Genomic DNA, 53,661 nt, shown 5'->3' on the forward strand with positions numbered 1-53,661 from the left:
TTCCGCAAATGGCTTCGCGAGCACGGCGCGGCGCTGCACGCGGTGGGGCGCTAGGCGCAAACCAACCCCTCCACCACCCCTCGGGCGGTCCCCCTCCCCCGATGGGGGAGGATCAGGTGAAAGTCGCATCCGTTCTCATCCCGCTACCGGTGCCCGAGGCCTTCGACTATGAGGTGCCCGAGGGGCTGGAGGTCGCGCGTGGCGATCAGGTGGCCGTGCCGCTGGGGCCGAGGCTCATGCGTGGCGTGGTGTCCGAGGCGCGCGAGACGACCGGTTCGAACCGTCGCCTGAAGGCCATCGACCATGTGCTGGACGATCCGCGCCTGCCGGAGCGGACGGTGGACTTCGTCGAATGGGCCGCGCGCTGGACGCTCAGTGCGCCGGGGGAGATGGCGTCTGCCGCGCTGAAAGGCCTGCGCGCGCCGAGGCCCAAGCCCGAGCGCCGCGTGCGTCGCGTCGGTGATCGCCAGCCGTCTCGTCCGACCGCTGCGCGCACGGCGGTGCTGGAGGCGCTGGGCGAACGCTCCATGCCCGGCCCGGATCTCGCCCGCGCCGCCGGGGTGTCGTCGGGCGTGGTGAAAGGCCTGCTTGACGAGGGCGTGCTGGAAACGATCGAGATCGAGGCGATTGCCGCCTTCGACGCGCCCGATCCGGACCATGCCCCTGCGACGCTCAATGCGGACCAGGCTGCCGCCGCCGATGCGATAGGCGAGGCCGTATCGACCGGCGGGTTCAAACCCTTCCTGCTCGATGGCGTCACCGGGTCCGGCAAGACCGAGGCCTATCTGGAAGCCGCCGCCCGCGCGCTGAAGGCTGATCCATCGGCGCAGATCCTGATCCTGTTGCCCGAGATCGCCCTGACCCAGGCGGTGATCGAGCGCATCACCGCCCGCTTCGGCGTCGCCCCGGCCGAGTGGCACTCCGGCGTCGCCCCGCCGCGCAGACGGCAGGTCTGGGAGGCCGTGCAGGCCGGTCGGTGCAACATCGTGGTCGGCGCCCGTTCGGCCCTGTTCCTGCCCTATGCAAGCCTGCGCCTGATCATCGTTGACGAGGAGCACGACGGCTCGTTCAAGCAGGAGGAGGGGCTGGTCTATCACGGCCGGGACCTCGCCGTGGCTCGGGCGCGGATCGAGGAGGCGACGGTGGTCCTCGCCTCGGCGACGCCATCGCTGGAGACGCTGTGGAACGCCCATCAGGGCCGGTATGGCTGGCTGAAGCTGGGCGCGCGGCACGGCGCGGCGGTCCTGCCGCGGGTCGACCTGCTGGACCTCCGTCCCAATCCGCCCGACCCGCAGACCTGGCTGTCGCAGCCGTTGCGCGAGGCGATCGGCGAGACCCTGCTGAAGGGCGAGCAGGCCCTGCTGTTCCTGAACCGGCGGGGCTATGCGCCGGTGGTCCTCTGCCGTGCCTGCGGCCATCGCCTGACCGCTCCGGACACCGACAGCTGGCTGGTCGAGCATCGCTACACCGGCCGGCTGGTCTGCCATCTGACCGGCTTTTCCATGGCCAAGCCGCGCATCTGCCCTTCCTGCGGGGCCGAGGACAGTCTCGTGCCGGTCGGCCCCGGGGTGGAGCGGGTCGAGGAGGAGGTCCGCAATCTCTTCCCCGACGCGCGCACGGCCGTCTTCAGCTCCGATACCGTGACGGACGGCAAGTCGGCGCGTGCGCTGATCCAGTCTATGGCGGACGGCGAGATCGACATCCTCGTCGCGACCCAGGCCGCCGCCAAGGGCCACAATTTCCCGCGTCTGACGCTGGTGGGCGTGGTGGATGCCGACCTCGGCCTGCGCGGCGGCGACCTGCGGGCGGCCGAGCGGACCTTCCAGTTGTTGACCCAGGCGACCGGTCGGGCGGGTCGCGCCGACCGGCCGGGCCGGGCCCTGCTGCAGACCTGGACGCCGGAGCATCCGGTGCTTCAGGCGTTGGCGGCGGGCGATCGTGACGCCTTCGTCGAGGCGGAGATGGCCGAGCGCGAGGCCGCGTCCCTGCCGCCCTATGGCCGGCTGGCCGCCCTGATCCTCTCCAGCGAGAACGCCATGGCCGTCGAGAAGGTCGCGCGGGAACTGGCCGAGGCCATCCCGAACGCCGAGCGTCTGGAGGTCTACGGGCCTGCGGATGCGCCGCTGGCGCTGGTGCGTGGTCGGCGACGCAAACGCCTGCTGGTCCGTGCGGATCGGGATGTGGATCTGCAAGGCTTCCTGCGCGTCTGGCTCAGCCGCGTGAAGGTGCCGGCGTCGGTGCGTCTGAACGTCGACGTGGACCCCTACAGTTTCCTGTAGGGCGCTAACGCTCGCCGCGCGGCGGCTCGCTGCTTGAGCGCGATGGCTATTGCGGGCCGGTCAGCCGGATCTCGAACACCGACGGCCACTTCTTGCCGGTCACGAACAGCCGGCGGCCCTCCGGGTCCCAGGCGATGCCGTTCAGTACGTCGTCGGCCGGGTCCATGCCGGTGCGGTCCGGCATCAGGGTGCGCAGGTCGACCACGCTTTTGACCGCGCCGGTCGTCGGGTCGATGCGGACGATGAAGTCGGTCTGCCAGACGTTGGCCCAGACCTCGCCGTCGATCCATTCCAGCTCGTTCAGCTGGGTGAGGCTCTGGCCGTTGAAGGTGACGTGGACAGGCTCGGACTCTGCGAAGGTGTCCGGGTCGAGGAAGCGCAGACGGTCTGTGCCGTCCGACAGGATCAGGCGCGTCCCGTCCGTCGTCAGCCCCCAGCCTTCGCCCTCGTAGGCGAACTCGCCCGTGCGTTCGAGGGTCCCGGCGTTCCAGATGAAGCCCCGGCCGTTGCGCCAGGTCAGGCTGAAGACCTTGCCGTTCAGTTCGGTCAGGCCCTCGCCGAAATACTCGGTGTCCAACGTCTGGAGCCGCAGCACCTCGCCGTCCTCCAGCCGGACGCGCCGGACGGTGGACGGAAAGCGCCCCGTACTCTCGATCAGGCCGCCGTCGTGCCAGATGAGGCCCTGGGTGAAGGCTTCCCGGTCGTGGGGCCAGGCGCGGACCACCTCAAACCCGTGGAAGGGAATGGCGACCGGCGGCGGGGCCTCTGCGGTCGCGGGCGCCTGAGCGGGCGTGTGAGCGGGCGGGGCGGCGGTCTGGGCGACCGCCGCCATCGGCAGGAACAGCAGGGCTACTCCAACCGCCGCCGCGCGCATGGTCAGACGCCGGGCTCGGCCGTCTCGGCCTTGTTGAGCTGGGCCTGGTGAGCCTCTTCGGCGGCTCTCTTCTTCGCCGACGCGTTGCGGGACACCATGTTGAGACCCTCGACCATGGCCGAGAAGGCCATGGCGGCGTAGATATAGCCCTTGGGCACGTGGACGCCGAAGCCGTCGGCGATCAGCACCGCGCCGATCATCAGCAGGAAGCCCAGCGCCAGCATCACGACGGTCGGGTTCTTGTCGATGAACTCGGCCAGCGGGTCCGCGGCCAGCAGCATCACCAGAACGGCGAAGACGACGGCGATCATCATGACGACGACGTGGTCGGTCATGCCGACGGCGGTCAAGATCGAGTCGATCGAGAACACCAGGTCAAGAATGATGATCTGGAAGATGGCCGATCCGACGTTGTTGATCACGACGTCCTTCTTGTCCTTCTCCAGAAGGGCGTGGGACGGCGTCGTGTCCGTGGCGTGGTGGATCTCCTTGGTGGCCTTCCACAGCAGGAACAGGCCACCGGCGATCAGGATCAGGTCGCGCCAGCTGAAGGCGGTGTCGAAGTTGCGGGCGCAATGGTTGGCCGCTGTCTCGATACACGCGGGATCCAGCAGGGCGCCATGGAAGCCGAGGTTGAAGACCGGCGCGGTCAGGCCGACGATCCAGCCGATGGTGGCCAGAAGGCCCAGGCGCATGATCAGGGCCAGGCCGATACCGATACGACGGGTGCGCTGGCGATGTTCCGGCGGCAGCTTGTTCGACAGGATCGAGATGAAGATCAGGTTGTCGATGCCCAGAACCACCTCCATCACCACCAGGGTGATCAGAGCCGCCCAGGCGGTCGGGTCGTTCAGAAGAGGGGTGAAGTCGAACATCGGGGGGTGGCGCTCCTGTTGGGCTGGCCGTTGAATGCCTTGTGTACCTGCGCGGTTGCAGGTCCGGCAATCCGGCGCAATGCGGCGGCCTGTCTCGGTTGCGATGCGGGGGCAGGGGTGCTATCAGGCGCCCGGCTGAGCCGGAGGGCGCGTTACTGAACGCGTCCCCAAAGTGCTTTCTTCAAGCATTTCAAGCCTTTGGTCGGCGCGGAGACGCGGCCGGCCTCAACCCGAACGCTAACCCGCGCGGACCTTATAAGTGGCTGACGATTTCAGAACGACGGAAGTCGGTGAGCGCTATGCACAAGCGCTGTTCGACCTGGCAGACGAAAATGGCGCTCTGGACGCCGTGCGCGCGGACCTGAAGTCCCTGCGCGCCGCGTGGATCGAGAGTGCGGATCTGCGCCGTTTGGCGACCTCGCCGGTGCTGACGTCGGAAGATCAGACGAAGGGTCTGGTCGCCATCGCCGACAAGGCGAAGTTCAATGGCGTGACCCGCAACTTCCTCGGCCTGCTGGCCCAGAATGGCCGCGCCCGCGACCTGACGTCGACGATCGCCGCCTTCGAGGCGCTGTACGCGAAGAAGACGGGCCTGGTCGCCGCCGAGGTCGTGTCGGCCCAGGCGCTGACCGCCGTCCAGCTGGAGTCGATCCAGACCACCCTGCGCACGTCGCTGGGCAAGGATCCCGAACTGACGGCCCGGGTCGATCCGTCGATCCTGGGCGGCCTGAAGGTCAAGGTGGGCTCGAAGCTGTTCGACGCCTCGCTGAAGACCAAGCTCGACCAGATGAAGTTCGCGCTGAAGCGCGCCTAACCCGATACGGCGCCTCACCGCGCATCAAGAGACGAAGACAGAGAGATCCAAATGGACATCCGCGCCGCCGAAATCTCGGCCATCCTCAAGTCGCAGATCGCCAACTTCGGCGTTGAAGCCGACGTCTCGGACGTCGGCCAGGTGCTGTCGGTCGGCGACGGCATCGCCCGCATCCACGGTCTGGACAACGTCCAGGCCGGTGAAATGGTCGAGTTCCCGAAGGCCGGCGTGAAGGGCATGGCCCTGAACCTCGAGCGCGACAACGTCGGCGTCGTGATCTTCGGCTCCGACTCGGCCATCGCAGAAGGCGACGAAGTCCGCCGCCTCGGCGAGATCGTGGACGTGCCGGTCGGCAAGGGCCTGCTGGGCCGCGTCGTTAACCCGCTGGGCGAGCCGATCGACGGCAAGGGCCCGATCGTCTCGAACGAGCGCCGCCGCGTGGACGTGAAGGCTCCGGGCATCATCCCGCGCAAGTCGGTGCACGAGCCGATGCAGACCGGCCTGAAGGCCATCGACACCCTGATCCCGGTCGGCCGCGGCCAGCGCGAGCTGATCATCGGTGACCGTCAGGTCGGCAAGACCGCCGTCGCCATCGACACCATCCTGAACCAGAAGTCGGTCAACGCCACCGACGACGAGTCGGCCAAGCTGTACTGCATCTACGTGGCCATCGGTCAGAAGCGGTCGACCGTCGCCCAGATCGTGAAGACGCTCGAGGAATCGGGCGCTCTCGACTACACCATCGTTGTGGCCTGCACCGCCTCGGAACCGGCCCCGCTGCAGTTCTTGGCTCCGTTCGCCGGCACCGCCATGGGCGAGTTCTTCCGCGACAACGGCATGCACGCCCTGATCGTCTATGACGATCTGTCGAAGCAGGCCGTCGCCTACCGTCAGATGTCGCTGCTGCTGCGCCGTCCGCCGGGCCGCGAAGCCTATCCGGGCGACGTCTTCTACCTGCACTCGCGCCTGCTGGAGCGTTCGGCCAAGCTGAACGCCGACTACGGCTCGGGCTCGATGACCGCCCTGCCGCTGATCGAAACCCAGGCCAACGACGTGTCGGCCTACATCCCGACCAACGTGATCTCGATCACCGACGGCCAGATCTTCCTGGAATCGGACCTGTTCTACCAGGGCATCCGTCCGGCCGTGAACGTCGGCATCTCGGTGTCGCGCGTGGGTTCGTCGGCCCAGACCAAGGCGATGAAGAAGGTCGCCGGCACCATCAAGGGCGAGCTGGCCCAGTATCGTGAGATGGCCGCCTTCGCGAAGTTCGGTTCGGACCTCGACGCCTCGACCCAGAAGCTGCTGGCCCGCGGCGCCCGCCTGACCGAGCTGCTGAAGCAGCCGCAGTACGCGCCGCTGACCATGGAAGAGCAGGTCGTGTCGGTCTACGCCGGCACCCGCGGTTACCTGGACGGCGTCGCCGTGTCGGACATCGGTCGCTTCGAGAGCGAGCTGCTGGCCCGCATCAAGGCGTCGAACCCGGGCCTGCTGGAAGGCATCCGCACGAAGAAGGACCTGACCGCCGAGCTCGAGACCGAGCTGAAGTCGGTGCTGGAAGCCTTCACCAAGACCTTCGCCTGAGACCCTGACCGGATAGCGAGAGAGTAGCGCCGGATGGCCAGCCTCAAGGAAATGCGCAATCGGATCGACAGCGTGAAGTCCACGCAGAAGATCACGAAAGCCCTGAACATGGTCGCCGCGGCCAAGCTGAAGCGCGCCCAGGATCAGGCCGAAAGCGCCCGCCCCTACGCGAAGAAGATGGCCGCCGTCATCGCCAACCTGGCGGCCGGCGTGTCCGGCGACGGCGCCCCCAAGCTGCTGGCCGGCACCGGTTCGGACCAGAAGCACCTCGTGGTCGTCGCCACCGGCGACAAGGGTCTGGCGGGTGGTTTCAACACCAACGTCATCCGCGCTGCGCGTGAGCGCATCAACGGCCTGATCGCCGCCGGCAAGGACGTCCGGATCATCGCCGTGGGCCGCAAGGTCCGCGATGGCCTGACCCGCCTGTACGGCGACAGGCTGATCCGCACCTTCGAGCTGAGCGAGCACAAGGTCATCGGCATGGCCGCGGCCGAGCCGATCGCCGCCCTGATCGCGGAAGAGTTCGAGGAGGGCCGCGCCGACGTCGTGACCCTGTTCTACAGCCGCTTCCAGTCGGTCATCTCGCAGGTCCCGACCCCGCGTCAGCTGATCCCGGCGGTCATCGACGGCGACGCCGCCCCGATCGACCTGAACGGCGCCGTGTACGAGTACGAGCCGTCGGAGGAGGAGATCCTCGAGACGCTGCTGCCGCGCAACGTCACGACCCAGATCCTCGCCGCCCTGTACGAGAACCAGGCCAGCTTCTTCGGCGCCCAGATGGGCGCCATGGACAACGCCACCCGTAACGCGGGCGACCTGATCAACAGCCTCACGCTGCAATACAACCGCAAGCGCCAGGCCCAGATCACCACCGAACTGATCGAGATCATCGCCGGCGCTGAAGCGCTCTGATCCGATACCCGCACAGACAAGACCTTCCGAACGGAACGAACCGATGACCGACACCGCCGCCCCGAAGAAACCCGCCACCCGCAAGCCCGCTGCGCCGAAGACCACCGCCGCCAAGGCCGCTCCGAAGGCCGCCGTCGCCGGCGGCACGGGCCGCATCGCCCAGGTCATCGGCGCCGTCGTCGACGTTGAGTTCGAAGGCCAGCTGCCGGCCATCCTGAACGCCCTGGAGACGCAGAACGTCGACCAGAAGACGGGCGAGCCCTTCACCCTGGTTCTGGAAGTCGCCCAGCACCTCGGCGAGAGCATGGTCCGCACGATCGCCATGGACACCACCGAGGGCCTGACCCGTGGCCAGCCGGTGTCAGACACCGGTTCGTCGATCCTGGCGCCGGTCGGTCCGGGCACGCTGGGCCGCATCATGAACGTCGTCGGCCAGCCGATCGACGAGCAGGGCCCGATCAAGACGGACATGTTCCGCCCGATCCACCGCGAGGCTCCGTCGTTCGAAGAGCAATCGACCTCGTCGGAAATCCTGGTCACCGGCATCAAGGTCATCGACCTGATGTGCCCCTACACCAAGGGCGGCAAGACCGGCCTGTTCGGCGGCGCCGGCGTCGGCAAGACCGTGACCATGCAGGAACTGATCAACAACATCGCCAAGGCTTACGGCGGTTACTCGGTTCTGGCCGGCGTGGGTGAACGCACCCGCGAAGGCAACGACCTGTACCACGAGATGATCGAGTCCAACGTGAACGTGGACCCGACCAAGAACGACGGCTCGACCGAAGGCTCGAAATGCGCCCTCGTGTACGGCCAGATGAACGAGCCTCCCGGCGCCCGCGCCCGCGTCGCCCTGACCGGCCTGGCCCAGGCCGAGTACTTCCGCGACGAGGAAGGCAAGGACGTGCTGCTGTTCGTCGACAACATCTTCCGCTTCACCCAGGCTGGTTCGGAAATGTCGGCTCTGCTGGGCCGTATCCCGTCGGCCGTGGGCTATCAGCCGACGCTGGCCACCGAGATGGGCAACCTGCAGGAGCGCATCACCTCTACGAAGAAGGGCTCGATCACCTCGATCCAGGCCATCTACGTTCCGGCCGACGACCTGACCGACCCGGCCCCGGCCGCCTCGTTCGCCCACCTGGACGCCAAGACCGTTCTGTCGCGTGACATCGCCGCCCAGGCCATCTTCCCGGCCGTGGACCCGCTGGACTCGACCTCGCGGATCATGGACCCGCTGGTCATCGGCGAGGAGCACTACCGCACCGCCCGTTCGGTTCAGGAAGTGCTGCAGCAGTACAAGGCCCTGAAGGACATCATCGCCATCCTGGGCATGGACGAGCTGTCGGAAGAGGACAAGCTGATCGTGGCCCGCGCCCGCAAGATCCAGCGCTTCCTGTCGCAGCCGTTCTTCGTGGCCGAGCAGTTCACCAACTCGCCGGGCAAGTTCGTCGAGCTGGCCGACACGATCCGCTCGTTCAAGGGCATCGTGGCCGGTGAATACGACCACCTGCCGGAAGCGGCCTTCTACATGGTCGGCTCCATCGAGGAAGCCGTCGAGAAGGCCCAGAAGATGGCTTCGGAAGCCTGATAATGGCCGGCAAGCTCAGCTTCTCGCTGGTGTCGCCTGAACGCGAGGTCTTCTCGGGTCTCGTGGATCAGGTTGACGCGCCGGGCGTCGAAGGCGACTTCGGCGTTCTGCCCAACCATGCCCCGTTCATGACCGCCCTGCGCGAAGGCGTGGTCACCGTGATCGACGGCTCCAGCCGTCGCCTGTTCGAGGTGCACGGCGGCTTCGCCGACGTCACCCCGGCCGGCCTCACCATCCTGGCCGAGAAAGCCTCGGAACTGACCGCCGCCTGAGGCTGTCGCGATCCATTAGAAAAGCCCCGGTCAGCTCCGCTGGTCGGGGCTTTTTCCTGGGCGGCGCTCAGGCGGCGGACGGCGGCGGCCTGAAAGTGGCTAGTGGTTAGTGGTTGATGTGCCCACCACCAGTTCGAGGCGGGCGGAGGCAGTGAAGCGGCAACCACTAACCACTAGCCACTAACCACTTCGCGCGCTCCAGCCACCAACGTACTCGCTCCGCCTCTTGACCCCCGCCTCGGGCGCCCTAGATAGCCCGGGCAAGACGAGGCCACGTCCTCGCTCCGCTTCGGCGGACCAAGTCCGGGACGGCCCGGCCCTTTGCAAGGAGGGCCGCAACCCATGGCCTGGATTTCCCTACTCATCGCCGGCCTGTTCGAGATCGTCTGGGCCTATTTCATGAAGCAGTCGGAAGGCTTCACCCGGCTGTGGCCCAGCGTCGCGACGATCGGCTTCATGGCGATCAGCTTCGCCCTGCTGTCCTGGTCGATGAAGACCCTGCCGATGGGCACGGCCTATGTCATGTGGACCGGCATCGGCGCGGTCGGCGCCTTCCTCGTCGGCGTCGTCCTGCTGGGCGAGCAGGTCAACGCCATGCGCATCCTCGCCGCCGTTCTGGTGGTGTCGGGTCTGGTCCTGTTCCGCCTCGCGCCCGGCGGAAACGCTCACTGACGCGATGAACGGGCGACGGCACGACCGGAGCCTCTCGTAGAGCGTCCAGCATCGACCGTCCGGACGAATCCTGTCCGGGCGGTCATCGGACCGCGCCAGTGGGAGTCCGAGCATGCTGACGATCATCGCCATGATGGCCGCCTTGACGGCAGTGACACCGCCGCAGACCTCGCCGGATCGCGCCGCCTTCGAGAGCCTGAAGGCCATGCGCGGCGACTGGCGTGAGGTTGGCCGTCCCCGCCCCTTCACGTTGAACTACCGCACGATGTCGAGTGACAAGGTCGTGGTTGAGACCTGGACCGGATCGAATGGGCAGCAGAGCATCACGGTCTTCCTGATGGAGGGTGAGAGGCTGATCGCGACCCGCTACTCCTCTCTGGGCGAGCATCCGACGATGTCCCTGACATCCGCCGCAGACGGCGAACTGGGATTCACCTTCAGGTCAGCGGTCAACATGCCGACCGGAGACGGTCCCTACATCCGCGCCATGTCGATACGACGGGACGGCAACAGGATGACCCGAACCGACACCTTCCGCGCCTATGGCGCCGACGAGACCAGTCGCTGGCAGCTGGCCCGTATCCGCTAGATCAGCAGGGCGGCGAACGTCGACACGACCTGCTCATAGGTCTCGCGCTTGAACGGCACGATGAGGTCCGGCGCTTCGTCCAGCCGACCCCAGCGCCAGGCGTCGAACTCGATCTCCTCGTGCTGTTCGAGGTCGATCTCGGCTTCCTCGCCGGTGAAGCGGAAGGCGAACCAGCGCTGCTTCTGTCCCTTCCACCCGCGCGCCTGTTTCGACCCGCCGTAGTCAGCCGGGAAGTCATAGGCGACCCACTGCTGAATCTCGCCGATCAGCTCGGCCGAGGTGACGCCCGTCTCCTCGGCCAGCTCGCGACGGGCGGCGGCTTCGTAGTCCTCGCCCTCGTCGACCCCGCCCTGCGGGAACTGCCAGTTATACGGCGCCGGCGTGCCCGCGCGCCGCCCGTACCAGACGCGCCCATCCGCATGGAACAGCACGACGCCGACGTTGGGGCGGTAGTTCGAGAGGTCTCTCATGGGGACTAGGTTCTAGGGGCTTGGGATCAGGGAAGAAAGACGCTGAGGTCCGGCTCGGCAACCTAGCCCTTGGCCCCTGGCCCTTGGAACCTAACTCCTATCGTCCCGGTCTTTGCGTGATCGCCGACGCCGGGGCCAGCTGAATCCCGCGGGCGTCCAGACCGGCGGTCCAGCGGGCGACGGCCTCGACCGTCACAGGGTAGCTGAAGCCCGTGCCGAACGACTGGCCGCGGGCTTTCGCCAAGGCTTCCAGCGCGTTCAGCTGACCGACGATGGCGGCGGCCGACTGCTCCTCGTCGATGATGCGGTTGGCGCTGGCGCGGGACCACGCGCCCGGCTTGCGGCTCATGGAGCCGTCGTCGAGAAAGGCGATGCCCTTGGACCGCAGGGTAGCCATGAAGGACGACATGCCGGCTTCGGAACCGGCGAAGCGGTCGCCCAGATAGTTGGTCACGCCGAAATAGCCGGTGGCGCGGCTCAGCAGCCAGTTCATGCGCGCCTGGATCTCGGCGGGCTCGGACGAGGCCAGCAGGGTGTAGGGGCCGGGGTCGGTCGACGGATAGCCGGTCGGCTCCATCGGGATCTCGATCATCACCTCATGGCCCTGCGCCCGGGCGAGATCGATCCAGCCCTGCAGGCCTTCGGCGTAAGGGACGAAACTCAGCGTCACCTCGGCCGGCAGGCGTTCGATGGCGGCGCGGGTCGTGGCGGCATTCAGGCCCAGTCCGCCGACGACCAGGGCGATACGCGGGCGACCGTCGGAGACGAAGGGGCGGGCATAGGCCTGGGCCGGCACGCGGCCGTCCGGCGCGATGCGGGGCAGGGGGCCGTCAGGGCCCGCCTGGTGGAGGCCGGCGATGGGCGCGACGGTCAGCGGACGGGCGGCGACGCGCGGCGCGGTCACGGCCGCGCCCTCGCCCGAGACGACGGCGCCGTCCGGCAGCGTCAGGATGGCCTCGCCGTTCAGCGCCGGATCACCGTCCGTCGACAGGTCGGCATAGAGGCCGCCGGCGCCCATGGTGAAGGCTTCTAGGCCCGTCGGGATCGGGGCGGCCGCATGGGTCTCGGCATTGCGCTTCAGGGCCACCCGGGCCGATGGAGCGCCCGCGCGCGGATCACCCAGAACGGTCACGAACAGGGCGGCGGCGCCGATCAGCAGCACCCCGGCCAGAGACACGGCCACAGGCGGCTTGCGCACGAAGCGACCCACGACCGAAAGGCGGTCGCGCAGGGTCGCCTTCTCCGGAGGAGCTCCGGCGGTGGCGGCGAGAACGGACTGGCGCTTTGCGAACATGGATCAGGGCGGCTCGTTGAAGTCCGTGGCCACGGACTCCCTCGCGCTCACACTGACGGGCGTCGGTTAAGAAAGCCTAACGCGCCGTTATCCATGTCGGCGTCATTCGCCGCCTTCGGGCTCCGCGGCGTTGGCGGCCACCACGATGGCGTTCGGATCAGTGACAACGATGCCTTCCGGCGCGGCAGCCAGACGGGTCAGGACCCCGCCGGCGCGCAGCACGTCCAGCGCCCGCTCCAGCTGATAGTCCTTGTCCTTGTCGTAGTCCTCGCCCGGCGCCTCGTGCGGGGTGTGCGGACCCTTGCGCTCGGCGCCGATCGAGGCGTCCAGCGCCGTGGCGTAGGCGGCTTCGGAATAGATGAAGCTGGACCGCGACACGATCCGCGCCTCGGCGGCCGAACGGGCGACCTCCAGATCCGGCTCGATGCCGACCTTCTGGATCGAGGCGCCCGACGGCGTGTAGTAGCGCGCCGTCGTGATCGACAGGGCGCCGTCCGCGCCGTTGCGCAGCGGGATCACGGTCTGGACCGAGCCCTTGCCGAAGCTGGTGAGGCCCACGATCGTCGCGCGCTGGTGATCCTTCAGGGCGCCGGCCACGATCTCCGATGCCGATGCCGAGCCGTAGTTGATCAGCACCACGACCGGCAGGCCGCCGGTCAGGTCGCCGCGCGTGGCGGAGTATCGCTGGATCTGATCCGGCTTGCGGCCGCGCTGGCTGACGATCTCGCCGCGTTCCAGGAAAGCGTCCGACACCGCGATGGCCGCATCCAGCAGGCCGCCGCCGTTGTTCCGCAGGTCGAGGACATAGCCCTTGATCGCCGGGTTCTCGCGCTTCAGGCGCTCGATGGTCTCGTTCAGCTCCCGGCCGGTGTTCTCGTTGAAGGCCGAGACGCGCAGATAGGCGAACTCGCCCTCGATGCGGCCGGTGACGGACTCGATGCGGATGACCTCGCGGGTCAGGGTGACCTCGCGCGGCTCCTCGCCGTCGCGCAGGAAGGTCACCTTGACCGAGGTGCCGACAGCGCCTCGCAGCTTCTCCGACACCTGGCTGACGGTCAGGCCCGAGGCGTTCTGTCCGTCGATGGAGGAGATGACGTCGCCGGCCTGGACGTTGTTCCGGGCGGCCGGGCCGCCATCCATTGGCGAGATGACCTTCACCAGCCCGCCGTCCGACGAGATGGTCAGGCCGACGCCCGAGTAGTGCCCTTCGGTCCGCTCGCGCAGTTGGCTGTAGCCTTCGGGCGCGAGATAGTCCGAGTGCGGGTCCAGCGCCCCCATCATCCCCTGCAGGGCCGCCTCGATCAGCTTCTTGTCGTCGACCGGCACCACATAGGCCTGCTCGACGATGCCCAGCACGTCGCCGAACAGACCGATCATGCGGAAGGCTTCGTTCCGCGGGGTCTGCCCGGCGGCGGTGGCCGCTCCCAGACCGATCACGGTGGCGGCGGCGGCGCCGATCATCAGCAACTTGCGCATTCGTCTTCTTTCGGCGGGTCAGGAACGTGACCCATGGCGTCAGTGTCGATCCACCCGCGTCCAAATCGTGGCCGAGCGGCGATCCGCGGATAAAATCAGCGTCATCAAGGCTTGGGAAGCGATTTCACCCGAGTTTGCGATCAGTTGAGCCACGGCGCCGGATCGACCGGCCGTTCTTCGCGACGCAGTTCGAAATAAACCTCGCCATCCTGCGCCGATCGACCCAGCGCCTGTCCGTCCGAGACGCGCGCGCCTTCCTCGACGGAGACGTCGTCCAGCCCGGCGATCACCGCGCGCCAACCCGGTCCCAGATCGAGGATCACGACCTCGCCCCAGCCCGACAGCGGCCCGACATGGACCACGCGCCCGGCCGCCGGAGCCACCGCCTCGACCGCATCCGCGCGCCAGCGCCAGCCCGAGGATCGCCCGCCGAACCGGGCCGAGGGCGCCCCCGAAACCGGCGGGGTGAGGCTGTTGCGTCCGGCCGGCAGGCGGGCCGCGGTCGTCTCGACCTCGGCGTCCGCAGCAGGCACGGCGGCGCCGAGGCTGCGCAGTCGGGCCTCCAGCGTCCGCGCCGCCCGTTCGGCCGCCCGCGCTTCGGCGACCAGCACCGACTGCAGCGCCGCCTTGCGGGCGGAAAGGTTCTCCATCTCGGCCCGACGATCGCCCCGGGCGCTTTCCGTCGTGAAGAGCTGCTCGCTGTTCAGGGCCGCCAGCCGCCGGATGCGCACGATCTCCGCCTGCCGGTCCGACAGCGCTTTCGCCCGCGCCTGCAGTTCCGGCGCGATGGCCCGCAGAAGGATGCTGGCCCGGACTGTGTCCACCGCCTTGTCCGCGGGCACCAGCAAAGGTGGCGGCGGCTTGCGCGACATCATCTGCAGGGCCGATAGCAGCCGCGACTGCTTGCCCTGATTGCGGGACATCTCGGCGACCAGCGCCGCTTCGCGCTGACCCAGATCGCGCAGACGGGCCCGCTGGCCGGAGATCAGGGCGTCGTCCTGTCCGACCGCGGTGCGCAGGGACGCCAGCTGGCGATCCAGATCGGCGATCTCGTGCGCGGCCTGATCGGCCTCGGCCCTCAGACGGCGCGCGCGGGCGCTCTCGTCGCGGTACTCGGCCTGCAGGCGCGCGACATCCCGCTCCTGCGGCGCCGCGGCAGCGACGGGAAGGGCGAGGGCGGACAGGACAAGGATCAGAGCGACGGGACGCATCAGTTCCGATGATAGGGCGATCCGGCCAGAATGGTCACGGCCCGATACAGCTGCTCGGCCAGCATCGCGCGCGCCAGCGCATGCGGCCAGGTCTGCGGCCCGAAAGCGAGCGTCGAGGACGCCGCCGCCCGCACGCTTTCGTCCAGCCCATCCGCGCCGCCGATGGCGAAGACCAGCTTGCGCTCGCCCCGATCCCTTAGCATGGCGATATGGTCGGCGAAGGCGCGGCTCGCCCAGGTCTTGCCCCGCTCGTCGCACGCGATCAGATGCGCGCCCTCGGCGGCCTTCAGGATCAGCTCGGCCTCGGGCGCCTTGCCCGGCTTGCGCGGTTCCAGATCGATGAGTTCGAGCGGACCAAGCCCGAGCGCCCGCCCGGCCAGGGTCGCGCGCTCGGCATAGTCGGCGGCCAGCGTCGCCTCGGGTCCTCGCCCCGGCTTGCCGATGGCGATGACGCCCAGCTTCATCCGGCGATCAGCGGATCAGGCGCGGCTGTCGGTGCGGTGACCGCTCTCGACCGACCAGATCTTCTCGATGTTGTAGAAGGTCCGGACTTCCGGGCGGAACAGGTGGACGATCACGTCGCCCGCATCCAGCAGAACCCAGTCGCAGTGCGGCAGGCCCGAGACCTTCACGCGCCCCAGACCCTTTTCCTTCATCAGACGCTGCAGATGGTCGGCGAGGGCGCCGACGTGACGGTGCGAGCGGCCCGAGGCCACGATCATGGCGTCGGACATGGGGCTCTTGCCGCGCAGGTCGATCAGGACGATGTCCTGCGCCTTGTCGTCGTCGAGCTTGGCCAGAATGGCGTTTTCGAGATCGGTGGAGCCGACGGGGAGGGGAGCCTGCGGACCGTCTTCCGATCGGAGCGGTTCGAACTCATCCATCTCGTGGGCGGTGTTCGAAACGGCGTCGTCTTGCGCGTCGTACGCGGTAGAGGGGGTCAGCGGAGGGCTCCAGAGAGGCTACTAAAGCGGCAGCCTAGCACAAACGGCCCTTGCCGTCACGCGCCGCCCTTGCGGGCCGCCTGTCGCAGGGCGGTCGACGAGCGATGGTTCAGCGGCGCCGTCAGATAGGTCCAGGCCGGCGCCTCCAGATCGGGGAGCAGTTTCGCCTTGTCGGCCGCCACGCGCGCCCCGGCGAACCGGGCGGCGGCAGGCGCGGTCCGACTGTCCAGCAGCGAACCCGGACGGGCGATCACGGCCATCGGCATCAGGCGCATGATGTCGGTCCAGCCTCTCCAGCGATGGAAGCTCGCCAGGTTGTCCGACCCCATCAGCCAGACGAACCGCACGCCCGGATGACGGGCCACCAGCGCCCTCAGGGTGTCGACGGTCCATTGGGTGCCCATCCGCGTCTCGACGTCCGAGATGATCATCGCCGGACCCGAGGCCGCCAGCCGCGCCGCATGCTCGGCCGAGGCCATCCGGTCGGCCAGCGGCGCGCTCTCGCGGGTGTCCTTCAGCGGGTTCTGCGGAGAGACGAGCCAGACTACCCGGTCCAGCCCGAGCCGCCGCATCGCCGTCTCGGCGACATGAGCGTGGCCGTCGTGCGCGGGATTGAAGGAGCCGCCGAACAGGCCGACCGCCATGCCCGGCGCCAGATCCAGCCCATCGCGCATGGCGCCCCTGCGGGGGCCGAATGCTCTCGGCGCGGGACCGGCATGGAAGAAGGACAAGGCGGGCTCGCGCGACTTTTGCTCAGTCGTGCCCTAACACGACGTCGTTACGGTGTCGCCTGTCTTTGATCCGGGTTCTGCTTGAACGTGTCGCCGACCTCGGCGGCGTCAGGACCGTCCGGACCCGCTTTTTTCTGCGACGCCTCGCCGGTGCGTTTCACATCGGCATCGGACGTCGTGGCGTCGGGCTTGCCGCCAGGAATGGCGCCGTTGTCCTTACGGCCTTCGCTCTGGTTGCGGTCTGTCATCGGAAGCTCCTTTGACGGACCAAGCCTTCGCGACCGCTGACCGTTCCGTCAGCCGGGACAGTGCGCATGCATGCGGGCCTGATATTCTGCGAGGGTGCCGTAGATTTCCGCCTCGGCCCTCAGGGCGTCGACCCGCTCCGGGTCCTCCAGCGCGTTTGGCTCCCACCGGCCGGGCGACTTGCACTCGCCTTGGGTGCCGTACCGCTGGGGCCGGTTTTCGGCGACGGCGATGCGGTCGAACAGATAGCCGTAGTTGTTGGGAGACACCTCGCCCTGCTCGACCAGCGGCTCCATCAGCGCCAGCACATGCCGCTGGAAATCGCGGTCGTTGTCCGCGTGCTGGGCCATCAGCCAGGCCGAGCTCGAGGCCCGCTCGCCCGTCGCGCTGCGGGTGAACCAGCCGTTGGCCGCGACGTCGGCCTTCAGCCATTCGGTGTTGTCCTTGTCGGTGATGCAGGTCGAGCGCCCCAGACGGTTCATCAGGCGCGCGTTGGCGGCCGGGCTGACCTCGCCCCAGACCTGCGCCCCGCCGGTGAAGGCGTAGCGGTGAAGCTGGTCGCCGGCCGTTCTGTATTCCAACTCCCTCGCCCGGGGATTGGTCTCGGCGGCGGCGCGGGCGTAGCGGTCCGAGGCCCATTTGAACGGCTCTTCGGTCGCGACCTGCCCGTTCTGCATGCCCTCGACGAACAGCAGCCACTTGCCCCACGCCTCGGAGGCTGCGGCGCGGTCATCGTCGAACGCCACCTGATCCGCGGCTTCCGCGGCGGCGGCGAGGTTCTCCTGAAACACGGCTTCGGCTTCCGTCAGGCAGCGACGCGGGCCGCCTTCCGCCATGGTGCGCCGAAACACCGCCCCCGACAGCGCGGTGAGATCGGCGCCGGACGCTTTCAGCGCCATATAGTCGAAACTGGACGCCGCCCCGACATCTTCGGTCAGGGGGATCAGCTCCGGTGGCAACTGCGCGCCGGCCGGAATGGACTGGAAGCCTGCGGTCAGCATGGCGACTGCGGCGATCATGCCGATGCGGAACATTGAGGCTCTCCCGTTACGCGGGAATAACAGTTCCGCTTCGCGTCGAAATCAAGGCTGCCAGCCACCCGGCGTTTCCACGCCGTCGTCGTCATCCGACTGCTCGAACGGCGACAGCTCGCCGCGCGTCTTGCGGACCTCGTTCCAGGCCGCGCGCAGCAGTTCGGTCACGCCTTCCCCCGACACGCCCGACACCAGCATGGGCCGGCGACCGGCCGCCTCGGCCAGGGCCGCGGCCTTCTCCTCGCGCTCCTCGGGCGACAGGGCGTCGATCTTGTTCAGCGCCAGGATCTCGGTCTTGTCCGACAGCCCCTCGCCATAGGCGTCCAGCTCACCGCGGATGATGCGGTAAGCCTCCACCACATCCTCCTGCGTGCCGTCGATCAGGTGGATCAGCGACGCCGACCGCTCGACGTGGCCGAGGAAACGGGTGCCCAGACCCGCGCCTTCGGAGGCACCTTCGATCAGGCCGGGAATGTCGGCGATGACGAAGCGTTCGGACGGGCTCAGGTCCACCATGCCGAGGTTGGGCGTCAGGGTCGTGAAGGGATAGTCGGCGATCTTGGGCTTCGCCGCCGAGGCCGCCGAGAGGAAGGTCGACTTGCCCGCGTTCGGCAGGCCCGCCAGACCTATGTCGGCGATCAGCTTCAGGCGCAGCCAGATCCAGCGCTCCTGACCTTCCTGGCCGGGGTTGGCATAGGTCGGCGCCTGGTTCTGCGGGCCCTTGAACCGGGTATTGCCCCAGCCGCCGTTGCCGCCGCGCAGCAGCAGTTCGGTCATGCCGGCCCGGTCCATGTCCAGCAGGACGGTTTCCTTGTCCTCGTCCAGCACCTGGGTCCCGACCGGGACCTTCAGGATGATGTCCTCGCCCTTGCCGCCGTGCATCTGGCGGCCTTGGCCGTGGTGGCCGGTCTGGGCCTTGAAATGCTGCTGGTAGCGATAGTCGATCAGGGTGTTCAGGCCGTCCATGGCCGTGATCCAGACGTCGCCGCCCTTGCCACCGTCGCCACCGTCCGGCCCGCCGTTCGGGATGAATTTCTCGCGTCGGAACGACACGGAGCCGCCGCCGCCGTTGCCGCTGCGGATATAGATCTTGGCCTGATCGAGGAACTTCATCGCGGGCTTATGCCGCAAGAGCGCGGCGATTTACAGGCGTTGCAGCGCGATCGAACGGCGGTCTTGCCGGAATCCGCGGCTCAGCTCACCCTCTCCGATTGTGAAGATCGACGCTTCCAGCCTGATGAACCTTCTGACGCCGCTCAAGGTGTCGGATCAGGCGCGCGAGGATCGGCTCGCGGCGCAGGCCGAGGCCAAGGTCCGCGATGCCCGCGCGGCGATGGAGGCCCTGCAACAGCGACGCACCAAGGCCTCGGACGAGCGCAAGGCGGCGGCGAAGCAGAAGATCGAGCAGCTGAAGGCCCGACTGCAGATGCTGCAGTCGATGGCGTCCTCCGATCCCAAGGGAACCGCGCGGCTCGCCGCCCAGCTGGCGCGCGAGCTCAAGGCGGCGGTGAAGGAGTATTCGGGCGGCGGCGTCGGGGGCTTTGGCTCGATCGGCGGCGGTGCGGATACCGCCGTGCAGGCGCCGACCCCGGAAGCGGCGCCCGCAGCGGATGCGGCCGCGCCGACCGACGCCGCGGTGCCGGCAGCGACTCCCGCGCCAACCGTCGCGACGACCGCCTCCGGAGCGGACGCTGAGGGCGATGCCTCGGAAGAGGGCAAGGATGGCGAAGGGGACGGCAAATCCGCCAACCCCTACCAGCAGGCGATCGACCAGCAGCAGGCGCGCGCCGCCGAGTTCAACCGCCGCACCGCTGAGGCCCAGGCCGATCAGGAATTCATCGGCGAGGCGCGCAAGCTGGCCGCCCAGATCAAGGCGCTGGTTCGCAACGCCACCGATCGGGCGCAGGGCGAGGAGGGCGCTCTATCGCCCCAGGAGGCGCGCGAGCTCAAGGCCGCCGTCTCGGATATGGACCGACAAATAGAAACCGCCCAGGGCGACCTGGGCGGCTCCATCTCGATCCTCGTCTAGATCAGGCCGGGCTTCAGCCCTTGGCCCAGACGCCGAACGGGTCGGACCACGGCAGGCCCATGGCTTCCGCCACCGCCGGATAGGTGATCTCGCCCTTCAGCACGTTCAGGCCGCGCGCGAGGTGCGGGTTCTTCTTCAGCGCTTCCAGACCGTGGTCGGCCAAGGCCAGACCGAAGGGCAGGGTGGCGTTGTTCAGGGCTTCCGACGACGTGCGCGGCGCGGCGCCCGGCATGTTGGCGACGCAGTAGTGGACCACGTTCTCGACGACGTAGGTCGGGTCCTCGTGGGTCGTGGCGTGGCTGGTCTCGAAGCAGCCGCCCTGGTCGATGGCGACGTCGACCAGAACCGAGCCCGGCTTCATCGACTTCAGCTGTTCCTTGCTGATCAGGGTCGGGGCCTCGGCGCCCGGGACCAGAACGGCGCCGATGACGACGTCCGCCTTGACGATCTCCTCCTCGATCGCGCCGATCGAGGAATAGCGGGTGATGACGCGGCCGTTGGTGACTTCATCGATATAGGCCATGCGCGGGATCGAACGCTCCAGCACCACGACCTCGGCGCCCAGGCCCATGGCCATCCGCGCCGCGTTCAGGCCGACGACGCCGCCGCCCAGCACCAGCACACGGGCCGGGGCCACGCCCGGCACGCCGCAGAAGAGCAGGCCCATGCCGCCGTTGTGCTTCAGCAGGGTCTCGGCCGCCGAGAAGACGGCGATCCGGCCGGCCACTTCCGACATCGGCGCCAGCAGCGGCAGGCCGCCCTGGGCGTTCGTCACGGTCTCATAGGCGACGGCCGCGCATTTCGAGGCGATCAGGCCCCTGGTCTGCTCGGGGTCCGGGGCCAGGTGCAGGTAGGTGAACAGGATCTGGTCCTCGCGGAGCATTTCCCACTCGACCTTCTGGGGTTCCTTCACCTTCACGATCATGTCGTTGCCGGCGAAGATCTCGGCGGCGGTGTCGACGATCTTCGCGCCCGCCTTGATGTAGTCGGCGTCGGTGAAGCCGGCGCCCAGACCGGCGCCCTTCTCGATCGAGACGGCGTGGCCGTGGGCCACATACTCGCGCACGGCGGTCGGCGTCAGGCCGATGCGGTGCTCGTTCTTCTTGATTTCCTTGGGGACGCCGACGCGCATGGGAGTTTCCTCTGCCAGAACGATGGACGGGCGCACTCTGCGGCGGCTCCGTTTCGCGCGCAATCTAGCGATGGACCGAACGCAGGTTCCTGTTCTTTTCTCCAACTGAACGCCATACAGTCGCAGAATCTGCGAACGAGGCCGCACTTGAAGACGATTTCCGCCGTCACCCTTGACGACACCGACCGCAAGATGATCCGCGCGCTGCAGGGCGACGGGCGCATGACTAACGCCGATCTGGCCAAGGCGGTGAACCTGTCCGAAAGCGCCTGCCTGCGTCGCCTGCGCGCGCTTGAGGCCGAGGGCGTCATCAGCCGTTACGCCGCCATCATCAACGAACGCGCCGTCGGCCTGCCCATCAGCGTCTTCGTCACCGTCACCCTGTCATCCCAGGCCGAGAGCGCCCTGACCGCCTTCGAGACGGCCATCGCCACCGTGCCCGAGGTGGTCGAATGCTATCTGATGACCGGCGGTTCGGACTATCTGCTGCGTCTGGTGGTCCGCGACGTCGACGACCTCGAGCGGGTCCACTCGCGCGAACTCACCCGCATCCCCGGCGTCACCCGCGTCTCGTCCAGCGTCGCCATGCGCACGGTGGTGAAACGCGGCGCGTTGCCGGTCTAGACGCAACTATTGGCTGTATGAAATAAACGCATCATGGGTTTCTCGGAACGCCCCGCAGTCTGGACTGACCACGAGCCGACGCTCGACGAGGAACTGCGCGCGCTCGACGAAGAGGACATCTTCGACATGGCCAATCTGGTGGAGGCGCAGACCGGCATTCCGGGCATCGTCACCATCACGACAGTCATGGGAAAGCACGGGCCGCGCGTGAAGTATTTCCTCAAGCCCGGCCGGCATCAGCCGAGCTTTTCGGTCGCTATCGCCTCACAGCCGCGTGTCGTCGCCAACAGTCTGGATGAGCGGGACCTCAACTGCATGGCTGCTCCGGTGATCGAGTGGGTCGCGCTCAATCACGAGGCGCTCGCGTCCTTCTGGTGGGACGGCGCGGACTGGCCATCGCCAGACGTCCAGTCCTTCATCGCCGGCCTACGCAAGGTCTGATCAGACGTAGAAGCCCTCGCGCAGGTTGATGCCGTGCTCGGCCCAGATCTTGAGCGCCGCCAGCATCTGCGACCAGCCCTGACAGTTGCCGAACGCGGCCTTGAGACCCGTCGGCGTCTCGCGCCAGCCGCCTTCCTCGATGGTCACCAGCGTGCGTCCGTCATCGAGGGCGTCGAAGGTGAAAACGACGGTCGTCATGTAGGCGGCGCGCACGACCGGGTCGCCTTCGTCAGGCGGGCCTTCGTTGGCTTCCCACTGCAGCACGATCCGGCGGTTCTTCTCGACCTCGACGATCTCGACCGGAAAGGTGCCGGGGAAGTCGGCGAACTCCCACTGAACCGTCTTGCCGGTTTCCATCCGACCGACGGCGCCGCCGGTGGTGAAATAGGCGGACAGCTTCGCCGGATCGGCGACGGCCTCGAAGACTTCCTCGACCGGGCGGGCAACGCGGCCGGACACCTTGAACTTCAGATCCATGGGGCAAGCTCCTTGTTCCCGAGGCATAATGTTATATTCTTATAACATGTCAACCGAGGCGAATCAGGACCGGGTTTTCAAGGCCTTGTCGGCGGGCGTCCGCCGCGCCCTGCTGGACGCCCTGAAGGATAAGCCGCAGACGACCGGCGTCCTGTGCGAGCGCTTCGCCCCGCTGGACCGGTGCACGGTGATGCAGCATCTCAAGGTGCTGGAGGGCGCGGATCTGATCATCGTCCAGCGCAAGGGACGGGAGCGATGGAACCACCTCAATCCCCTGCCCATAAAGCAGATCAACGACCGCTGGATCGGCCCGCACGCCGCGCGGGCCGTCGAGGTTCTGGACCGGCTGAAGACCGACCTGGAAGGCTGACTATTTCAGAGCCAGCGTCAGGGCCTTGATGTCCACATACTCGTTGATGCCGTGGGTCGAGCCCTCCTTGCCGTAGCCGGAGGACTTCACCCCGCCGAACGGAGCGACCGCCGTCGACATCAGGCCGGTGTTGATCCCGCACATGCCCGCCTCGATCCGCCGGCCGATGCGGAAGGCGCGGTCCAGGTCCCGGGTGAACAGATAGGAGGCCAGGCCGAACTCGCTGTCGTTCGCCTTCTCCAGCACCTCGGCCTCGGTCTTGAACGGGAAGACCGGGATCAGCGGGCCGAAGGTCTCCTCGTCACGGAACAGTTTGTCGTCCCCGCCCAAGGTCACCGTGGGCTGGAAGAAGCGTCCGCCGAGTTGATGCCGCTTGCCGCCGGTCAGCACCTTGCCGCCCGAGGCCTGCACCTTCGTCAGATGCTCCTCGACCTTGGCGATGGCCTTGTCTTCGATCAGCGGCCCGACCTTCACCCCGGCCTCGAAGGCGGCGCCGACCGGGATCTTCGCCACCTCGGCGGCCAGCTTCTGCGCATAGGTCTCGGCGACCGAGGCCTCGACATAGACCCGGTTGGGGCAGACGCAGGTCTGGCCCGAGTTGCGGAACTTGCCCTTGATGGTCTCGGCCACGGCCAGGTCCAGATCGGCGTCGGCGAAGACGATCAGGGGCGCGGCGCCGCCCAGCTCCATCGACACCCGTTTCAGCGTCGGCGCGCACTGCTCGGCCAGCTTGCGGCCCACGGGCGTCGAGCCGGTGAAGCTGAGCTTGCGGATCTCCGGCGAGGCGGTCAGCACGCCGCCGATGGTCGCCGCATCGCCGGTAATTACGCTCAGCGCGCCCTTGGGCAGGCCCGCCTGATACGCCAGTTCGGCCAGGGCGATGGCGGTGAAGGGCGTCTGGCTGGCTGGCTTGACCACTGCAGTGCAGCCCGCCGCGAACGCAGGGCCCAATTTGCGTGTCAGCATCGCCGCCGGGAAGTTCCAGGGGGTGATGAGGGCGCAGGGGCCGACGGCCTCCCGGAAGGTCACGATCACATGGCCCAGCGGGCTGTCCTGCGTCTCGCCCAGCAACCGCTCGGCCTCGCCGGCGAACCATTTGATGAAGCCGTTGGCGTAGGCGACCTCGCCCCTGGCCTCATCGAAAGGCTTGCCGTTCTCCAGCGCCATCAGGGCGCCGAGGCCCTCGGTGTTCTCGTCGATCAGCCGCGCCCACTCGCGCAGGAAGGCGGCCCGCTTGTGTGGGTCCGACCGCGACCAGTCGGGGAAGGCGTCGACCGCCGCGCGGATCGCCTGCTCGGTCTCGGCGACGCCGAAGTCCGGCACATGGCCGATGATCTCGCCGGTCGCCGGATCGTCCACCGCGATCCGCTTCGCCCCCGTGACGGCCTCCCCCGCGATCAGGGCGTGTTCACGCAGCAGCTTCAGGCCGGCGTCGCGGGCGGAGTTCGTCATGGTCCAAGGTCCTGTTCGGGGAGGAACGGGTAACGCGTCAGTCGGTCATGGTGTTCAGATCCCGGCCCTTCGTTTCCGGCAGCCAGATCAGGCTGACGATCACGGCGACCAGGGTGAAGGCCACGGAGTACCAGAGCCCGAAATAGATATTCCCCGACGCCGCCACCAGAGCGAAGCTGGCCGCGGGCAGCAGGCCGCCCACCCAGCCGGTGCCGATGTTGTAGGGCAGGCTCATCGCCGTGTAGCGGACCCGCGTCGGGAAGAGCTCCACCAGCGCCGCCGCCTGCGGTCCGTAAAGGGCCGTGGCCCCGATCATGAAGATCATCAGGATGGCGAAGACCAGCGGCATGTTGATCCGCGCCGGGTCCGCCTTCTCCGGGTAACCGGCGGCGACCAGCGCTGCCTTCACCCGGGTGTCGACGTCGGCTCGCAGCGCCTTCAGCCCGTCCGCATCCAGCCCCGCCCCTTCGGCCGAGATCACCTCGGTCGAGCCGATGCGGACCACGGCCAGCGACGCCGCCGGGCCGGCGACGTTCTCATACGAGACGCCGGCGTTGGACAGCACGCTCTTGGCGATGTCGCACGAGCTGGAGAAACTGGCCTTGCCGATCGGGTCGAACTGCAGGGCGCAGGTCGCCGGGTCGGCGATGACGGTGACGGGGGCCGTCGCCTGCGCCTCGGCCAGCGCCGGGTTGGCCGCCTTCGTCAGGGCGTGGAAGCCGGGGAAGAAGGCGACCAGCGCCAGGATCATACCGAACAGCATCACCGGCTTGCGCCCGACCCTGTCCGACAGCCAGCCGAAGAAGATGTAGAGGAAGGCCGAGGCCACGGTGACCATCAGAACCAGCTGGTCGACGGTGTTCGTGTCCACTTTCAGGACCCGCTCCATGAAGAAGCGGGTGTAGAAATATCCGCAGTACCAGACCGCTCCCTGCGCGATCATGATTCCGAACAGGGCGATCAGCACGAACCGGCCGTTCTTCCAGGTCAGGAAGGCCTCGCGATAGGGCGCGCGCCGCTCGCCGCCTTTGGCTTCCATCTGCTGGTAGGCCGGGCTCTCGTTCAGCTTCAGACGGATCCATAGCGAAATCGCCAGCAGCAGGGCCGACAGCAGGAAGGGAATGCGCCAGCCCCATTCGTCGAAGGCCTCGACGCCCAGGATCGCGCGGGTGGTCAGGATCACCGTCAGGGCGCCGATCAGACCCATGGCCGCGGTCGTCTGGATCCAGCCGGTCAGCAGCCCGCGCTTCTCACGCGGTGAGTGTTCGGCGACATAGATGGCCGCGCCACCGTACTCGCCACCCAGGGCGAAGCCCTGCAGCATCCGCATGATCAGCAGCAGGATCGGCGCGGCGATGCCGATCTGGCCATAGTCGGGCAGCAGGCCGATCGCGACGGTGGCGACGCCCATCAGGGTGATGGTGACGAGGAAGGTCGTCTTGCGTCCCGTCCGGTCGCCGAACCAGCCGAACACCAGGGCGCCGAGCGGCCGGACCACGAAGCCCAGGCCGAAGGTCAGCAGCGCCATGATGTAGCTGACGGTCTCGCCCGCATCGGCGAAGAAATGACGGGCGATGATCGTCGTCAGGGAGCCGAAGACAAAGAAATCATACCATTCGAACGCCGTGCCGGCGGACGACGCGCCCACCACGGTCTTCAGTCCGGGCCCTTTTCGGGCGTCGGTCCCCTCGGTCATTGATCGCCTCCCCGCGATGCAGACGGGCGTCTCTGCCGGACGCCTCGAAAGTCCACATGCTAGACCTCGCCGTATCCGGCGCAAGGGGAAGGCGCAGACGTAAAAAGGCCCGCCGATGGGGGGATCGGCGGGCCTCTCTCGTCCGGATCGCGCGTCGGGGGGGGACGCGAGCCGGGAACTGTGAAGATCGTTAGTTCTTGGCGTCTTCCGCGGCCGTGGTCACGGCGCTGCCGGCGGCGGAGGCGTCGCGGCCCACTCCCGAAACGGTGTTGCAGGCGGCAGTGGTCAGTGCGGCGGCGGCGGCGACCAGTACGAAAATCTTGCGCATCTCAGTTACTCCATCAGCCGGGGAGGCGTCTGGCATATCAACGTCGCGGGTCGGTCGCGGTTCCCACATCCGACGGGTCTGTCGGAATGATTGCTTCGGGTGTCGCGAACCGCATCCGGGCGATCGTGCCGCCGCCTTCGGCCTCGACCATCTCGGCCTCGCCGCGCAGCTGTTTGGCGAAGGCGCCCATCAGGGTGCGGCCAACGCCGGCGCTCATGGTGTCGGACGGGCCGGGCCCGTTGTCCTGAACCTCGAGCACGCTGACGTCGCCGTCGACCTTGAAGCGGACCTTCAGGTCGCCTCCGCGCCCGGCGAAGGCGTGCTTCTGGGCGTTGGTCACAGCCTCGACCAGCCAGAGGGCCAGCGGGGCCAGCTTGTCCGGATCGACGACCAGAGAGTCCGCCTCGACCGAGGAAGTCACAAGATAGCCGCGCCCGCTCTCGCTGGCGATCAGCTGCCCCACCAGTTCGGTCAGGAAGATGCGCGCGTCGGCATATCGCAGATCGTCGCTCTGGTAGAGGGTGCGATAGATCAGGGCCAGCGCCGCGATCCGCTGGCGGGTGTCGCCCACCGCGGCCTTGGCCTGTGCATCCGTCAGGGCCCGTTGCTGCATCGACAGCAGGGACGAGATGATCTGCAGATTGTTCTTCACCCGGTGATGGATCTCGCGCATCAGCGCGTCCTTCTCCGCCAGTGAGGCCAGCAGGGCGGCATCGCGGGCGGTGATGGTCTCGGCCAGCTCGTCCAGCGTCGTGGCCAGCACCCGGATCTCGGACGGCGCATTCACCGCCTGCACAGGCCGCACCGAGAATTTGCCTCGGGCGTAGATGGCGGCGATCCGTTCCAGATACTCCAGCCACCGCACGACGATCCGGTCGCTGACCAGCATCACGCAGGCGAAGGCCGCGAACCACGCCAGCAGCGGCATGAGCAGGGCTCCGACCGGGTTCAGGCGCGCCCAGGACAACAGGCCGGGGGCCGGAGCCGACAACAGCGCATACACATCACGTCCGGCCAGCGCGGCGCCGGCGAAGACGCGATTCCGGCCATCCGAGTCCGCCTCGAACACCGATGAGCCGTCGTCGCGGGCGCGATCGACCCAGCCGACCAGTGACTGGCCACGCTCAAGCCGGAAGGTCTCCATATTGGTCGCCGTCAGGATCCGGCCGTCGCTATCGGTCAGCGCGGCTTCCGAACCCTCGGGCAGGCTCGGATCGTCGACGTCAGGCTGCAGGGCGGACAGCGGAATCAGCGCGATCATGGCGCCGTCGAATGCGCCGAGCGGGCGCTCCAGTCGGATGGCCACGACCAGCTGGGGCGGGCGGCCCGCGACGGCCGGCGCGCGCGCCAGCACCGTCGGTTCTCCGGACCTCAGGCGCTGGAACCACGCGCTCTGGCGAGCCTGAAGCAACCAAGGGGGCGGTGCGCGGCCCAGATCGCTGGAGGCGCAGGTCGTGACGCCTGTGGGTGTCAGCCGCGCCAGCCCGTCGACGCCATCGATCTGATCCGCCAACGCGGTCAGCCGCGGCTCGCAGAACATCTCCAACGCCTCGGGGCGCAGGGCCTGAAGCAGGACGCTGGTGCTGTCCAGTCGCGACTTGGCGCTGGCGGCGGTGCGTTCGGCGGCCAGCTGGAGATCCGCTCTCCGATCCTGATCCTGAAGCCGGAACTGGGATTGCGCCGAGAAAACCCCGAGCACGAGGATCGGCAACAGCGACAGCGCGAGCGCGACGCCCAGACGGAAACGGATGCCCTGGAACCGTGGTGGCGCCAGACCCCGACCGAAGGCGCGCCCTAGCCGCACCATCCGACTAGTTCCGGACGCCGCTCAGGCGATCCGCGGCGGCGAGGATGGAGCGCATCGCGTCGCCCGCTGCGCGGCCGTCGCGTTCGTAGCCGCCCTTTTCGAGCGTGGCTTGCAGAGCCTTCCGGGCGCGCGAGACGCGGCTCTTCACCGTGCCCACCGCGCACTGGCAGATTTCCGCCGCCTCTTCGTAAGCGAAGCCGCCGGCGCCGACGAGGATAAGCGCCTCGCGCTGCTCTTCCGGCAGGGTGGCGAGGGCGAGGCGCAGTTCGTCCAGCGCCACCGGCGATTCAGGATCGTCCACGGCGACCAGGGTTCGTTCGGCGGCCTCCTGATCCAGCTGCGACTGGCGCCAGGAGCGGCGCTTCTCGGAATAGAACTGGTTGCGCAGGATCATGAAGGTCCAGGCCTTCATGTTCGTGCCCATCTGATAGCTGGCCCGCGCGTCCCACGCCTTCATCATGGCGTCCTGCGCCAGATCGTCGGCGGCCGTGGGGTCGCCCGTCAGGGTCCGTGCGAACGCCCGAAGGTGCGGGATCAGGGTCACCAGCTCCTTCTTGAAAGCGTTATCATCGGCTGAGGGCGGCTTCGGGGGCGGATTGTTCACGCCGCTCATGCGCCATCCTTTCCTGCATCGCGCTGATCCGCGCGGCGCAGGATGTCGAGGAATTCATCCGGGACCGGCTCGTTCACGACTTCGTCGAACATGTGACGGAGCTTCACGCCGATGGCCTGCTGACGAAGTCGAGCCTCCTCCAGGCCCGCCCCGCTCTTGGCCGGCTTGCCCGGTGGGTTTGTATTGTCTGTCATTGAAAGAACGATCGCCACCCTGACGCATATGCTTGAATGCCGGGAACGCCAGCCCGGGCCGACGGTTCCGGCGTCGGAAAGAAAATATGCTCAAGCTTGCTGGCCAAACTGGGAACCGTGGCTGATTTGATACGTTGAGCCGAGACTGCAGAGGTCACATGTCGGTGGCCTGATTGTCGGGGAATATCTGTAATGAGCCTGCTGGCCCGCCTTGCGCCGCACCTCCCGTATGTCCGTCGTTATGCCCGCGCCCTGACCGGCGACCAGACGACCGGCGACAACTATGTCCGCGTCGCGCTGGAGGCGCTGGCCGCCGGCGAACGCCAGCTGCCTGCGGAAATGACGCCGCGCGTGGCGCTGTATCATGTGTTCCACGCCATCTGGGCCTCGACCGGCGCCCAGCTCGAGGACAAGAGCGGCATCGAGAACCGCGGTGATCCGTCCAGCCGCCTGATGCGCATCGCCCCGCGCTCGCGTCAGGCCTTCCTGCTGACGGCGCTGGAAGGCTTCACGCCTTCGGAAGCCGCCCAGATCCTCGACGCAGACGCCTTCGATGTCGAAAAGCTGATCTCGGAAGCCCAGTCGGACATCGACGCCGAACTGGCCACCGACGTCCTGATCATCGAGGACGAGGCCATTATCTCGGCCGACATCGAAAGCCTGGTGAAGGAGCTCGGCCACCGCGTGACCGGCACCGCCACCACCCATGACGAGGCCGTCGACGCCGTCGCCCGCCACCGTCCGGGTCTGGTTCTCGCCGACATCCAGCTGGCCGACGGCTCGTCGGGCATTGACGCCGTGAAGGACATCCTGAAGCGGATCGACGTGCCAGTGATCTTCATCACCGCCTTCCCGGAACGTCTGCTGACCGGCGAGCGCCCGGAGCCGACCTTCCTGATCACCAAGCCGTTCCAGCCCGAGACCGTGAAGGCCGCCATCAGCCAGGCGCTGTTCTTCCACCCCTCGCGCCAGAAGGAAGCCGCGTAAGCGCTTTCGAACTGCGGATACGAAGAAGCCCCGGTTGCTCGACCGGGGCTTTTTTGCTGTTCGCCTTGCCTACTGAGCCGGGGGAGGGCTCGTCGTCGCGGCACCTGCGGCGGGTGCGTCTGTGGTCTGTTCGAACGCAGCGCTGTCAACGGCCTGCTGACCTGCATTGGCGTTGGTCTTGGCGAAACCACCCTGACTGACGAACCACATGCCCAGCAGCAGGATGGCGGCCGCGCCGGCGGAGATGATCAGCAGCGTCAGGATGCGCACGCCGCCGCGACCGCCGCGGACATACTGGGCCTCGACCGGGCGGCCTTCGTGCACGGCGTCCGCCGCCTTGTCGTGTGGGGATTGATGGGTCATGGCGAGGGCCTCCCGGCAATGGAAAGAGATATGCCGGAACAACGCCCCTTGCGGCGCCGCTGTTCCGGTTCGCCCGGAACGCGAAAAAAAACGCAGAATGCTGGAACCTGCCGTCAAAGACGCCGTTATCGGTCTGCGGAGGCGGCGACGCCCCCCCGACTTGAGACCGGCAATAGCCGGTCTGTCGCCTCCGCGCCTCATTCTCGATGATGCCACTTCAGGCGGATCCGGCTCGGGTCCGCCTTTTTCTTTCGCGCGTCTGGACACCGCCGCACGAGCCGCCACTATGCGGGTCCTCAAAGAAAACCCGGAGCCGGATCATGGATCGCGTCAATCGTCAGTGGGTGCTGCGCCAGCGGCCGAAGGGCCTGATCCAGGACGGCGATCTGGAACTGGTCGACGCTCCGATCCCCGAGGTGAAGGATAGCGAGGTCCTGATCCGCACCGTCTATCTGTCGCTGGATCCGACCAACCGCACCTGGATGAACGACGCCGAGGGTTATCTGCCTGCGGTCCAGCTGGGCGCCGTCATGCGTGGCCTGACGCTGGGTGTGGTGGAGGAGAGCAAGTCGGATCGCTTCAAGGCCGGCGACATCGTCACCACGGCCGCCGGCGGCTGGTCCCACTATGCGGTGGTGCCGGACAGCACGGTCTCGCGGGTCCACCGCGCCCCCGGCCTGCCTCTGACCGCCAACATGTCCGTGATGGGCATGACCGGCATGACTGCCTGGTTCGGCGTCATGGACGTCCTCCAGCCCAAGGCCGGCGAGACGATCGTGATCTCGGCCGCAGCCGGCGCGGTCGGCTCGATCGCCGGTCAGGTCGCCAAGGCGCAGGGCGCGCGCGTCATCGGCATCGCCGGCGGTCCCGAAAAATGCCGCTGGCTGACCGAGGAGCTCGGGTTCGACGCCGCCATCGACTACAAGAACGAGGACGTCGGCGACGCTCTGGACCGTCTCGCGCCCGACGGCGTGGAGATGAATTTCGAGAACGTCGGCGGCGACATCATGGTCTCGGTGTTCAACCGCCTGAAGGTCCACGCCCGTATGGCGGTCTGCGGCCTGATCTCGTCCTACAACGCCACCCGCATGCCGCCGTCGCCGAACCTCGGCCGGCTGATCACGCACCGGATCAGGATGCAGGGTTTCCTGGTCATGGATTACTCGCCGCGTGTGAAGGAGATGGTCGTCGGCCTCGGCCCCATGCTCGCGGACGGCAGGGTCCAGTGGAAGGTCCACGTCGACGACGGCCTCGAGGGCGCGCTCGACTCGCTGAACCGCTTGTTCACGGGCGACCATGACGGCAAGTTGCTGGTCCGCGTATCCGAAGAACCGGCCGAGTAGGACCCCCGCATGACCGAGCCGCTGCACGTCCATTTCGAGGATCTGGGCGTGGGCGAGGTGGTGCCGCTCGGCGCCTGCGCCGTCGATCAGACGGCGCTGGACATGTTCGTCGAGCGGTTCATTCCGGGCTGGGATGCCGGCTACGGCGCGCCGGACGCCATGGTCTACGCCCTGTGGAGCCGGCTATTCGCTGACAAGATCTCCGGCTGGGCCCAGTCCAAGGTGCTGGCGGTCGACGGCCTGCGCTACATGCGCAACCCGCCGGCGGGTGAGTTGCTGCGCGGTCGCATGACAATCATGGGCAAGGACCCGGTTGGCGACGAGAAGGGCATCGTGATCGCCCAGCAGGACGTGCTCGACGAGGCGGGCCGGCTGGTCTTCTCCTGCCTGACCCGCTCGCTGGTGGCTCGCCGATAGACAAAAGCCCCGCCCGGCGGACCGGACGGGGCTTCGTCATTTCAGCGCTGACGCCGGATCAGGCGTTGCCTTCCGGCGGCAGGTTCGCAGCGGCGCGGGCGAAGGCCATTGCGATCAGGCGATCCCAGCCCAGCAGCGACACCAGATGGGCATAGATCTGGCCCAGGGCGCCGTTGTCGCGCAGCTCCGCCATCTTCTCGATCGGCAGGGCGCGCAGCTTGTCTTCCGAGATGGCGAAGTAGTCGGCGATCTTCTGCTGCTGGCCGACGCTGCCGTCCTCGTTGCGCGGGGTGAACATGGCTTCGCGGGTCTCGAACAGGTCGAGTTCCTTCAGCAGGTTCACGAACGACTCGGTGCGCAGACGCTCCTGTTCGAAGTTGTTGCAGAACTCCATCGCCTGCTGCGTGTAGGCCGACGGCTGGTCGCCATCGAACAGCGGGGTCTCGCCGCCTTCGGCGAGGAACGGCGCGGCGCGGTCGATGCACAGGATCATGCGCTGCTGGGCGTCGTCGTTGGCGAAGACGAACGGATAGCGGCGGACATAGGCCGGGACATAGGCTTCGGGGCGGAAGTCGCCGGCCTCGGTGATGAACAGGTTGTCGTTCTGGTTCAGCGCCATGACGGCGACCGGCTGCTTGGTGTCGCCGACGAAGATCACCGGATACGACAGGGCGGCCGGAGCGAACTCGGTGACCGTCAGCGGCACCAGGTGGGTCTTGCCGACGAAGGCGTAGGGGTGGTCAACCGGGTTGGCGCCCAGCTTGCCGTGCAGCTCGACCGACAGCGGTTCCGGCTGGTTGTAGAACAGGACGTTGCCGGTCAGGCCGGCGGAAGCAGTGGTGTCGGTCATGGACGCAGAAGGCTCTGGAAGGAAAAACGGTCGCGCCTTCTAGCCCAGACGGCGGTACGCGGCAAACAGGGCTGTTCCGTTACCGAAACAGCCCTGCGCTGTAATCAGAACGTCGCGCGGAAACCGAGCACGATGTTCCGGCCCCGCAGGGGCGCGACATTGGTCAGATAGGACGCATGGTTCAGCGCCAGTTCGTCCAGCAGGTTGTTGCCCCGCAGGTAGACCTGGGCTCCGACGCCGCCGACGGTGAAGTCGTAGGCCACGGTCGCGTTGACCATGTCATAGCCCGGCGTGACCGTCTCATAGGTTGAGATACGGTCCTGCTCGAAGGCGTGGGTGTACTCCAGCTCGCCCGACCAGGCATTCCACAGGAACTCGCCGCGCGCGCCCAGGCGCGCAGCCGGGATGCGCGGCACTGCGCCGCCGCCGTTATCGAACTTGGCCCGCACCAGATCGCCGAACACCTCGCCGGTGAACCACGGGGTGAACCGATGCTTGATCTCGCCCTCGAAGCCGGTGAACACGGCGTCGGCCTGGTCGTAGCGGATCAGGCGGAAGGCCTCGTAGGCGTCGAGGGTGTCGGCGAAGATGTAGCCGTCATAGCCATAGCGATACAGGCTGGCCGTCATCGTCGTGGCGCCACGCGTCCGGCGCAGCGACACCTCGGCGGCGGTCACGGTCTCCACGTCGAGGTCAGCCGTCCCGATCTCGTAGGTGTTGGTCGCCAGGTGGACGCCGCGCGCGAACAGCTCCTGAGCCGACGGCGCGCGCTGCGAGCGCGACAGCGAACCGGCGACCGACCATTCCGGCGAGACGGACCAGACCGCGCCGCCAGAGATCGAGAAGGGTTCGTGCTTGACGGTAGGCTGGCCGACGGCCTCGACCTCCTGCCATTCCTGGCGCGCGGCCAGTTCCAGGCGCAGGTCGCCCAGATCGAACTCCTCCATCGCGAACAGGGCGTTGGCCGTGGTCCGGGTCTCCGGCAGGAAGGCTTCCTCGCCGACGGCGGCGAAGTCGCTGCGCATCGTTTGCACGCCCACCACGCCGCGCATCAGGCCGATCGGCGAGTGCTCGACCTCGACGCGGGCGTCATAGCCCTCATTGGTGAAGGTGGTGGAGACCTCGTCGCCTTCCTTCTCGTCGTGCGCATAGTCGGTGAAGCCGCCGCGCAGGCTGATGCGCTCGACGCCCGAGAACGGCTGGCGGATTTCGCCGCGCACATCGACGCGCTTGCTGCGCAGATCGACGACCGGGGACTCGTGTTCGCCATGGTCGTGGTCGTGATCATGGTCGTCGCCGCCATGGTCGTGGCCGCCGCAGTGCAGGCTGGAGCCGTGCGGGTGGCAGTCCTCATACTCATGGCTGTGGCCCGGCAGGCCATAGTCACTCTGCTGCTCGGTGTATGCCACGCCGAAGTAGCCGCGCTGGCCGATCCAGGAACCGCCGATGGTGACGGTCGAGGTGTCATTGAACGAGCCGGCCAGGGTGTCGAACGGGCCGTGATCGTGCTCCTCCTCTTCCTCGCCCTCGCCCTCGTGTTCCTCGTGCGGGGTCTGGAAGCTCGGGATGTCGTAGTCGCCGGACTCGCGCTTCAACGCCTCCAGTCGCAGAGCGAATGAGCCCAGACCGGCGGTCACACCCGCGACGAGCGTGCGTTCATCGTCGGCCGTGCCGGCGCGCGCCTCGACGGCGCCGGTGATGCCCTCGACCGTGCGGGTCGGGATGCGGCGGTCGACGACATTCACCGCGCCGCCGATGGCGCCGCCGCCGTACAGCAGGGCGCTCGGCCCGCGCAGGATCTCGATGCTGTCGACCAGCAGAGGCTCGACGCTGACCGCGTGGTCTGGCGAGATTTCCGAGGCGTCCAGCATGGCCGCGCCGTTATTCAGCACCTTCACGCGCGGAGAGGTCTGACCGCGGATCACCGGCCGGCTCGCGCCGCCGCCGAAGGTGTCCGACGACACGCCCGGAATGCCCGACAGGGTCTCGCCCAGCGTCGCCTGACGACGGTGCACCAACTCGTCTCCGCCCAGCACCGCCACGCTCGACACCACATCGTTGGCCCCGCGACCCAGCGGCACGGCGGTGACGACCACCTCATCCAGCTCGGTCGCCTGCTGCGACTGGGCGGGAGCGGTCTGGGCCATCGCCGATCCGGCGACGAGAGCAAGGCCGCTAGCGGCGGTGAGAAGCAGGGAAACACGCATGAAAAGGGTATCCGTCGAAAACAGAGCTTCGCTGCGTATGTTATAATGTTACAACTGACAACCCCTCATCCGACGACGGACGGCCATGCCTTCGACCCTGGGACTTTTCGCGCACATCGAGACACTGCACGGCGACCGGCCCTGGGGCTCGGTGCTCGATGCCGGGACCGGCGTGAACTCGGCCGACTGGCTGCTGTCGCTGCCAACGGAGCAGTGGACGGGCGTCACAGCGGCGCAGGGGCATGCGACGCAGGTCCGGGACGCCGTGGGCGGGCGGCTCCGCCCCGACGATCGCCTGCTGCTCGGCAACTGGATGGACCGTACCCTTCTGCAGGGCGAAACCTTCGACGTGGTTCTCGCCGACTATCTGCTGGGCGCGGTGGAGGGTTTCGGTCCCTATTTCCAAAACGACCTGTTTCGCCGGCTGCGCCCTCTGGTCGGCGGCGTGCTCTATGTGACCGGGCTGGATCCCTATGTCGTCGGCAATGCGCCGACGCCGGCCGCGCGACTGGTTCGGGAGATCGGCCGGATGCGCGATGTCTGCCTGCTGCTGGCCGACGAGACACCGTACCGCGAATATCCCGCCGAATGGACGACGGCCCGGCTGGAGGAGGCGGGCTTCCGGATCACCTCCGCCCGCCGGTTCGCCAATCGGTACCGGCCGCGCTGGATCGACAATCAGCTGAACATGGGCCTTCGGCGTCTGGCGAAAATCCCGGATCGCTCGCTCGCGGACGCCCTCGCCGGACGCATCGAGGCGCTCCGCGTCGATGCCCATGCGGTGGCGAGGGCTGAGAACGGTCTGGCGCACGGCCACGACTACGTCATCTCGGCCGAGCCGGCGATCCCGTGCCGGTTGCGGCGGGGCCGGTGAACGACTAGCTCTGGCTCATGGGTTCCGCCTGCGATCATCACCATCACGACGGCCCGCCCGAGGCGGCCGATGTCTCGCGCGCGCTCGGCGCCGCCGAGACCCGGCTGACGGCCGAGGGCGAGCGCATGACGGCCGCGCGCCTGCGCGTGCTGGAGCTGCTGCTGGCCGCTGGCGAGCCGGTGAAGGCCTATGACCTGATCGCCCGCTTCGGCGAGGACGGCCAGCCGGCCAAGCCGCCCACCGTCTATCGCGCGCTGGAGTTCCTCGAGCGCAAGGGACTGGTGCACCGCATCGCCTCCATCAGCGCCTATGTCGCCTGCACCGGCGGCGACAGCGCCCACGCCGCCGCCTTCCTGATCTGCGACTGCTGCGGCGCGACCGAGGAGGTCGCGGCCTCCGTCGCCGATGGTCTCGACGGCGCGGCGGCGAAGGCAGGCTACGTCATCGAGCGAACGACCATCGAGGCGCACGGCCGTTGTCCGGCCTGTCGCTAAGGTCCGTCTTTCTGGAAAACCGGGGCGTCAGCCGCTATCGTGGAACCCATGGACGCCATCCGGCTCTCTCCCCCGCGCCGCCTGACCCTGCCGATCTCCAACCGTTGGGGGGATGGAGACATGGCCGTGCTCGACTTCGGCGATCCGAAGCGGCCGGTCGATCTGGTCTTCGTCCACGCCAACGGCTTCAACGCCATGACCTACCGCAGCTTGCTGGCCCCGCTGGCCAACTCCCTGCGCATCTGGGCGCCCGACCTCCGTGGGCATGGCAAGTCGACCCTGCCGACCCGGCTTGAGGGCCGTCGCAACTGGCACGACCATCGCGACGACCTGACCGCGCTGCTGGATGCACTCGACGGCCCACCGGTGATCCTCGCCGGCCATTCGATGGGCGGAACCTCTTCGACGCTGGCCGCAGCCGAACGGCCTGACAAGGTCTCGGGTCTGGTCCTGCTTGATCCCGTCATCTGGTCGCGCCTGACAGTTGCTGCCTTCCAGCTGCCCCTTCTGGACCGCCTGTCCTCGCGCATTCCGCTGGTGAAGAACGCCCTGAAGAGGCGCGCCGTCTTCGACAGCCGCGAGCAGGCTATGGCCGGCTACACCGGCCGCGGCGCCTTCAAGGGCTGGCCCGAGATGATGGTCGCCGACTATCTGGTCGACGGCCTGACCGAAGCGGACAAGGGCTTCACCCTGTCGTGCCGTCCGGAATGGGAAGCCGCCAACTACGGGTCCCAGAGCCATGATCCCTGGCGCGCCCTGCAACGCTTCGGCGGCCCGGTGCGCATCCTGAAGGCCGAAACCAACTCGACCTGCAGCGTTCCGGCGAACCCGCGCGGCCTGCCCCATGTCTCGGTCGAGACGGTCGAGGGCGGCAATCACTTCTTCCCGATGCTGCGCGCGGACGTGGCCCGCGACGCCCTGTTCGACGCCGCCGTCTAGGCGCCGGATGCCGCCCGCGACGCCTCCGCCAGCTTGCGAACCAGCGTCTCCGGGATCGGTTTGCGGTCCGAGAAGGTCACGCCCGTCCTGGTCGCCCTCAGGCCCGCCGCCGCGATCTCGTCCGCATGGGCAGCGATCGCGGCCGGCGCGACATACAGACCGCACTGCTTGCTGAAGGCCGCATAGCCCGCGACCACCGAACCACCCTCCCGGAACCCCGGCATGTCGTACTGGATCACCGCTTCCGCTTCGGGCAGGGCGGCGGCCAGCTGGCCGTGCAGGCGGGTCAGCAGGGGGCGGAACGCCTCCGGCGCGGCGGCGATGTAGTCGGCGTGGGTCGTTATGTCCGGCATCACTTCCTCCTCGATCGGTCGCACCCCGCTGGCGCGCGGGGCGGGCAGGCGCTAAACCGCCGCCCACAAGAACAAGACTTCAGTTCAGGGAAACGCCGATCATGCGCGACATCAACCACTTCATCGGCGGCGCTTCATTCGTCGGCGCCTCGGGCCGCTTCTCGGACGTGTTCAATCCGAACACCGGCGAGGTCCAGGCTCGCGTACAGCTGGCGACCACCGACGAGGTCGATCGCGCCGTCCAGGCCGCTCAGGGCGCCTTCGACGGCTGGTCCTCGACCAACCCGCAGCGCCGCGCCCGCGTGATGTTCGAGTTCAAACGCCTGGTCGAGGCGAACATGAACGAGCTGGCCGAGATGCTGTCGTCCGAGCACGGCAAGGTCATCGCCGACTCCAAAGGCGACATCCAGCGCGGTCTGGAAGTCATCGAGTTCGCCTGCGGCATCCCCCACGCCCTGAAGGGCGAATACACCTGGGGCGCCGGTCCGGGTATCGACGTCTATTCGATGCGCCAGCCGCTGGGCGTCGTCTCGGGCATCACCCCGTTCAACTTCCCGGCCATGATCCCGATGTGGATGTTCGGCGTGGCCATCGCCGTCGGCAACACCTTCGTGCTGAAGCCGTCCGAGCGTGACCCGTCCGTGCCGGTGCGTCTGGCCGAGCTGATGATGGAAGCGGGCGCTCCCGCCGGCGTCCTGAACGTCGTCCATGGCGACAAGGCCGCCGTCGACGCCATCCTGACCCATCCGCAGGTCCACGCCGTCAGCTTCGTCGGCTCGTCCGACATCGCCCACTACGTCTACCAGCTGGGCGCGGCCCACGGTAAACGCGTCCAGGCGATGGGCGGCGCCAAGAACCACGGCATCGTCCTGCCGGACGCCGACATGGATCAGGTCATCAAGGACCTGTCCGGCGCGGCCTTCGGTTCGGCCGGCGAGCGCTGTATGGCCCTGCCGGTCGTGGTGCCTGTCGGCCAGAAGACCGCAGACGAACTGCGCGAGCGCATGGTCGCCGAGATCGAGACCCTGCGTGTCGGCGTCTCGACCGATACCGGCGCCCACTACGGCCCGGTCGTGACCGCCGCCCACAAGGCGCGCGTCGAGGGCTGGATCGACCAGGGCGTGAAGGATGGCGCCGAGCTGGTCGTCGATGGTCGCGGCTTCACGCTGCAGGGTCACGAGAACGGCTACTTCGTCGGCCCGTCGCTGTTCGACCACGTGAAGCCGGAGATGGAGTCCTACAAGGAAGAGATCTTCGGTCCGGTGCTGCAGATCATGCGCGCCGCCAGCTTCGAGGAGGCCCTGTCGCTGCCGTCGAAGCACCAGTACGGCAACGGCGTCGCCATCTTCACCCAGAACGGCCGTGCGGCCCGCGACTTCGCCGCTCGCGTCAACGTCGGCATGGTCGGCATCAACGTGCCGATCCCGGTGCCGGTCGCCTACCACACCTTCGGCGGCTGGAAGCGCTCGGCCTTCGGCGACACCAACCAGCACGGCATGGAAGGCGTGAAGTTCTGGACCAAGGTCAAGACCGTCACGGCCCGCTGGCCCGACAGCGCCCTGGAGCACGCCGACAGCTCCTTCGTCATCCCGACGATGGGCTGATCACGACACAGCCGGAGAGGTTTCGCCTCTCCGGCGTTACAGGCAGCGGAAATCGGTGATAGGCGTTAACCTCTACGCACTGTGAAGCTGGAGCGCTCCCCCGCATGCGTCGCTTTTTCGTCTGGTCCGCCCTTGCCGCCGTCATCGGTCTCGCCCTCGCGGGCGGCGGCTACTGGGCCTACTGGAATTTCTACGCCCGCTTCCAGCCGGTGACGGTCACGCGCAATCAGGCCGAGATCCAGCGCCTGCTGGACGAAAGTTCGTGGATCTCCGCCGGCGGCGGCGGCGAGCCGGTCTACATCATCGGCTATCGCGACTCCGCCGCCATGCAGCGCTACGAGCGCGAGGAGGCGCCCAAGCTGAGGGCCGCCGGCGCCGAGGTGCGCGTCATCGTCTTCGCCCGCCCGGACCGCGAGGGTCTGGCCCAGTCGACCGCCGCCGAGCGCGCCACGGTCGCCGAGCTGTGGCTGACCCGAGACTGGTCGCTCTACCTGCGCTGGACCGCCACTCCGGTCCGCAACTGGACCGCCGCCGGCATTCCCTCGGCCGACAACAACCTGGCCCGCGCCGCGGTGGTCGAGGCAGGGCGTCAGTTCATCACCCGCCTGACCGCCGACCTGCGCGAGACCGGTCTGTCGACCCGCTATCCGCTGGTGATCTGGCGTGATCGCGAGGGCTTCATGAAGGCCTGCGCCTGCTCGGACAGCCGGTCCTGGGCCTTCATCCGCGACGATCTGGACGCACCGGAAAGCGTCTCTCCGGCCCCGGTCGCGCCGCTGGGTTCCGACGAAGGCATGACCTATCCGGGCGACGGAACGCCGGCGCCCCAGCCGGGTCAGCCGTCGCCGATGCCGTATCCGGCGATCCCGCCGGCGACCGCACCGGTTCCGGGGCAACCCGCGCCGGCGACGCCCGCTGCACCCGGCGCCGCCGCTCCGGCCGTGACGCCCGCGCCGCGCCAGACCCCGCCGCCGACGCCCCGCAAGGCGCCCCAGGCCAGCCGGCAGGACGACACGACCTTCTTCTAGATCAAAGGCGTTCGCCGCAGACCGCGATCAGCCGCTCCACGTCGGCTTCGTCCTGATACAGGCCGAAGCCGAAGCGGATCACGTCGTCGCGCACGTCGGTGACGATGTCGCCGTCCATCAGCCGCGCCTTCCACTCCGCCGCCTTCGGGTGACGGAAGGCCAGGAACCGCGCCCGTGCGCCGTCGCCCTCGACCGGGTTCAGCAGTTCGGCCTCGCCCAGCTTGCCGGCGCGGCCGTCCGCCACAGCCGTCTGGAAGGTCTGCATCAGGCCACGCGCATGGGCGGCGATGTCCGTGGTCGTCAGCCCCGCCTCGTCCAGCATCGTGCGCACGGCGTTGAAGCGATACAGGGCCGAGGCGTCGAAGGTCGCGCCCCAGAACCGGCCGCCGTCGGTGCGATAGCCGACCCCGCCCGGCGGGCCCGCCAGATCGCCGAACTCCGCGAACCATCCGGTGATAGTCGGGCGCGGGCAGAAGCCACCCGGTGAGTGCAGGAAGCAGACGCCCTCGCCGGACATCGCATATTTGTACCCGCCCGCGACGTAGAAGATCCGGTCCGCCACGGCCGACAGGTCCGTCGGGGTCGCCATGAAGCCGTGGTAGCCGTCCATGACCACCCAAGGCCCCTCCGGCTTCGCCAGCGCCGCCAGATCCTCGATGCGGGTGAAGGCTTGTCCGGTGCGGAAGAAGACCTGGCTGATGAAGATCAGGTCGAACCCGCCGCCCCGCGCCGCCTCGACGAAGCGATCCTCGAAGGTCTCGAACGGATGCAGGGGCACGCGGGTGATCACCGCCTCTCCGGCCTCCTCCCAGCGCTGACCCTGACGCCGGAACGAGTGGAACTCCCCGTCGGTGGACAGAATACGCACCGGCTTGCTCTCGACGCCCGAGGCGATCCGCAGCAACAGGTCGTGTGTGTTGGGCGCGAAGATGATCGAGTCCGGTGAGGGGAGGGCGAGTTCCTTCGCCACATGCACCTGCGCCTTCGGGATCACCTCGCCGAAGATCAGGTCCCACTTCCGGTCGGCGAAGGCGTTGGCCTCGGTCCAGGCCTGAACCTGGGCGTCGAAGCTGGCGTCCGGCCACAGGTGATGGCTGTGCGCGGCGAAATGCAGCCGTTCCGGAGCGAGGGACAGGGCGCGGGAGAACAGGAACTTGTGGCTCATGCCCGACCTTACCCGCATCGGCGTCGGTGCGAAAAGGAAAGAGGCGGGTCCGCATCGCGAACCCGCCTCCGATCTCTCGTCGCGATCAGTCTGTCGTCAGACCAGCGCGCCGTGGCAGTGCTTGAACTTGCGACCCGACCCGCACGGGCAGTCCGAGTTGCGCGGCGTGCGCTCCCAGCCGACCGGCAGCAGATCGACGGGCAGACGGGCGCGATCGTCGCCCGTGACCTGGCCTTCGGGGTTCTGCGCCGACGGATTGGCCATCTCGTTCTCGCCGGTGCCCGGGTTCAGGTGGATTTCCTGGAACTCCGGCATCTCCAGCGGGGGCGGGGCGGCGTCCTGGAAGCGGAACTCCACCGTCATCAGCCAGCGTGTCACGTTGTGCCGCAGTTCGTAGAGCAGGGTCTCGAACAGGTTGAAGGCTTCGGTCTTGTACTCATTCAGCGGATCGCGCTGGCCGTAGCCGCGCAGGCCGATAACGCCGCGCAGGTGGTCCAGATGGACCAGATGTTCGCGCCACTGCATGTCGATCATCTGCAGCATGAACTGCTTCTCGACGTTGCGGGTTTGCTGGGCGCCGACCAGTTCGAGCCGCTCGGCGGCACGGGCGTCCGCGGCCTCGACAATACGCTCCTCGATCTCCTCGTTCGACACGCCCTCTTCCGCAGCCCAGTCGGCCAGCGGCAGTTCGAGGCCCAGGGTCGAACGGACCTTCTCGTCCAGACCGACAATGTCCCACTGCTCGGCATAGGCCTTGGGCGGCATGTGCTTCTCGACCAGATCGGAGATCACGTCGTTGCGGAACTCGCCGACCAGTTCGGACAGGTCCTCGGAGTCCATGAACTCCTGACGCTGCTCGAACACCGCCTTGCGCTGGTCGTTCACGACATCGTCGTACTTCAGCAGGTTTTTGCGGATGTCGTAGTTGCGGGTCTCGACGCGCTTCTGGGCAGTCTCGACGGCGCGGTTCAGCCAAGGGTGGCTGATGGCCTCGCCCTCGGCCACGCCGAACTGGCGCATGATGGCGTCCAGACGGTCGCCGGCGAAGATGCGAAGCAGGTCGTCCTCGCAGGACAGGAAGAATTTCGACGTGCCCGGGTCGCCCTGACGGCCCGTCCGGCCGCGCAGCTGGTTGTCGATTCGGCGGCTCTCGTGGCGCTCGGTGCCGAGAACGAACAGGCCGCCGGCGGCCAGCGAAGCCTCCTTCTGCACCGCGATATCGGCCTTGAGCCGCGCTTCCTCGGCGACTTCCATCTCGGGCGTGATTTCCTGGGCCATGTTGCGCAGGTCCTGACGCCATTTCTGCATCCGCATCTCGAGGTTGCCCCCCAGCTGGATGTCGGTGCCGCGGCCGGCCATGTTGGTCGCGATCGTCACCGCGCCGGGCAGGCCCGCGTCGGCGACGATGTAGGCTTCCTGCTCGTGCTGGCGGGCGTTCAGGACGCTGTGCGGGACGCCCTTGAACTTCGTCTCGTACTTGATGTCGTACGCGGCGTCGCCGAGCTTCTCGGCGTCCTTGGCCTTGCCCTCGAACTCCTTCTTGAGGGTCCGGGACACCTCGACCTTGTACTCGAAGGTGTCCAGCAGCCTGGACAGGGTCTCCGACTTCTCGATCGAGACCGTTCCGACCAGGATCGGCTGGCCGGCGACGTGGCGCTCGGCGATCAACTTGGCGATGGCCTGGTTCTTTTCGGCCTCGGTGCGGAAGATCTCGTCGTCGTGGTCGATGCGCTGGATCGGGCGGTGAGTCGGCACCTCGAGGACATCCATCTTGTAGATGTCCATGAACTCCTGCGACTCGGTGGCCGCGGTGCCGGTCATGCCCGACAGTTTCTCATACAGGCGGAAATAGTTCTGGATGGTGACCGAGGCCAGCGTCTGGTTCTCGGGCAGGATCTTGACGCCTTCCTTGGCCTCGATGGCCTGGTGCAGACCTTCGGACAGGCGGCGGCCCGACATCATGCGGCCCGTGAACTCGTCGATCAGGACGATCTCGCCGGCCTTGATGATGTAGTCCTTGTCCTTCTGGTACAGGGTGTTGGCGCGCAGGGCCTGGTTGGTGTGGTGCACCAGCGAGACGTTGGCGGCGTCGTACAGATCGGTCGTGTCCTCGGCCAGCAGACCGCGTTCCGTCATCATCTGTTCCATGCGTTCCGAGCCTTCCTCGGACAGCAGGGCCTGACGTTGCTTCTCGTCCAGGTCGTAGGTCGCCTTGTCCTGGATCAGCTCCTTCACGATCGCGTCGACCGTGATGTAGAGGTCCGACCGGTCCTCGGTCGGGCCCGAGATGATCAGCGGGGTCCGGGCTTCGTCGATCAGGATCGAGTCGACCTCGTCGACGATGGCGAAGTGGTGCGGACGCTGCACCATCTCGCGACGGTCATAGACCAGATTGTCGCGCAGATAGTCGAAACCGAACTCGTTGTTGGTGCCGTAGGTGATGTCGGCCGCATAGGCCGCCTGGCGCTGGCCCTGCGACAGGCCATTGACGATCACGCCGACCTCGAGGCCCAGGAAGCGATAGACACGCCCCATCCACTCGGCGTCGCGGCGAGCCAGATAGTCGTTCACGGTGATGACGTGCACGCCCTTGCCGGTCAGGGCGTTCAGATAGGCCGGCGCGATGGCGACCAGGGTCTTGCCCTCGCCGGTCCGCATCTCGGAGATGCCGCCGTCGTGCAGGATCATCCCGCCGGTCAGCTGCACGTCGTACTGGCGCTGGCCCAGAACACGCTTGGAGGCCTCGCGCGCCACGGCGAAGGCCTCGTTCATGATCTTGTCCAGCGACTCGCCGCCGGCGACCCGATCCTTGAAGTGATCGGTCATCATCCGCAGTTCGTCGTCGCTGAGGGCCGCATACTTGGCCTCCATCGCGTTGATCTTCTGAACGCGGCTCATGAAGTCCTTGACCTTGCGGTCATTGGACGAGCCGAAGAGTTTCTTGGCGAAGCCGAGCATGAGTGATCCGAAGGCGGGCGAGCGACGAGCGGCTCTGGTACGGGGTCCCGGAAGGGCGGCGATCTGAACGCCGCGGAGAGGTCTCGGCGACGGCGACCCTGAGCACCCTTGCAAGGCGCATCACGCGGGGTCGCGCGAACGTTCGAAAACCCCTCGACTTGGGCGCAGCCGGGACTTAAGCACCGCCCTTACCCCTGTCAACGCGAGGGCTATTGCCGCCCGCCGACGGAGCGCGCCCGCATGAGGCCTTCCCGCAACACTCTGCCGATCCTGACCGCCGCCGTTATGGGGCTGTCCCTGCTCGTCGCCGCCTGCTCCGGCGGGGGCGGTTCGGACCGTCCTCCGGAGCCCGGCGACCGCGCCGTGGCCAAGGTAGAGGACGACACCATCTGGGCCTCGGACGTCCGCCGCGAGGCGATCGCCCAGGGGCTTGTCGGGGAGGGCGAGCCGCTGGACGTCACCTCCGACCTGTTCCGCCGGGTTCTCGATGAAGTGATCGACCAGAAGCTGCTGGGCCGCGAGGCCGAGCGCCGCGGGCTGGACAACTCGGCCCTGGCCCAGCGCCGGCTGGAGGCGACCCGCGAGCGCATCCTTGGCGACATGCTGGTCGAGGCCGAGGTCAATCGCTCCATCACCGACCGCTCGGTCGAACAGCTTTATCAGGAGCAGTTGCGCCTCGCCCGCACCTCGGAAGAGATCCGCACGCGCCTGATCCTGTCCCGCACCAAGGAGCAGGCCGACGCCGTCCTCGGCATCCTGAACCAGGGCGCCGCCTTCGAGGCCGTGGCCATGGAACGCTCGATCGACGAGGCGACCCGCTTCTCCGGCGGCGACCTGGGCTATTCGACGCTGGACGTCATGCCGCAGGCCTACGCCAACGCCCTGCGCGATCGTCCGGCCGGCTCGACCGTCGGCCCGTTCCAGACCGAGGGCGGTTGGGCCGTCCTGCGCGTCGAGGACCGTCGCCGCGAGACCCCGCCGACCCTGGAGCAGGCACGGCCCCAGATCGTGCGCTATCTGACCTATGAAGGCGTGCGCCAGTTGCTGGAGCAACTGCGCGGCAAGGCCGAGGTCGAGGTTCTGTTGACCAACGAGGGCCGCGGCGACGCCGAGCCGGCCTCCGCGCCGCGCGCCGCGCCGGCCGCTGCACCCGCCGCAGCCGCGCCCGCCGCCCCCGCGACCACGGCTCCGGCCGCTCCCGCCACCCCCGTTCCGGCGAAGACCCAATGAGCAAGACGACCGGCCCCGGCCAGAAGATCGAACAGGCGATCGAGAAGGCGCTGGACCCGTTGGCGACCGCCATCAAACGGGCCACGACGTCCACGCCGAAGGCCGCGCCCGCCGCGGCGCCGGGCAAGCCGGGCCTGCAGGTCTCGCCTCTGGCCGTGCCCTTCCCCCACATCCCGCCCATCGCCGGGGTGGAGATCGCGACCGCCCGCGCCGGCTTCTACAAGCACGAACGCGACGATCTGGTGGTGTTCAGCTTCGCCCGCGACACCACCTGCGCCGGCGTCTTCACCCGCCACAAGGTGGGCTCGGCCCCCGTCGACTGGTGCAAGCGCCATCTGGACGCCGAGGGCGGCGGCTCGAACGTGCGCGCCCTGGTGGTCAACGCCGGCTGCGCCAACGCCTTCACCGGCAAGGCCGGCGCCGACGCCGCCCGCCGCACGGCCTCCGAGGTCGCCAAACGCTTCGGCTGCCGCCAGCGCGACGTGATGCTGGCCTCCACCGGCGTGATCGGCGTGGTGCTGGACGACCGCAAGATCGCCGCCCGCCTGCACGACGTCGAGGCCGGTCTGGACGCCGACAACTGGGCCCGCGCCGGCCTCGGCATCATGACGACGGACACCTTCCCCAAGGGTTCGTTCGCCGAGTGCGAGATCGACGGCCACAAGGTCCGCATCGCCGGCATCGCCAAGGGCTCGGGCATGATCGCCCCGGACATGGCGACCATGCTGGCCTTCATCGTCACCGACGCCGACATCCACCAGAACGTCCTGCGCGCCATGCTCAGCCTGCATGTCCGCACGACCTTCAACAGCGTCACGGTCGACGGCGACACCTCGACGAACGACACCTGCCTGCTGTTCGCCACAGGCGCTTCCGGCGCGCCGCGCATCGGCCGGGTCGGCGACCGCCGCCTGAAGGACTTCAGCCGCGCGCTGGACCAGGTCATGCTCGACCTCGCCCACCAGCTGGTTCGCGACGGCGAAGGCGCGACCAAGTTCGTGAAAGTCACCGTCGACGGCGCCGCCTCGCCCGCTTCGGCCCGCAAGCTGGCCAAGTCGATCGCCGACAGCCCGCTGGTGAAGACCGCCATCGCCGGCGAGGACGCCAACTGGGGCCGCGTGGTCATGGCTGTCGGCAAGACCGAGGAGCCGGTCGACCGTGACCACCTCGCTATCAAATTCGGCCCCCACGTCGCCGCCGTCGACGGCGCGCCCTCGCCGACCTACGACGAGGCGAAGATGAGCGCCTACATGAAGAACGCCGAGATCGACATCACCGTGGATGTCGGCTCCGGCCGCGCTTCGGCCACCGTGTGGACCTGCGATCTGACCAAGCGCTACATCGAGATCAACGGTGACTATCGCTCGTGACCGAACCCCTGAAGACCGTCCTCGTCGTCGCCGTCGCCCTGATCGACACTGACGGCCGCGTGCTGATCGCTCAGCGGCCTGAAGGCAAGCAACTGGCGGGGCTGTGGGAATTTCCCGGCGGCAAGGTCGAGCCGGGCGAGCGGCCAGAGGCCGCCCTGATCCGCGAGCTGAAGGAGGAGCTGGGCATCGACGTGACCGAGGCCTGCCTCGCACCGTTCGTGTTTACCAGTCACGCTTATGAAACGTTTCACCTTCTCATGCCACTGTACCTGTGCCGACGCTGGTCGGGCGTGGTGCAGGCGCGGGAGCATTCGGCCCTCAAATGGGTGAAGCCGAACCAGCTGTCGCAATGGCCCATGCCCCCGGCTGACGAACCCCTGATCGCCTGGCTGCGCGATCTTCTCTAGCCGTCCGGAAGGGGGCGCTCATGACACGCTTCCTGACCCGGTTCGCGAACGACGAAAGCGGCGCCACGGCCATCGAGTACGGGCTGATCATGGCCCTGATCTTTCTGGTCATCATCGGCGCCATCACGGCGCTGGGCGGCGCCACCGAAAGCCTGTTCAACAACGCGATGAACGCCCTGCGCACGGCCATGGGCGGCTAGTCCTCGCCGGACTGCTCCCTGACCCCCAACGCATCCGCCAGCCGCATCTTCGCCGAGCCCCGCGCGGCAGGTTTCTGCTGGCTCTCGTGCGGCGCCCAGCCAGCCAGATGCACGATCTCGAAGGTCGCCGGAATGCGCCCGTCCGGCTCGGCATGGCGCTCGGCATAAAGCTGCGCCGTGCGCGCCACGATGGCCCGTGTCAGTGGCCGTCCGCCGCCGGCCAGCACATTGGTCTCGCCCATGGCCCGCAGGTCCCGCACCAGCGCCAGCAGGTCGGGATATCGCACCGTCACCCGGTCCACATCCGACACCGGCAGGGCGAAGCCCGCACGTTGCAGCAGCGCAGCGCCGTCATAGCCGTCCGCGAAGGGCGACACCCGCGCCTGCGCCCCGCCGCGAACCTCCAGTTCCGCCTCGGTCAGCACGCCGCGCAGTTCCTTCAGCGTGCCCGCGCCCAGCAGGGTGCCGACGAACAGCCCATCCGGCTTCAGCGCCCGCCGGATCTGGCTCAGCGCGCCCGGCAGGTCGTTGGCCCAGTGCAGGCTCATCAGGCTGACGATCAGGTCCTGCGACTGGTCCGGCAGCTCCAGCGGCCCCGCGCCGGGTCCCGCACGGCTGGCCCGGTCGCCGGACGTCTTCACGGCCCCGACCTTCCGCGCCGCATCGCTCTCGGCCAGTGCCGCGGCGAACGGGCCGGGGTGCGCCGACAGGTCCGCGACCTCCGGCCACTCGCGCAGCAGGGTGTCCAGACTGTCCACGGCGTTCCTCGCCGCGCGGGCGTGCAGGAAGTCGGCGGAGGCGAAACGGGGATCGCTGCGCGCAAGCCTTGCCGTTCGGCGCGCGGTGTCGAAGATTACGGGGGGACCGGAGGAGGGGCTCATGAGCCTTCAGGATGGGGTCTGGAGCGCGCGATGGAAAGCCGCGGGCGGCGTCGGCCGTGCGATCGGTCGCGGCCTGACCAATCTTCTGCTGCCCACGCTCGCCCATGATGCGCCCCGCGCGACGGCCACGCCGGGGCTGACGGCGGCGGCCTGGAGCCGCATCACCTTTCTGGAGGATCCGGTCTGCGACGGCTGCGGTGCGGGCTTCGCCGCCGACGCCGGAGACTTCGCCGGCCGCTGCGCCGCCTGCATGGCCGAGCCCTATCTCTTCGCCCGCGCCCGGGCGGCCTGCGTCTATGACGACGCCTCGCGCGATCTGATCCTCCAGCTGAAGCACGGCGACCACCAACCCTTCGCTCCCCTGTTTGCCCGCTGGATCAGCCGCGCCGCCGCGCCTCTGCTTGACCAAGCCGATGCCATCGTGCCGGTGCCCCTGCACCCGTTCCGCCTGCTGTCGCGCCGCTTCAACCAGTCCGCCGAGATCGCCCGGCCGCTGGCGAGGGCGACCGGCGTCCCCTTCCTGCCCGACGCCCTGAACCGCCTGACCCACACCGCCAGCCAGGGCGGCAAGTCGGTGCGCGGCCGTCGCCTCAATGTGAAAAAGGCCTTCGCCGTCACCGCCGTCGGAGTCCGCAAGGTCGAGGGGCGGCGCATCCTTCTGGTCGACGACGTGTTGACCACCGGCGCGACGGCGGGGGCCTGCGCCCGCGCCCTGCTGGACGCCGGAGCGACCGCCGTCGATCTCGCCGTCGTCGCCCGCGTGCGTTCCGCGCGGCAATTGCCTACATGAGGTCCTGACACAGGAGAAATGTCGTTGGCTGAAGTCGTTATCTACACCAAGCCCGGTTGTCCCTACTGCGCGGCCGCCGAAGGTCTGCTGGCCCGCAAGGGCGTGGACTACACCGAGATCGTCGCCTCGAACGATCCGGACAAGAAGCAGGAGATGATCCAGCGCTCGAACGGTCGCATGACCTTCCCGCAAATCTTCATCGACGGAAAACATGTCGGCGGATCCGACGACCTCCACGCCCTCGACCGCAAGGGCGAGCTGGACGCGCTTCTCGCCGCCTGATGACCGCTCTGCGCGTCGCCCTGATCCAGACCCGCACCCCGGCCTCGGCCGGGGCCGCGCTGGCGCATGTCGAGCCCCTGATCCGTCAGGCGGCCGCCGGCGGGGCGCAGCTGATCCTGACGCCCGAGGGGACCAACTTCCTCATCCAGAACCGCGAGCAGCGTCAGGCCGCCCTGGCCCCCGACGACCGCGACGCCGTCGTTCTGGCCCTGACCGCTCTGGCGAAGGAACTGGGCGTCTGGCTCCTGATCGGCTCGGCCATCGTGACGTCGGGGCACGAGGGCGACGACCGCGCCGCCAACCGCTCCATCCTGATCGACGACCACGGCCGCCGCGTCGCCAGCTACGACAAGCTGCACGTCTATGACGTCGACCTGCCGACCGGCGAGCGCTGGCGCGAGAGCGCCGCCGTCCGTCCGGGCGATCAGGCCGTCGTGGCCGACACGCCCTGGGGCGGGCTGGGCCTCACCGTCTGCTACGACATCCGCTTCCCCCAGTTGCATCGCGCGCTGGCCAAGGCCGGCGCCACCATGATCGCCGTCCCCGCCGCCTTCACCGTCCCCACGGGAGAGGCCCACTGGGAGGTCCTGCTGCGCGCCCGCGCCATCGAGACCGGCTGCTTCGTCCTCGCTCCGGCCCAAGGCGGCGCCCACGAGGACGGCCGTCGCACCTGGGGCCGGTCCACCGTCATCGCGCCCTGGGGCGAGGTGATCGCCAGGCTGGACAATGACGAGCCCGGCGTGCTCTTCGCCGATCTCGACCTCGACGCGGTCGCCCGCGCCCGCAACGCGGTGCCGCAACTGACCCACGATCGCGATTTCTCGCTACCCGCATGATCCGCTACGCCCTGATCTGTCAGCACGACCACGGCTTCGAGGCCTGGTTCGGGTCCTCGGCCGACTACGACGACCAGTCGGCGCGCGGCCTCGTGGAATGCCCGGTCTGCGCCTCGACCTCGGTGACCAAGCAGATCATGGCCCCCTCGGTCGCCGGTACGAAGAAGACCGCGCCCGCTTCGGACGTCGCGGCGAAGATGCAGACCATGATGATGGAGGCGGCCCGCGAGGTCCGCGCCCACGTCGAGCAGAATTTCGACTACGTCGGCGACGCCTTCGCCCGCGAGGCCCGCGACATTCACGAGGGCCGGTCCGAGAAGCGCGAGATCTATGGCGAGGCCACGCCCGCCGAGGTGAGGAAGCTCAAGGACGACGGCGTGCCCTGCGCTCCCCTGCCATTTCTCCCGCCGGACCCGTCGAAGGTCAACTGACCATGGCGGGGGAAGGGGAGCGTTATCAAGAGTTCGAGCCGCCCCCGTCCCTGCGGGGCTTTGTCCGCAAGATCTGGACGTACGCCGACCTCAACCCCGCACCGGCGGTCCAGCGCATCGCGCCGGACGGCTGCCCCGAACTGATCCTCGATATCGGCTCGCCCTATGAGGAGCTGGACGACGACGGCGTGTGGGGTCTGCAGCCGTCCGCCATCTTCGCCGGCCAGATGACGAAGCCGCTGGCCCTGCGCCCGGCCGGCCCGACCGAGTTGGTCGCCGTCCGGTTCGAGCCCGACGGCGCCCGCGACTGGCTGGGCTTCTCCGTCGACCGCGCCACCGACCGCCGCCTCGACATGACCGACCGCCTCGCCGGCCTGACCGCGCCCGCGGGCGATCCCGAAGGTCAGGTCGCCGCCTTCGTCGCCTGGCTGGAAACGCAGAAGGCCAAACAGGGCTGGTCACTTGATCCTGTCGTCCGTGCCGCGGTCGAGGCGTCGACCGACGACCGACCCTCGCCGGATCGACCGCCCTCGGAACAGCGGGCCCTGCAACGCCGCTTCGCCGACCGGGTCGGCGTCTCGCCCCGCATGCTGCGCTCCATCTTCCGCTTCCGCCGCGTCTTCGATCACGCCGCCCACCCGGGTCAGGCCGCCGACGGCTGGCTCGAGGCGGGGCTGGAGGCCGGCTATTTCGACCAGCCCCAGATGGCCAGGGATTTCCGCCGCTTCCTCGGCTGCACCGCCACCGAATGGGCGCGCGAGCAGCAGGCCCTTGCGAAAGCCATCGCGTCGGAAACCTACAAGCCGGCGGGCTTCCATCCGGCCTAGCGTGGCCGTGTCGCCAAGGGGAGAACCACGATGCTGACCACCGCGCTGATGATGACCGCCGCCCTGCAGGCCGGCGACCTGAGACCTGACCTCGACTGGATGTCCGGCTACTGGCTGTCCTGCGAGAACGGACGCGAGGTGTCCGAGACCTGGTCCGACCCGCGCCATGGTCTGATGACCGGCATGAACGTCACCGTGCGCAACAGCCGCGCCGGATTCGAACTGTCCCGCATCGCCCCGGCCGACCGTTCGGCGGACGCACCTTACGCCTATTTCGGCCAGCCCGAGGGCCAGCCGGTCACCGTCTTCCCCGTCGTCGAGTCGGCCCCGAACCTCGTCGTCTTCGGCCTCGACACCCACGACTTCCCGCAGCGCATTGTCTATGAGCGCGACGGTGACGCCCTTCACGCCCGCATCGAGGGCGAGATCGACGGACAGACCAGGAGCGTGGAATGGCATTTCCGGAAGGCCGAACTGAACAGCCGCTGCCCGGCCTGAACTGGCGGCCGATGACGGCCGACGACCTCGACGGCGTGGTCGAGGTCGCCCGCATCGGCTTCCCCGATCATTTCGAGGGTCGGGATTGTTTCGAGAACCGCCTCGCCCTGAACGCCGGGGGTTGTTTCGTCCTCGCCGCGCCCGACGGCCCGGTGCGCGGCTACATGGTCGCCTATCCGTGGCGGCGTGAGGCGGCTCCGGCGCTGAACACCCTGATCGACGCCCTGCCGGATGATGCCGAGGTCATGTACCTGCACGACCTCGCCCTGCATCCCGAGGCGCGCGGCGGCGGCCATGCCCGTCCGGTGGTCGAGGCGCTCGCCGATCTGGCCCGCGCCGACGGCTGGCCCGAGCTGGCCCTGGTCGCCGTCAACGACGCCACCCCCTTCTGGGCCCGCCACGGCTTCGTCGTTCACGAGACGCCGGCCATGGCCGCCAAGCTCGCCAGCTACGGCGACGACGCCCGCTACATGCTGCGGCCGCTCTGAGGGATCAGTCCCGCGTGGCGATCACAACGTCGTTGACATCGGTCTCACGGCGTCTTCGCCAGTATGAGCGCGATCCGCGCCTCGACCGACGCCCTTGGCAGTTCGACGAGGTCGTAGCCCAAGGCCGGATAGACGCGGGCCATCGTCTCGTACGTCCGTCGCGCCTCGTCTGGATCCTGTCTCCGTTCGGAGTCGCGGGTGAAGATCTCGGGCCAGAAAGGCATGATGAAGATCGTCTGGTTGTACCGATGCGTTGTCGCCAGTCGTGCCAGACGCTCCGGTACAGGCAGGCCGCACAGGTCCAGATAGCCGATGATGTCCGGAATGCCGCGATCGAAGAACACCGGCTCATCCTCGTCCGACCGTCGCTCAAAGGCAGCCAGGTCGTGCGCCAGCATGGCTTCGGCAAAGGCGCTTCGGTCGGCCCAGGGCAGGGCGTCTCCGCCGACCGCCTGCTGGGCCCGGATCACCGCCCTGCCTGCCTCGGGCTCGGTCGCGAAGCCGCGCCGGGCCAGAGCCTCGATGAGAGTCGTCTTGCCCGATCCGGGGCCGCCGGTGATGACGATGCGCGGATTGGCGGTCATCGATCCCGGGTCGCGACCATCATGTAGTTGATGTCCGCATTGCCCTCGCTCCAGCGGTCGGTCAGCGGATTGAACTCCAGTCCGTAGGGCCCGGTCACCGTCAGCGGCTCGTCCGCCAGCATGGCGCGGATCTCGTCGGGCTTCAGGAACTGGCGCCAGTCGTGGGTGCCGGCCGGGACCCAGCGCAGGATGTATTCCGCCGCGAACTTGCCCAGGGCCAGCGCCTT

The 53,661-nt window shown here is 68.1% G+C and carries 60 protein-coding genes (1 of these 60 only partly in view); 31 read left to right on the forward strand and 29 right to left on the reverse strand.

What is annotated here, in order from left to right:
* Positions 1-101: 101 nt before the first annotated feature.
* Entirely contained in the window at positions 102-2,279 is a 2,178-nt protein-coding gene (locus ABDZ95_RS04445; protein WP_343790986.1) for a primosomal protein N', read from the forward strand.
* 46 nt (positions 2,280-2,325) lie between these two features.
* On the opposite strand, the gene ABDZ95_RS04450 is transcribed toward ABDZ95_RS04445, so the two are convergent.
* Together ABDZ95_RS04450 and ABDZ95_RS04455 are read right to left on the reverse strand one after the other, a co-directional pair.
* Positions 2,326-3,153: a glutaminyl-peptide cyclotransferase gene (locus ABDZ95_RS04450; RefSeq protein WP_343790989.1), complete on the reverse strand. Its 828-nt coding sequence runs from the start codon at positions 3,151-3,153 to the stop codon at positions 2,326-2,328.
* A 2-nt stretch (positions 3,154-3,155) separates the two neighbouring features.
* Positions 3,156-4,028, reverse strand: a complete 873-nt coding sequence (locus tag ABDZ95_RS04455) for a TerC family protein (RefSeq protein WP_343790992.1) — start codon at positions 4,026-4,028, stop codon at positions 3,156-3,158.
* Between the two features lie 259 nt (positions 4,029-4,287).
* On the opposite strand from ABDZ95_RS04455, the gene ABDZ95_RS04460 reads away from it, so the two are divergent.
* From ABDZ95_RS04460 to ABDZ95_RS04490, 7 genes are all read left to right on the forward strand, one after another.
* Positions 4,288-4,842 carry a F0F1 ATP synthase subunit delta gene (locus tag ABDZ95_RS04460; protein WP_343790995.1) on the forward strand — a complete coding sequence of 185 codons (555 nt, stop codon included), beginning with the start codon at positions 4,288-4,290 and terminating at the stop codon, positions 4,840-4,842.
* Between the two features lie 51 nt (positions 4,843-4,893).
* Positions 4,894-6,426, forward strand: coding sequence for a F0F1 ATP synthase subunit alpha (atpA, locus tag ABDZ95_RS04465; RefSeq protein WP_343790998.1), 1,533 nt, complete (start codon positions 4,894-4,896; stop codon positions 6,424-6,426).
* Positions 6,427-6,459: 33 nt separating this feature from the next.
* Complete coding sequence (locus tag ABDZ95_RS04470) at positions 6,460-7,338, forward strand: F0F1 ATP synthase subunit gamma (protein WP_343791001.1); 879 nt, start codon at positions 6,460-6,462, stop codon at positions 7,336-7,338.
* 43 nt (positions 7,339-7,381) lie between these two features.
* Positions 7,382-8,926: a F0F1 ATP synthase subunit beta gene (atpD, locus tag ABDZ95_RS04475; protein WP_343791004.1), complete on the forward strand. Its 1,545-nt coding sequence runs from the start codon at positions 7,382-7,384 to the stop codon at positions 8,924-8,926.
* A gap of 2 nt (positions 8,927-8,928) precedes the next feature.
* Positions 8,929-9,198, forward strand: coding sequence for an ATP synthase F1 subunit epsilon (locus ABDZ95_RS04480; RefSeq protein WP_343791007.1), 270 nt, complete (start codon positions 8,929-8,931; stop codon positions 9,196-9,198).
* A gap of 342 nt (positions 9,199-9,540) precedes the next feature.
* Positions 9,541-9,870, forward strand: coding sequence for a DMT family transporter (locus ABDZ95_RS04485; protein ID WP_343791010.1), 330 nt, complete (start codon positions 9,541-9,543; stop codon positions 9,868-9,870).
* A 112-nt stretch (positions 9,871-9,982) separates the two neighbouring features.
* Positions 9,983-10,459 (forward strand): hypothetical protein, encoded by a 477-nt coding sequence (locus ABDZ95_RS04490; protein ID WP_343791013.1) that lies wholly within the window; start codon positions 9,983-9,985, stop codon positions 10,457-10,459.
* Here the strand turns inward: ABDZ95_RS04490 and ABDZ95_RS04495 are convergent.
* From ABDZ95_RS04495 to obgE, 10 genes are all read right to left on the reverse strand, one after another.
* Positions 10,456-10,929: an RNA pyrophosphohydrolase gene (locus ABDZ95_RS04495; protein ID WP_343791016.1), complete on the reverse strand. Its 474-nt coding sequence runs from the start codon at positions 10,927-10,929 to the stop codon at positions 10,456-10,458. The two genes, ABDZ95_RS04490 and ABDZ95_RS04495, sit on opposite strands and share 4 nt — an antisense overlap.
* Positions 10,930-11,026: 97 nt before the next feature.
* A complete protein-coding gene (locus ABDZ95_RS04500; RefSeq protein WP_343791019.1) occupies positions 11,027-12,223 on the reverse strand; it encodes a divergent polysaccharide deacetylase family protein in 1,197 nt (398 codons plus the stop codon).
* Positions 12,224-12,325: 102 nt separating this feature from the next.
* Complete coding sequence (locus ABDZ95_RS04505; RefSeq protein ID WP_343791022.1) at positions 12,326-13,699, reverse strand: S41 family peptidase; 1,374 nt, start codon at positions 13,697-13,699, stop codon at positions 12,326-12,328.
* A 140-nt stretch (positions 13,700-13,839) separates the two neighbouring features.
* Positions 13,840-14,910: a murein hydrolase activator EnvC family protein gene (locus tag ABDZ95_RS04510; RefSeq protein WP_343791024.1), complete on the reverse strand. Its 1,071-nt coding sequence runs from the start codon at positions 14,908-14,910 to the stop codon at positions 13,840-13,842.
* Positions 14,910-15,374, reverse strand: coding sequence for a 23S rRNA (pseudouridine(1915)-N(3))-methyltransferase RlmH (rlmH, locus tag ABDZ95_RS04515; protein ID WP_343791026.1), 465 nt, complete (start codon positions 15,372-15,374; stop codon positions 14,910-14,912). Before rlmH ends, ABDZ95_RS04510 begins: the two co-directional genes overlap by 1 nt.
* A gap of 15 nt (positions 15,375-15,389) precedes the next feature.
* On the reverse strand, positions 15,390-15,794 hold the full coding sequence (rsfS, locus tag ABDZ95_RS04520; RefSeq protein ID WP_343791028.1) for a ribosome silencing factor: 405 nt from the start codon (positions 15,792-15,794) through the stop codon (positions 15,390-15,392).
* A 116-nt stretch (positions 15,795-15,910) separates the two neighbouring features.
* On the reverse strand, positions 15,911-16,528 hold the full coding sequence (locus tag ABDZ95_RS04525; protein WP_343791030.1) for a nicotinate-nucleotide adenylyltransferase: 618 nt from the start codon (positions 16,526-16,528) through the stop codon (positions 15,911-15,913).
* 104 nt (positions 16,529-16,632) lie between these two features.
* Entirely contained in the window at positions 16,633-16,833 is a 201-nt protein-coding gene (locus ABDZ95_RS04530; RefSeq protein ID WP_343791032.1) for a hypothetical protein, read from the reverse strand.
* Between the two features lie 48 nt (positions 16,834-16,881).
* The gene (locus ABDZ95_RS04535) at positions 16,882-17,865 is read right to left on the reverse strand and encodes a DUF6624 domain-containing protein (protein ID WP_343791034.1); all 984 of its coding nucleotides are present in this window, start codon (positions 17,863-17,865) and stop codon (positions 16,882-16,884) included.
* Positions 17,866-17,913: 48 nt separating this feature from the next.
* Positions 17,914-18,978: a GTPase ObgE gene (gene obgE, locus ABDZ95_RS04540; RefSeq protein ID WP_343791036.1), complete on the reverse strand. Its 1,065-nt coding sequence runs from the start codon at positions 18,976-18,978 to the stop codon at positions 17,914-17,916.
* Positions 18,979-19,078: 100 nt separating this feature from the next.
* On the opposite strand from obgE, the gene ABDZ95_RS04545 reads away from it, so the two are divergent.
* The gene (locus tag ABDZ95_RS04545) at positions 19,079-19,894 is read left to right on the forward strand and encodes a coiled-coil domain-containing protein (RefSeq protein WP_343791038.1); all 816 of its coding nucleotides are present in this window, start codon (positions 19,079-19,081) and stop codon (positions 19,892-19,894) included.
* A gap of 13 nt (positions 19,895-19,907) precedes the next feature.
* Here the strand turns inward: ABDZ95_RS04545 and ald are convergent, their stop codons facing one another.
* On the reverse strand, positions 19,908-21,026 hold the full coding sequence (gene ald / locus ABDZ95_RS04550; protein ID WP_343791040.1) for an alanine dehydrogenase: 1,119 nt from the start codon (positions 21,024-21,026) through the stop codon (positions 19,908-19,910).
* 156 nt (positions 21,027-21,182) lie between these two features.
* On the opposite strand from ald, the gene ABDZ95_RS04555 reads away from it, so the two are divergent.
* Together ABDZ95_RS04555 and ABDZ95_RS04560 are read left to right on the forward strand one after the other, a co-directional pair.
* A complete protein-coding gene (locus tag ABDZ95_RS04555; RefSeq protein WP_343791244.1) occupies positions 21,183-21,650 on the forward strand; it encodes an Lrp/AsnC family transcriptional regulator in 468 nt (155 codons plus the stop codon).
* A 33-nt stretch (positions 21,651-21,683) separates the two neighbouring features.
* On the forward strand, positions 21,684-22,091 hold the full coding sequence (locus tag ABDZ95_RS04560) for a hypothetical protein (RefSeq protein ID WP_343791042.1): 408 nt from the start codon (positions 21,684-21,686) through the stop codon (positions 22,089-22,091).
* On the opposite strand, the gene ABDZ95_RS04565 is transcribed toward ABDZ95_RS04560, so the two are convergent.
* Positions 22,092-22,568 carry an SRPBCC family protein gene (locus ABDZ95_RS04565; RefSeq protein ID WP_343791044.1) on the reverse strand — a complete coding sequence of 159 codons (477 nt, stop codon included), beginning with the start codon at positions 22,566-22,568 and terminating at the stop codon, positions 22,092-22,094.
* An 85-nt stretch (positions 22,569-22,653) separates the two neighbouring features.
* Between ABDZ95_RS04565 and ABDZ95_RS04570 the strand changes: the two genes are divergently transcribed.
* Positions 22,654-22,938 carry an ArsR/SmtB family transcription factor gene (locus ABDZ95_RS04570; RefSeq protein ID WP_343791047.1) on the forward strand — a complete coding sequence of 95 codons (285 nt, stop codon included), beginning with the start codon at positions 22,654-22,656 and terminating at the stop codon, positions 22,936-22,938.
* Here ABDZ95_RS04570 and ABDZ95_RS04575 read toward each other — a convergent pair whose 3' ends face one another.
* From ABDZ95_RS04575 to nepR, 6 genes are all read right to left on the reverse strand, one after another.
* Positions 22,939-24,390, reverse strand: coding sequence for an NAD-dependent succinate-semialdehyde dehydrogenase (locus ABDZ95_RS04575; RefSeq protein WP_343791050.1), 1,452 nt, complete (start codon positions 24,388-24,390; stop codon positions 22,939-22,941).
* 37 nt (positions 24,391-24,427) lie between these two features.
* A complete protein-coding gene (locus ABDZ95_RS04580) occupies positions 24,428-26,086 on the reverse strand; it encodes an MFS transporter (protein ID WP_343791053.1) in 1,659 nt (552 codons plus the stop codon).
* 190 nt (positions 26,087-26,276) lie between these two features.
* Positions 26,277-26,414 carry an entericidin EcnA/B family protein gene (locus ABDZ95_RS04585; protein ID WP_343791056.1) on the reverse strand — a complete coding sequence of 46 codons (138 nt, stop codon included), beginning with the start codon at positions 26,412-26,414 and terminating at the stop codon, positions 26,277-26,279.
* A gap of 37 nt (positions 26,415-26,451) precedes the next feature.
* Positions 26,452-28,221, reverse strand: a complete 1,770-nt coding sequence (phyK, locus tag ABDZ95_RS04590) for a sensor histidine kinase PhyK (RefSeq protein ID WP_343791059.1) — start codon at positions 28,219-28,221, stop codon at positions 26,452-26,454.
* Positions 28,222-28,225: 4 nt separating this feature from the next.
* The gene (locus ABDZ95_RS04595; protein ID WP_343791062.1) at positions 28,226-28,834 is read right to left on the reverse strand and encodes a sigma-70 family RNA polymerase sigma factor; all 609 of its coding nucleotides are present in this window, start codon (positions 28,832-28,834) and stop codon (positions 28,226-28,228) included.
* A complete protein-coding gene (nepR, locus tag ABDZ95_RS04600; RefSeq protein ID WP_343791246.1) occupies positions 28,831-29,028 on the reverse strand; it encodes an anti-sigma T factor NepR in 198 nt (65 codons plus the stop codon). Before nepR ends, ABDZ95_RS04595 begins: the two co-directional genes overlap by 4 nt.
* Positions 29,029-29,220: 192 nt before the next feature.
* Between nepR and phyR the strand changes: the two genes are divergently transcribed.
* Positions 29,221-30,015, forward strand: a complete 795-nt coding sequence (gene phyR, locus ABDZ95_RS04605) for an anti-anti sigma factor/receiver protein PhyR (RefSeq protein ID WP_343791065.1) — start codon at positions 29,221-29,223, stop codon at positions 30,013-30,015.
* A 69-nt stretch (positions 30,016-30,084) separates the two neighbouring features.
* Here phyR and ABDZ95_RS04610 read toward each other — a convergent pair whose 3' ends face one another.
* Complete coding sequence (locus ABDZ95_RS04610) at positions 30,085-30,378, reverse strand: hypothetical protein (RefSeq protein ID WP_343791068.1); 294 nt, start codon at positions 30,376-30,378, stop codon at positions 30,085-30,087.
* Between the two features lie 320 nt (positions 30,379-30,698).
* Here ABDZ95_RS04610 and ABDZ95_RS04615 point away from each other — a divergent pair, with 320 nt between their 5' ends.
* Together ABDZ95_RS04615 and ABDZ95_RS04620 are read left to right on the forward strand one after the other, a co-directional pair.
* Positions 30,699-31,721, forward strand: coding sequence for an NADP-dependent oxidoreductase (locus ABDZ95_RS04615; RefSeq protein ID WP_343791071.1), 1,023 nt, complete (start codon positions 30,699-30,701; stop codon positions 31,719-31,721).
* A 9-nt stretch (positions 31,722-31,730) separates the two neighbouring features.
* Positions 31,731-32,138 (forward strand): acyl dehydratase, encoded by a 408-nt coding sequence (locus tag ABDZ95_RS04620; RefSeq protein WP_343791074.1) that lies wholly within the window; start codon positions 31,731-31,733, stop codon positions 32,136-32,138.
* 58 nt (positions 32,139-32,196) lie between these two features.
* On the opposite strand, the gene ABDZ95_RS04625 is transcribed toward ABDZ95_RS04620, so the two are convergent.
* Positions 32,197-32,988 carry a SapC family protein gene (locus ABDZ95_RS04625; protein WP_343791077.1) on the reverse strand — a complete coding sequence of 264 codons (792 nt, stop codon included), beginning with the start codon at positions 32,986-32,988 and terminating at the stop codon, positions 32,197-32,199.
* 104 nt (positions 32,989-33,092) lie between these two features.
* Positions 33,093-35,135: a TonB-dependent receptor domain-containing protein gene (locus ABDZ95_RS04630; RefSeq protein ID WP_343791080.1), complete on the reverse strand. Its 2,043-nt coding sequence runs from the start codon at positions 35,133-35,135 to the stop codon at positions 33,093-33,095.
* Positions 35,136-35,280: 145 nt separating this feature from the next.
* On the opposite strand from ABDZ95_RS04630, the gene ABDZ95_RS04635 reads away from it, so the two are divergent.
* From ABDZ95_RS04635 to ABDZ95_RS04645, 3 genes are read left to right on the forward strand one after another with little or no spacing between them, the layout of a single operon-like run.
* Positions 35,281-36,069 carry a class I SAM-dependent methyltransferase gene (locus ABDZ95_RS04635; RefSeq protein ID WP_343791084.1) on the forward strand — a complete coding sequence of 263 codons (789 nt, stop codon included), beginning with the start codon at positions 35,281-35,283 and terminating at the stop codon, positions 36,067-36,069.
* A gap of 17 nt (positions 36,070-36,086) precedes the next feature.
* A complete protein-coding gene (locus tag ABDZ95_RS04640; RefSeq protein ID WP_343791087.1) occupies positions 36,087-36,563 on the forward strand; it encodes a Fur family transcriptional regulator in 477 nt (158 codons plus the stop codon).
* A 48-nt stretch (positions 36,564-36,611) separates the two neighbouring features.
* Positions 36,612-37,502 (forward strand): alpha/beta hydrolase, encoded by an 891-nt coding sequence (locus tag ABDZ95_RS04645; RefSeq protein WP_343791090.1) that lies wholly within the window; start codon positions 36,612-36,614, stop codon positions 37,500-37,502.
* Here the strand turns inward: ABDZ95_RS04645 and ABDZ95_RS04650 are convergent.
* The gene (locus ABDZ95_RS04650; protein WP_343791093.1) at positions 37,499-37,855 is read right to left on the reverse strand and encodes a DUF1801 domain-containing protein; all 357 of its coding nucleotides are present in this window, start codon (positions 37,853-37,855) and stop codon (positions 37,499-37,501) included. The genes ABDZ95_RS04645 and ABDZ95_RS04650 overlap by 4 nt on opposite strands.
* Before the next feature lie 101 nt (positions 37,856-37,956).
* On the opposite strand from ABDZ95_RS04650, the gene ABDZ95_RS04655 reads away from it, so the two are divergent.
* Both ABDZ95_RS04655 and ABDZ95_RS04660 read left to right on the forward strand, forming a co-directional pair.
* Positions 37,957-39,459: a CoA-acylating methylmalonate-semialdehyde dehydrogenase gene (locus tag ABDZ95_RS04655; RefSeq protein ID WP_343791096.1), complete on the forward strand. Its 1,503-nt coding sequence runs from the start codon at positions 37,957-37,959 to the stop codon at positions 39,457-39,459.
* 104 nt (positions 39,460-39,563) lie between these two features.
* Positions 39,564-40,487 (forward strand): hypothetical protein, encoded by a 924-nt coding sequence (locus ABDZ95_RS04660; RefSeq protein WP_343791099.1) that lies wholly within the window; start codon positions 39,564-39,566, stop codon positions 40,485-40,487.
* Position 40,488: 1 nt separating this feature from the next.
* Here the strand turns inward: ABDZ95_RS04660 and ABDZ95_RS04665 are convergent, their stop codons facing one another.
* Both ABDZ95_RS04665 and secA read right to left on the reverse strand, forming a co-directional pair.
* Positions 40,489-41,652 carry an aminotransferase class V-fold PLP-dependent enzyme gene (locus ABDZ95_RS04665; RefSeq protein WP_343791102.1) on the reverse strand — a complete coding sequence of 388 codons (1,164 nt, stop codon included), beginning with the start codon at positions 41,650-41,652 and terminating at the stop codon, positions 40,489-40,491.
* Between the two features lie 96 nt (positions 41,653-41,748).
* Complete coding sequence (gene secA, locus ABDZ95_RS04670) at positions 41,749-44,610, reverse strand: preprotein translocase subunit SecA (protein WP_343791105.1); 2,862 nt, start codon at positions 44,608-44,610, stop codon at positions 41,749-41,751.
* Positions 44,611-44,850: 240 nt separating this feature from the next.
* Here secA and ABDZ95_RS04675 point away from each other — a divergent pair, with 240 nt between their 5' ends.
* Genes ABDZ95_RS04675 through ABDZ95_RS04690 form a run of 4 tightly spaced genes read left to right on the forward strand, consistent with a single transcriptional unit; the run spans position 44,851 to position 47,817 of the window.
* A complete protein-coding gene (locus ABDZ95_RS04675) occupies positions 44,851-45,840 on the forward strand; it encodes a peptidylprolyl isomerase (protein ID WP_343791108.1) in 990 nt (329 codons plus the stop codon).
* A complete protein-coding gene (argJ, locus tag ABDZ95_RS04680) occupies positions 45,837-47,210 on the forward strand; it encodes a bifunctional glutamate N-acetyltransferase/amino-acid acetyltransferase ArgJ (protein ID WP_343791111.1) in 1,374 nt (457 codons plus the stop codon). Before ABDZ95_RS04675 ends, argJ begins: the two co-directional genes overlap by 4 nt.
* 8 nt (positions 47,211-47,218) lie before the next feature.
* The gene (locus ABDZ95_RS04685) at positions 47,219-47,617 is read left to right on the forward strand and encodes a (deoxy)nucleoside triphosphate pyrophosphohydrolase (protein WP_425542961.1); all 399 of its coding nucleotides are present in this window, start codon (positions 47,219-47,221) and stop codon (positions 47,615-47,617) included.
* 20 nt (positions 47,618-47,637) lie between these two features.
* Positions 47,638-47,817, forward strand: a complete 180-nt coding sequence (locus ABDZ95_RS04690) for a Flp family type IVb pilin (RefSeq protein WP_343791117.1) — start codon at positions 47,638-47,640, stop codon at positions 47,815-47,817.
* Here ABDZ95_RS04690 and ABDZ95_RS04695 read toward each other — a convergent pair.
* A complete protein-coding gene (locus ABDZ95_RS04695) occupies positions 47,814-48,698 on the reverse strand; it encodes a methyltransferase domain-containing protein (RefSeq protein WP_343791120.1) in 885 nt (294 codons plus the stop codon). The two genes, ABDZ95_RS04690 and ABDZ95_RS04695, sit on opposite strands and share 4 nt — an antisense overlap.
* Here ABDZ95_RS04695 and ABDZ95_RS04700 point away from each other — a divergent pair.
* Genes ABDZ95_RS04700 through ABDZ95_RS04730 form a run of 7 tightly spaced genes read left to right on the forward strand, consistent with a single transcriptional unit; the run spans position 48,697 to position 52,850 of the window.
* The gene (locus tag ABDZ95_RS04700) at positions 48,697-49,488 is read left to right on the forward strand and encodes a ComF family protein (protein WP_343791123.1); all 792 of its coding nucleotides are present in this window, start codon (positions 48,697-48,699) and stop codon (positions 49,486-49,488) included. The two genes, ABDZ95_RS04695 and ABDZ95_RS04700, sit on opposite strands and share 2 nt — an antisense overlap.
* Positions 49,489-49,512: 24 nt before the next feature.
* Entirely contained in the window at positions 49,513-49,770 is a 258-nt protein-coding gene (gene grxC, locus ABDZ95_RS04705) for a glutaredoxin 3 (protein ID WP_343791125.1), read from the forward strand.
* Positions 49,770-50,606, forward strand: a complete 837-nt coding sequence (locus ABDZ95_RS04710) for a carbon-nitrogen hydrolase family protein (protein WP_343791128.1) — start codon at positions 49,770-49,772, stop codon at positions 50,604-50,606. Before grxC ends, ABDZ95_RS04710 begins: the two co-directional genes overlap by 1 nt.
* On the forward strand, positions 50,603-51,037 hold the full coding sequence (locus ABDZ95_RS04715; protein WP_343791131.1) for a DUF1178 family protein: 435 nt from the start codon (positions 50,603-50,605) through the stop codon (positions 51,035-51,037). Before ABDZ95_RS04710 ends, ABDZ95_RS04715 begins: the two co-directional genes overlap by 4 nt.
* A gap of 2 nt (positions 51,038-51,039) precedes the next feature.
* Positions 51,040-51,864 (forward strand): AraC family transcriptional regulator, encoded by an 825-nt coding sequence (locus tag ABDZ95_RS04720; RefSeq protein WP_343791134.1) that lies wholly within the window; start codon positions 51,040-51,042, stop codon positions 51,862-51,864.
* A gap of 30 nt (positions 51,865-51,894) precedes the next feature.
* Positions 51,895-52,362, forward strand: coding sequence for a DUF6265 family protein (locus tag ABDZ95_RS04725; RefSeq protein ID WP_343791137.1), 468 nt, complete (start codon positions 51,895-51,897; stop codon positions 52,360-52,362).
* Positions 52,317-52,850 carry a GNAT family N-acetyltransferase gene (locus ABDZ95_RS04730; protein WP_343791140.1) on the forward strand — a complete coding sequence of 178 codons (534 nt, stop codon included), beginning with the start codon at positions 52,317-52,319 and terminating at the stop codon, positions 52,848-52,850. The genes ABDZ95_RS04725 and ABDZ95_RS04730 overlap by 46 nt, the downstream gene beginning before the upstream one ends.
* 44 nt (positions 52,851-52,894) lie before the next feature.
* Here the strand turns inward: ABDZ95_RS04730 and ABDZ95_RS04735 are convergent, their stop codons facing one another.
* Both ABDZ95_RS04735 and ubiG read right to left on the reverse strand, forming a co-directional pair.
* Entirely contained in the window at positions 52,895-53,434 is a 540-nt protein-coding gene (locus ABDZ95_RS04735) for an AAA family ATPase (RefSeq protein ID WP_343791143.1), read from the reverse strand.
* Positions 53,431-53,661: the final stretch of a bifunctional 2-polyprenyl-6-hydroxyphenol methylase/3-demethylubiquinol 3-O-methyltransferase UbiG gene (gene ubiG, locus ABDZ95_RS04740; RefSeq protein WP_343791146.1), read on the reverse strand. It continues 573 nt past the right edge of the window; the window shows 231 of its 804 coding nt (coding positions 574-804); the start codon falls outside the window, past its right edge; the stop codon is at positions 53,431-53,433. The genes ABDZ95_RS04735 and ubiG overlap by 4 nt, the downstream gene beginning before the upstream one ends.

This window comes from Brevundimonas kwangchunensis (assembly GCF_039523815.1).
GTDB lineage: Bacteria > Pseudomonadota > Alphaproteobacteria > Caulobacterales > Caulobacteraceae > Brevundimonas > Brevundimonas kwangchunensis.

Excerpts from the sequence above, each read along its gene's own strand:
- ABDZ95_RS04445 (WP_343790986.1), top strand. The coding sequence starts at position 102 with ATGGGGGAGGATCAGGTGAAAGTCGCATCCGTTCTCATCCCGCTACCG.
- ABDZ95_RS04450 (WP_343790989.1), bottom strand. The coding sequence starts at position 3,153 with ATGCGCGCGGCGGCGGTTGGAGTAGCCCTGCTGTTCCTGCCGATGGCG.
- ABDZ95_RS04455 (WP_343790992.1), bottom strand. The coding sequence starts at position 4,028 with ATGTTCGACTTCACCCCTCTTCTGAACGACCCGACCGCCTGGGCGGCT.
- atpA (WP_343790998.1), top strand. The coding sequence starts at position 4,894 with ATGGACATCCGCGCCGCCGAAATCTCGGCCATCCTCAAGTCGCAGATC.
- ABDZ95_RS04470 (WP_343791001.1), top strand. The coding sequence starts at position 6,460 with ATGGCCAGCCTCAAGGAAATGCGCAATCGGATCGACAGCGTGAAGTCC.
- atpD (WP_343791004.1), top strand. The coding sequence starts at position 7,382 with ATGACCGACACCGCCGCCCCGAAGAAACCCGCCACCCGCAAGCCCGCT.
- ABDZ95_RS04480 (WP_343791007.1), top strand. The coding sequence starts at position 8,929 with ATGGCCGGCAAGCTCAGCTTCTCGCTGGTGTCGCCTGAACGCGAGGTC.
- ABDZ95_RS04485 (WP_343791010.1), top strand. The coding sequence starts at position 9,541 with ATGGCCTGGATTTCCCTACTCATCGCCGGCCTGTTCGAGATCGTCTGG.
- ABDZ95_RS04490 (WP_343791013.1), top strand. The coding sequence starts at position 9,983 with ATGCTGACGATCATCGCCATGATGGCCGCCTTGACGGCAGTGACACCG.
- ABDZ95_RS04495 (WP_343791016.1), bottom strand. The coding sequence starts at position 10,929 with ATGAGAGACCTCTCGAACTACCGCCCCAACGTCGGCGTCGTGCTGTTC.
- ABDZ95_RS04500 (WP_343791019.1), bottom strand. The coding sequence starts at position 12,223 with ATGTTCGCAAAGCGCCAGTCCGTTCTCGCCGCCACCGCCGGAGCTCCT.
- ABDZ95_RS04505 (WP_343791022.1), bottom strand. The coding sequence starts at position 13,699 with ATGCGCAAGTTGCTGATGATCGGCGCCGCCGCCGCCACCGTGATCGGT.
- ABDZ95_RS04510 (WP_343791024.1), bottom strand. The coding sequence starts at position 14,910 with ATGCGTCCCGTCGCTCTGATCCTTGTCCTGTCCGCCCTCGCCCTTCCC.
- rlmH (WP_343791026.1), bottom strand. The coding sequence starts at position 15,374 with ATGAAGCTGGGCGTCATCGCCATCGGCAAGCCGGGGCGAGGACCCGAG.
- rsfS (WP_343791028.1), bottom strand. The coding sequence starts at position 15,794 with ATGGATGAGTTCGAACCGCTCCGATCGGAAGACGGTCCGCAGGCTCCC.
- ABDZ95_RS04525 (WP_343791030.1), bottom strand. The coding sequence starts at position 16,528 with ATGCGCGATGGGCTGGATCTGGCGCCGGGCATGGCGGTCGGCCTGTTC.
- ABDZ95_RS04530 (WP_343791032.1), bottom strand. The coding sequence starts at position 16,833 with ATGACAGACCGCAACCAGAGCGAAGGCCGTAAGGACAACGGCGCCATT.
- ABDZ95_RS04535 (WP_343791034.1), bottom strand. The coding sequence starts at position 17,865 with ATGTTCCGCATCGGCATGATCGCCGCAGTCGCCATGCTGACCGCAGGC.
- obgE (WP_343791036.1), bottom strand. The coding sequence starts at position 18,978 with ATGAAGTTCCTCGATCAGGCCAAGATCTATATCCGCAGCGGCAACGGC.
- ald (WP_343791040.1), bottom strand. The coding sequence starts at position 21,026 with ATGCGCGTCGGCGTCCCCAAGGAAATCAAGAAGAACGAGCACCGCATC.
- ABDZ95_RS04560 (WP_343791042.1), top strand. The coding sequence starts at position 21,684 with ATGGGTTTCTCGGAACGCCCCGCAGTCTGGACTGACCACGAGCCGACG.
- ABDZ95_RS04565 (WP_343791044.1), bottom strand. The coding sequence starts at position 22,568 with ATGGATCTGAAGTTCAAGGTGTCCGGCCGCGTTGCCCGCCCGGTCGAG.
- ABDZ95_RS04575 (WP_343791050.1), bottom strand. The coding sequence starts at position 24,390 with ATGACGAACTCCGCCCGCGACGCCGGCCTGAAGCTGCTGCGTGAACAC.
- ABDZ95_RS04580 (WP_343791053.1), bottom strand. The coding sequence starts at position 26,086 with ATGACCGAGGGGACCGACGCCCGAAAAGGGCCCGGACTGAAGACCGTG.
- ABDZ95_RS04585 (WP_343791056.1), bottom strand. The coding sequence starts at position 26,414 with ATGCGCAAGATTTTCGTACTGGTCGCCGCCGCCGCCGCACTGACCACT.
- phyK (WP_343791059.1), bottom strand. The coding sequence starts at position 28,221 with ATGGTGCGGCTAGGGCGCGCCTTCGGTCGGGGTCTGGCGCCACCACGG.
- ABDZ95_RS04595 (WP_343791062.1), bottom strand. The coding sequence starts at position 28,834 with ATGAGCGGCGTGAACAATCCGCCCCCGAAGCCGCCCTCAGCCGATGAT.
- nepR (WP_343791246.1), bottom strand. The coding sequence starts at position 29,028 with ATGACAGACAATACAAACCCACCGGGCAAGCCGGCCAAGAGCGGGGCG.
- phyR (WP_343791065.1), top strand. The coding sequence starts at position 29,221 with ATGAGCCTGCTGGCCCGCCTTGCGCCGCACCTCCCGTATGTCCGTCGT.
- ABDZ95_RS04610 (WP_343791068.1), bottom strand. The coding sequence starts at position 30,378 with ATGACCCATCAATCCCCACACGACAAGGCGGCGGACGCCGTGCACGAA.
- ABDZ95_RS04615 (WP_343791071.1), top strand. The coding sequence starts at position 30,699 with ATGGATCGCGTCAATCGTCAGTGGGTGCTGCGCCAGCGGCCGAAGGGC.
- ABDZ95_RS04620 (WP_343791074.1), top strand. The coding sequence starts at position 31,731 with ATGACCGAGCCGCTGCACGTCCATTTCGAGGATCTGGGCGTGGGCGAG.
- ABDZ95_RS04625 (WP_343791077.1), bottom strand. The coding sequence starts at position 32,988 with ATGACCGACACCACTGCTTCCGCCGGCCTGACCGGCAACGTCCTGTTC.
- ABDZ95_RS04630 (WP_343791080.1), bottom strand. The coding sequence starts at position 35,135 with ATGGCCCAGACCGCTCCCGCCCAGTCGCAGCAGGCGACCGAGCTGGAT.
- ABDZ95_RS04635 (WP_343791084.1), top strand. The coding sequence starts at position 35,281 with ATGCCTTCGACCCTGGGACTTTTCGCGCACATCGAGACACTGCACGGC.
- ABDZ95_RS04640 (WP_343791087.1), top strand. The coding sequence starts at position 36,087 with ATGGGTTCCGCCTGCGATCATCACCATCACGACGGCCCGCCCGAGGCG.
- ABDZ95_RS04645 (WP_343791090.1), top strand. The coding sequence starts at position 36,612 with ATGGACGCCATCCGGCTCTCTCCCCCGCGCCGCCTGACCCTGCCGATC.
- ABDZ95_RS04650 (WP_343791093.1), bottom strand. The coding sequence starts at position 37,855 with ATGCCGGACATAACGACCCACGCCGACTACATCGCCGCCGCGCCGGAG.
- ABDZ95_RS04655 (WP_343791096.1), top strand. The coding sequence starts at position 37,957 with ATGCGCGACATCAACCACTTCATCGGCGGCGCTTCATTCGTCGGCGCC.
- ABDZ95_RS04660 (WP_343791099.1), top strand. The coding sequence starts at position 39,564 with ATGCGTCGCTTTTTCGTCTGGTCCGCCCTTGCCGCCGTCATCGGTCTC.
- ABDZ95_RS04665 (WP_343791102.1), bottom strand. The coding sequence starts at position 41,652 with ATGAGCCACAAGTTCCTGTTCTCCCGCGCCCTGTCCCTCGCTCCGGAA.
- secA (WP_343791105.1), bottom strand. The coding sequence starts at position 44,610 with ATGCTCGGCTTCGCCAAGAAACTCTTCGGCTCGTCCAATGACCGCAAG.
- ABDZ95_RS04675 (WP_343791108.1), top strand. The coding sequence starts at position 44,851 with ATGAGGCCTTCCCGCAACACTCTGCCGATCCTGACCGCCGCCGTTATG.
- argJ (WP_343791111.1), top strand. The coding sequence starts at position 45,837 with ATGAGCAAGACGACCGGCCCCGGCCAGAAGATCGAACAGGCGATCGAG.
- ABDZ95_RS04690 (WP_343791117.1), top strand. The coding sequence starts at position 47,638 with ATGACACGCTTCCTGACCCGGTTCGCGAACGACGAAAGCGGCGCCACG.
- ABDZ95_RS04700 (WP_343791123.1), top strand. The coding sequence starts at position 48,697 with ATGAGCCTTCAGGATGGGGTCTGGAGCGCGCGATGGAAAGCCGCGGGC.
- ABDZ95_RS04695 (WP_343791120.1), bottom strand. The coding sequence starts at position 48,698 with ATGAGCCCCTCCTCCGGTCCCCCCGTAATCTTCGACACCGCGCGCCGA.
- ABDZ95_RS04710 (WP_343791128.1), top strand. The coding sequence starts at position 49,770 with ATGACCGCTCTGCGCGTCGCCCTGATCCAGACCCGCACCCCGGCCTCG.
- ABDZ95_RS04715 (WP_343791131.1), top strand. The coding sequence starts at position 50,603 with ATGATCCGCTACGCCCTGATCTGTCAGCACGACCACGGCTTCGAGGCC.
- ABDZ95_RS04720 (WP_343791134.1), top strand. The coding sequence starts at position 51,040 with ATGGCGGGGGAAGGGGAGCGTTATCAAGAGTTCGAGCCGCCCCCGTCC.
- ABDZ95_RS04725 (WP_343791137.1), top strand. The coding sequence starts at position 51,895 with ATGCTGACCACCGCGCTGATGATGACCGCCGCCCTGCAGGCCGGCGAC.
- ABDZ95_RS04730 (WP_343791140.1), top strand. The coding sequence starts at position 52,317 with ATGGCATTTCCGGAAGGCCGAACTGAACAGCCGCTGCCCGGCCTGAAC.
- ABDZ95_RS04735 (WP_343791143.1), bottom strand. The coding sequence starts at position 53,434 with ATGACCGCCAATCCGCGCATCGTCATCACCGGCGGCCCCGGATCGGGC.